This window comes from Pseudomonas lactis (assembly GCF_001439845.1).
In the GTDB taxonomy this organism is placed as follows: Bacteria; Pseudomonadota; Gammaproteobacteria; order Pseudomonadales; family Pseudomonadaceae; genus Aquipseudomonas; species Aquipseudomonas lactis.
This window is the reverse complement of the sequence record NZ_JYLO01000005.1, coordinates 56,197-112,426: the sequence shown is the minus strand read 5'-3', so window position 1 is coordinate 112,426 and position 56,230 is coordinate 56,197. Positions and strand designations below refer to the sequence as shown.

General features: G+C 60.3%; 54 protein-coding genes, 1 other RNA gene and 1 pseudogene (2 of these 56 running past the window's edge). 21 read left to right on the top strand and 35 right to left on the bottom strand.

Annotated elements, in window-relative coordinates; translation table 11 throughout:
• Positions 1–197: the start of a phospholipase BipL gene (gene bipL, locus TX24_RS09440; protein WP_057710315.1), read on the bottom strand. Its footprint begins 745 nt before the window's first position; the window shows 197 of its 942 coding nt (coding positions 1–197); it begins with the start codon at positions 195–197; its stop codon lies off the left edge, out of view.
• A gap of 98 nt (positions 198–295) precedes the next feature.
• On the opposite strand from bipL, the gene TX24_RS09435 reads away from it, so the two are divergent.
• Together TX24_RS09435 and TX24_RS09430 are read left to right on the top strand one after the other, a co-directional pair.
• Entirely contained in the window at positions 296–871 is a 576-nt protein-coding gene (locus TX24_RS09435; RefSeq protein WP_003195228.1) for a DUF6436 domain-containing protein, read from the top strand.
• A 26-nt stretch (positions 872–897) separates the two neighbouring features.
• Positions 898–3,252, top strand: coding sequence for a penicillin acylase family protein (locus tag TX24_RS09430; protein WP_057710220.1), 2,355 nt, complete (start codon positions 898–900; stop codon positions 3,250–3,252).
• Between the two features lie 116 nt (positions 3,253–3,368).
• Here the strand turns inward: TX24_RS09430 and TX24_RS09425 are convergent, their stop codons facing one another.
• Entirely contained in the window at positions 3,369–4,334 is a 966-nt protein-coding gene (locus TX24_RS09425) for a GlxA family transcriptional regulator (protein WP_003195232.1), read from the bottom strand.
• Positions 4,335–4,582: 248 nt separating this feature from the next.
• On the opposite strand from TX24_RS09425, the gene TX24_RS09415 reads away from it, so the two are divergent.
• Positions 4,583–5,224: an HD domain-containing protein gene (locus tag TX24_RS09415; RefSeq protein ID WP_057710218.1), complete on the top strand. Its 642-nt coding sequence runs from the start codon at positions 4,583–4,585 to the stop codon at positions 5,222–5,224.
• A 138-nt stretch (positions 5,225–5,362) separates the two neighbouring features.
• On the opposite strand, the gene TX24_RS09410 is transcribed toward TX24_RS09415, so the two are convergent.
• The 8 genes from TX24_RS09410 to TX24_RS30610 form a co-directional block, all read right to left on the bottom strand.
• Positions 5,363–6,247 carry an ABC transporter permease subunit gene (locus TX24_RS09410; protein WP_003195236.1) on the bottom strand — a complete coding sequence of 295 codons (885 nt, stop codon included), beginning with the start codon at positions 6,245–6,247 and terminating at the stop codon, positions 5,363–5,365.
• A complete protein-coding gene (locus tag TX24_RS09405; RefSeq protein ID WP_057710217.1) occupies positions 6,244–7,164 on the bottom strand; it encodes an ABC transporter permease subunit in 921 nt (306 codons plus the stop codon). The genes TX24_RS09410 and TX24_RS09405 overlap by 4 nt, the downstream gene beginning before the upstream one ends.
• Entirely contained in the window at positions 7,161–8,303 is a 1,143-nt protein-coding gene (locus TX24_RS09400; protein WP_003195240.1) for an ABC transporter ATP-binding protein, read from the bottom strand. Before TX24_RS09400 ends, TX24_RS09405 begins: the two co-directional genes overlap by 4 nt.
• 66 nt (positions 8,304–8,369) lie before the next feature.
• Positions 8,370–9,464 (bottom strand): polyamine ABC transporter substrate-binding protein, encoded by a 1,095-nt coding sequence (locus TX24_RS09395; protein ID WP_003195242.1) that lies wholly within the window; start codon positions 9,462–9,464, stop codon positions 8,370–8,372.
• Between the two features lie 240 nt (positions 9,465–9,704).
• The gene (locus tag TX24_RS09390) at positions 9,705–10,799 is read right to left on the bottom strand and encodes a polyamine ABC transporter substrate-binding protein (RefSeq protein WP_032897707.1); all 1,095 of its coding nucleotides are present in this window, start codon (positions 10,797–10,799) and stop codon (positions 9,705–9,707) included.
• Between the two features lie 183 nt (positions 10,800–10,982).
• A complete protein-coding gene (locus TX24_RS09385) occupies positions 10,983–12,347 on the bottom strand; it encodes an aspartate aminotransferase family protein (RefSeq protein ID WP_003195247.1) in 1,365 nt (454 codons plus the stop codon).
• 55 nt (positions 12,348–12,402) lie between these two features.
• The gene (locus tag TX24_RS09380; RefSeq protein WP_003195249.1) at positions 12,403–13,761 is read right to left on the bottom strand and encodes a glutamine synthetase family protein; all 1,359 of its coding nucleotides are present in this window, start codon (positions 13,759–13,761) and stop codon (positions 12,403–12,405) included.
• A gap of 79 nt (positions 13,762–13,840) precedes the next feature.
• Complete coding sequence (locus TX24_RS30610; RefSeq protein WP_080765515.1) at positions 13,841–14,080, bottom strand: hypothetical protein; 240 nt, start codon at positions 14,078–14,080, stop codon at positions 13,841–13,843.
• A 278-nt stretch (positions 14,081–14,358) separates the two neighbouring features.
• On the opposite strand from TX24_RS30610, the gene TX24_RS09375 reads away from it, so the two are divergent.
• A complete protein-coding gene (locus tag TX24_RS09375) occupies positions 14,359–15,735 on the top strand; it encodes a glutamine synthetase family protein (protein WP_003195252.1) in 1,377 nt (458 codons plus the stop codon).
• 232 nt (positions 15,736–15,967) lie between these two features.
• A complete protein-coding gene (locus TX24_RS09370) occupies positions 15,968–16,597 on the top strand; it encodes a TetR/AcrR family transcriptional regulator (RefSeq protein WP_003195254.1) in 630 nt (209 codons plus the stop codon).
• Positions 16,598–16,722: 125 nt separating this feature from the next.
• Here TX24_RS09370 and TX24_RS09365 read toward each other — a convergent pair whose 3' ends face one another.
• From TX24_RS09365 to TX24_RS09330, 8 genes and pseudogenes are all read right to left on the bottom strand, one after another.
• On the bottom strand, positions 16,723–16,938 hold the full coding sequence (locus TX24_RS09365) for a TOBE domain-containing protein (protein WP_003176783.1): 216 nt from the start codon (positions 16,936–16,938) through the stop codon (positions 16,723–16,725).
• Positions 16,939–16,957: 19 nt separating this feature from the next.
• Positions 16,958–17,764 (bottom strand): aliphatic sulfonates ABC transporter ATP-binding protein, encoded by an 807-nt coding sequence (ssuB, locus tag TX24_RS09360; protein ID WP_003195256.1) that lies wholly within the window; start codon positions 17,762–17,764, stop codon positions 16,958–16,960.
• Positions 17,761–18,546: an aliphatic sulfonate ABC transporter permease SsuC gene (gene ssuC / locus TX24_RS09355; protein WP_003195258.1), complete on the bottom strand. Its 786-nt coding sequence runs from the start codon at positions 18,544–18,546 to the stop codon at positions 17,761–17,763. The genes ssuB and ssuC overlap by 4 nt, the downstream gene beginning before the upstream one ends.
• A 9-nt stretch (positions 18,547–18,555) precedes the next feature.
• On the bottom strand, positions 18,556–19,704 hold the full coding sequence (ssuD, locus tag TX24_RS09350) for an FMNH2-dependent alkanesulfonate monooxygenase (RefSeq protein WP_003195260.1): 1,149 nt from the start codon (positions 19,702–19,704) through the stop codon (positions 18,556–18,558).
• 26 nt (positions 19,705–19,730) lie between these two features.
• Positions 19,731–20,699 (bottom strand): sulfonate ABC transporter substrate-binding protein, encoded by a 969-nt coding sequence (locus tag TX24_RS09345; RefSeq protein WP_057710216.1) that lies wholly within the window; start codon positions 20,697–20,699, stop codon positions 19,731–19,733.
• A 97-nt stretch (positions 20,700–20,796) separates the two neighbouring features.
• Positions 20,797–21,390: an NADPH-dependent FMN reductase gene (gene ssuE, locus TX24_RS09340; RefSeq protein ID WP_003195265.1), complete on the bottom strand. Its 594-nt coding sequence runs from the start codon at positions 21,388–21,390 to the stop codon at positions 20,797–20,799.
• Between the two features lie 318 nt (positions 21,391–21,708).
• On the bottom strand, positions 21,709–22,347 hold the full coding sequence (locus TX24_RS09335) for a peroxiredoxin (RefSeq protein WP_003195267.1): 639 nt from the start codon (positions 22,345–22,347) through the stop codon (positions 21,709–21,711).
• Between the two features lie 274 nt (positions 22,348–22,621).
• A pseudogene (locus TX24_RS09330) lies at positions 22,622–23,964 on the bottom strand (OprD family porin).
• Positions 23,965–24,334: 370 nt separating this feature from the next.
• Here TX24_RS09330 and tauA point away from each other — a divergent pair.
• Positions 24,335–25,321, top strand: a complete 987-nt coding sequence (gene tauA / locus TX24_RS09325; protein ID WP_057710215.1) for a taurine ABC transporter substrate-binding protein — start codon at positions 24,335–24,337, stop codon at positions 25,319–25,321.
• 115 nt (positions 25,322–25,436) lie between these two features.
• Here the strand turns inward: tauA and argA are convergent, their stop codons facing one another.
• Both argA and argE read right to left on the bottom strand, forming a co-directional pair.
• Positions 25,437–26,735: an amino-acid N-acetyltransferase gene (gene argA / locus TX24_RS09320; RefSeq protein WP_003195273.1), complete on the bottom strand. Its 1,299-nt coding sequence runs from the start codon at positions 26,733–26,735 to the stop codon at positions 25,437–25,439.
• Between the two features lie 133 nt (positions 26,736–26,868).
• A complete protein-coding gene (gene argE, locus TX24_RS09315) occupies positions 26,869–28,017 on the bottom strand; it encodes an acetylornithine deacetylase (RefSeq protein WP_003195275.1) in 1,149 nt (382 codons plus the stop codon).
• Between the two features lie 158 nt (positions 28,018–28,175).
• Here argE and TX24_RS09310 point away from each other — a divergent pair, with 158 nt between their 5' ends.
• Entirely contained in the window at positions 28,176–29,543 is a 1,368-nt protein-coding gene (locus tag TX24_RS09310; RefSeq protein WP_034134019.1) for a CYTH domain-containing protein, read from the top strand.
• 73 nt (positions 29,544–29,616) lie between these two features.
• On the opposite strand, the gene TX24_RS09305 is transcribed toward TX24_RS09310, so the two are convergent.
• On the bottom strand, positions 29,617–30,087 hold the full coding sequence (locus TX24_RS09305; protein ID WP_003195279.1) for an Lrp/AsnC family transcriptional regulator: 471 nt from the start codon (positions 30,085–30,087) through the stop codon (positions 29,617–29,619).
• Positions 30,088–30,214: 127 nt separating this feature from the next.
• On the opposite strand from TX24_RS09305, the gene TX24_RS09300 reads away from it, so the two are divergent.
• The 6 genes from TX24_RS09300 to TX24_RS09275 all read left to right on the top strand — a co-directional run bounded on the left by TX24_RS09300 (position 30,215) and on the right by TX24_RS09275 (position 35,472).
• Positions 30,215–30,553, top strand: coding sequence for a hypothetical protein (locus tag TX24_RS09300; RefSeq protein WP_034134021.1), 339 nt, complete (start codon positions 30,215–30,217; stop codon positions 30,551–30,553).
• Positions 30,554–30,634: 81 nt separating this feature from the next.
• On the top strand, positions 30,635–32,329 hold the full coding sequence (locus TX24_RS09295; protein WP_057710214.1) for a GspE/PulE family protein: 1,695 nt from the start codon (positions 30,635–30,637) through the stop codon (positions 32,327–32,329).
• A 76-nt stretch (positions 32,330–32,405) separates the two neighbouring features.
• Positions 32,406–33,326 (top strand): SPFH domain-containing protein, encoded by a 921-nt coding sequence (locus TX24_RS09290; RefSeq protein ID WP_003195285.1) that lies wholly within the window; start codon positions 32,406–32,408, stop codon positions 33,324–33,326.
• Between the two features lie 10 nt (positions 33,327–33,336).
• Positions 33,337–33,783 carry an NfeD family protein gene (locus TX24_RS09285; RefSeq protein ID WP_057710213.1) on the top strand — a complete coding sequence of 149 codons (447 nt, stop codon included), beginning with the start codon at positions 33,337–33,339 and terminating at the stop codon, positions 33,781–33,783.
• 68 nt (positions 33,784–33,851) lie between these two features.
• Positions 33,852–34,166 (top strand): DUF2388 domain-containing protein, encoded by a 315-nt coding sequence (locus tag TX24_RS09280; protein WP_003176799.1) that lies wholly within the window; start codon positions 33,852–33,854, stop codon positions 34,164–34,166.
• A 163-nt stretch (positions 34,167–34,329) separates the two neighbouring features.
• Entirely contained in the window at positions 34,330–35,472 is a 1,143-nt protein-coding gene (locus TX24_RS09275) for a DegT/DnrJ/EryC1/StrS family aminotransferase (RefSeq protein ID WP_003195291.1), read from the top strand.
• A 130-nt stretch (positions 35,473–35,602) separates the two neighbouring features.
• Here TX24_RS09275 and gcvH read toward each other — a convergent pair whose 3' ends face one another.
• The 8 genes from gcvH to TX24_RS09235 all read right to left on the bottom strand — a co-directional run bounded on the left by gcvH (position 35,603) and on the right by TX24_RS09235 (position 44,574).
• Positions 35,603–35,986: a glycine cleavage system protein GcvH gene (gene gcvH / locus TX24_RS09270; protein ID WP_057710212.1), complete on the bottom strand. Its 384-nt coding sequence runs from the start codon at positions 35,984–35,986 to the stop codon at positions 35,603–35,605.
• A 52-nt stretch (positions 35,987–36,038) separates the two neighbouring features.
• Entirely contained in the window at positions 36,039–37,121 is a 1,083-nt protein-coding gene (gcvT, locus tag TX24_RS09265) for a glycine cleavage system aminomethyltransferase GcvT (protein WP_003195295.1), read from the bottom strand.
• A gap of 156 nt (positions 37,122–37,277) precedes the next feature.
• Positions 37,278–38,894 carry an ABC transporter permease gene (locus TX24_RS09260; RefSeq protein WP_057710211.1) on the bottom strand — a complete coding sequence of 539 codons (1,617 nt, stop codon included), beginning with the start codon at positions 38,892–38,894 and terminating at the stop codon, positions 37,278–37,280.
• 150 nt (positions 38,895–39,044) lie between these two features.
• Positions 39,045–40,049, bottom strand: coding sequence for an extracellular solute-binding protein (locus TX24_RS09255; protein WP_014720404.1), 1,005 nt, complete (start codon positions 40,047–40,049; stop codon positions 39,045–39,047).
• Positions 40,050–40,211: 162 nt separating this feature from the next.
• Positions 40,212–41,429: a 2-octaprenyl-3-methyl-6-methoxy-1,4-benzoquinol hydroxylase gene (locus tag TX24_RS09250; protein ID WP_164692219.1), complete on the bottom strand. Its 1,218-nt coding sequence runs from the start codon at positions 41,427–41,429 to the stop codon at positions 40,212–40,214.
• A 60-nt stretch (positions 41,430–41,489) separates the two neighbouring features.
• A complete protein-coding gene (gene ubiH, locus TX24_RS09245) occupies positions 41,490–42,677 on the bottom strand; it encodes a 2-octaprenyl-6-methoxyphenyl hydroxylase (RefSeq protein ID WP_057710210.1) in 1,188 nt (395 codons plus the stop codon).
• Positions 42,674–43,996, bottom strand: a complete 1,323-nt coding sequence (gene pepP, locus TX24_RS09240) for a Xaa-Pro aminopeptidase (protein ID WP_003195303.1) — start codon at positions 43,994–43,996, stop codon at positions 42,674–42,676. Before pepP ends, ubiH begins: the two co-directional genes overlap by 4 nt.
• A gap of 20 nt (positions 43,997–44,016) precedes the next feature.
• Entirely contained in the window at positions 44,017–44,574 is a 558-nt protein-coding gene (locus TX24_RS09235; RefSeq protein WP_003195306.1) for a YecA/YgfB family protein, read from the bottom strand.
• Between the two features lie 138 nt (positions 44,575–44,712).
• Between TX24_RS09235 and TX24_RS09230 the strand changes: the two genes are divergently transcribed.
• The 4 genes from TX24_RS09230 to TX24_RS09220 all read left to right on the top strand — a co-directional run bounded on the left by TX24_RS09230 (position 44,713) and on the right by TX24_RS09220 (position 46,132).
• A complete protein-coding gene (locus TX24_RS09230) occupies positions 44,713–44,922 on the top strand; it encodes a TIGR02449 family protein (protein ID WP_003177365.1) in 210 nt (69 codons plus the stop codon).
• On the top strand, positions 44,919–45,236 hold the full coding sequence (locus tag TX24_RS09225) for a cell division protein ZapA (RefSeq protein WP_003195308.1): 318 nt from the start codon (positions 44,919–44,921) through the stop codon (positions 45,234–45,236). Before TX24_RS09230 ends, TX24_RS09225 begins: the two co-directional genes overlap by 4 nt.
• A 30-nt stretch (positions 45,237–45,266) precedes the next feature.
• A non-coding RNA gene (ssrS, locus tag TX24_RS30605) (6S RNA) lies at positions 45,267–45,445 on the top strand.
• A 57-nt stretch (positions 45,446–45,502) separates the two neighbouring features.
• Positions 45,503–46,132: a 5-formyltetrahydrofolate cyclo-ligase gene (locus tag TX24_RS09220; protein ID WP_003195311.1), complete on the top strand. Its 630-nt coding sequence runs from the start codon at positions 45,503–45,505 to the stop codon at positions 46,130–46,132.
• Between the two features lie 12 nt (positions 46,133–46,144).
• On the opposite strand, the gene TX24_RS32135 is transcribed toward TX24_RS09220, so the two are convergent.
• Positions 46,145–46,294, bottom strand: a complete 150-nt coding sequence (locus tag TX24_RS32135; RefSeq protein ID WP_010207387.1) for a hypothetical protein — start codon at positions 46,292–46,294, stop codon at positions 46,145–46,147.
• A 195-nt stretch (positions 46,295–46,489) separates the two neighbouring features.
• Between TX24_RS32135 and TX24_RS09215 the strand changes: the two genes are divergently transcribed.
• Positions 46,490–46,939, top strand: a complete 450-nt coding sequence (locus TX24_RS09215; protein ID WP_034134028.1) for an EVE domain-containing protein — start codon at positions 46,490–46,492, stop codon at positions 46,937–46,939.
• Positions 46,940–47,608: 669 nt separating this feature from the next.
• On the opposite strand, the gene TX24_RS09210 is transcribed toward TX24_RS09215, so the two are convergent.
• Positions 47,609–48,016, bottom strand: coding sequence for a flagellar basal body-associated protein FliL (locus TX24_RS09210; RefSeq protein ID WP_003195317.1), 408 nt, complete (start codon positions 48,014–48,016; stop codon positions 47,609–47,611).
• Between the two features lie 150 nt (positions 48,017–48,166).
• On the opposite strand from TX24_RS09210, the gene TX24_RS09205 reads away from it, so the two are divergent.
• Together TX24_RS09205 and glpT are read left to right on the top strand one after the other, a co-directional pair.
• A complete protein-coding gene (locus TX24_RS09205; RefSeq protein WP_003195319.1) occupies positions 48,167–49,144 on the top strand; it encodes an NADPH:quinone oxidoreductase family protein in 978 nt (325 codons plus the stop codon).
• A 282-nt stretch (positions 49,145–49,426) separates the two neighbouring features.
• Positions 49,427–50,764, top strand: a complete 1,338-nt coding sequence (glpT, locus tag TX24_RS09200; RefSeq protein ID WP_032894604.1) for a glycerol-3-phosphate transporter — start codon at positions 49,427–49,429, stop codon at positions 50,762–50,764.
• Here the strand turns inward: glpT and TX24_RS09195 are convergent.
• Together TX24_RS09195 and TX24_RS09190 are read right to left on the bottom strand one after the other, a co-directional pair.
• The gene (locus TX24_RS09195; RefSeq protein WP_057710209.1) at positions 50,761–51,414 is read right to left on the bottom strand and encodes a gamma-glutamylcyclotransferase; all 654 of its coding nucleotides are present in this window, start codon (positions 51,412–51,414) and stop codon (positions 50,761–50,763) included. The genes glpT and TX24_RS09195 overlap by 4 nt on opposite strands.
• A 27-nt stretch (positions 51,415–51,441) precedes the next feature.
• Positions 51,442–53,829: a TonB-dependent receptor plug domain-containing protein gene (locus TX24_RS09190; RefSeq protein WP_003195324.1), complete on the bottom strand. Its 2,388-nt coding sequence runs from the start codon at positions 53,827–53,829 to the stop codon at positions 51,442–51,444.
• A gap of 327 nt (positions 53,830–54,156) precedes the next feature.
• Here TX24_RS09190 and TX24_RS09185 point away from each other — a divergent pair, with 327 nt between their 5' ends.
• Entirely contained in the window at positions 54,157–54,639 is a 483-nt protein-coding gene (locus TX24_RS09185; RefSeq protein ID WP_057710208.1) for a serine/threonine-protein phosphatase 2A activator family protein, read from the top strand.
• 143 nt (positions 54,640–54,782) lie between these two features.
• On the opposite strand, the gene TX24_RS09180 is transcribed toward TX24_RS09185, so the two are convergent.
• Both TX24_RS09180 and ubiD read right to left on the bottom strand, forming a co-directional pair.
• The gene (locus TX24_RS09180) at positions 54,783–55,751 is read right to left on the bottom strand and encodes a CDP-6-deoxy-delta-3,4-glucoseen reductase (protein WP_003195327.1); all 969 of its coding nucleotides are present in this window, start codon (positions 55,749–55,751) and stop codon (positions 54,783–54,785) included.
• A protein-coding gene (gene ubiD, locus TX24_RS09175; protein ID WP_003195329.1) for a 4-hydroxy-3-polyprenylbenzoate decarboxylase crosses the window boundary here: on the bottom strand, positions 55,751–56,230 show its 3' end. Its footprint extends 987 nt past the window's final position; 480 of the gene's 1,467 nt are visible here — the last part of the coding sequence; the start codon falls outside the window, past its right edge — the gene reads right to left on this strand; it ends in the stop codon at positions 55,751–55,753. The genes TX24_RS09180 and ubiD overlap by 1 nt, the downstream gene beginning before the upstream one ends.

Genomic DNA, 56,230 nt, shown 5'->3' with positions numbered 1-56,230 from the left:
GGCCACCAGACCTGGGCCACCACCTCAAACCCATCCACCTCAAAACGCCCCAGGCGGCTCACCGCCGGCACCTGGCGTGCGGCCAGGTCGAGCCCGTAGAAACGCTGGTAAACCCTCGCCTCGGCTGACAGCGGCTGCGCATCCACCAGGGGGCGCAAGCTTTCGCGCAGATGATCAGGGTCAAAGGTGACGGGCATAAAGGCTTCCAGACTTGCGGTGAAGATGAATATCGAGCTGCGATATTCATCTGTCAGGACAAGCATGGCAAGCTACGCGACCTGCGAGGATACATCCAATGCGACCGCCCTACCGTAACGCCCTGTTCGCCAGCGTGATCCTGGTTATTTGCGCCGGGGTACTGTGGGCGGCCTATGACTGGTTCCAGGGCCGCTACCTGCGCGCCTTCAGCGAACACACCGCGGTATTTTCCGGCGATGCGCTGCAACTGCCCGCCGCCCTCAGCGGCCCTGGCCCGATTCGTCTGGTGCACTTCTGGGACCCGGCCTGCCCGTGCAATGTCGGTAACCAGCAACACCTGGGCGAGTTGATCGAGCAGTACGCGCCCCAGGGGGTGGAGTTCTATGCCCTGCAAAAACCCGGCAGCCACGGCCAGTTGCCCGAGAACCTGCGCCACCTGAAAGTCCTTGATGCCCTGGCCGGCGCCGACCAGATACCCGCCAGCCCGGCCGTGGGCATTTGGGACCGCACCGGCAAGCTGGCGTATTTCGGCCCCTATAGCGAAGGCCTGACCTGCAACGCCAGCAACAGTTTTATCGAGCCAATTCTCAAGGCCCTTGGAACCGGACGCGACGTGAATGCCACTCACACCCTCGCGGTAGGCTGCTATTGTTCGTGGCCTAAGGATCTGTAGCCCGTCCACTTTGGTAAGGAATGTTCATGAAGCGCGTCTTGCAGGTTTTTGCGGTGCTGATTGTGCTGGTCGCCCTGGGCGCCGGTTGGTACGTCTACAGCAAACAACCTACGCGCCAGGGCACGGTGACGCTGGCGCACCTGCAAGGCTCGGTCACGGTGCGTTACGACGACCGTGGCGTACCGCATATCCGCGCCGAGAACGAAGCCGACCTGTACCGCGCCCTGGGCTATGTGCACGCCCAGGACCGCCTGTTCCAGATGGAGATCATGCGGCGCCTGGCCCGTGGCGAACTGGCCGAGGTGCTGGGGCCCAAGCTGCTGGACACCGATAAGCTGTTTCGCAGCCTGCGCATCCGCGAGCGTGCCTTAAGCTATGTGGAGCATATGGACCCTGGCTCAGCCTCGTCCAAGGCCCTGCAAGCCTACCTGGACGGGATCAATCAGTATCAGGACAGCCACACCAGCCCCATGGAGTTCGATGTGCTGGGCATCGCCAAGCGCCCGTTTACCGCCGAAGACAGCATCAGCGTCGCCGGGTACATGGCCTACAGCTTTGCCGCGGCCTTTCGCACCGAGCCGGTGCTGACCTATGTGCGTGACCGGCTGGGCAGCGACTACTTGAAGGTCTTCGATCTCGACTGGCAACCCAAGGGCGCACTCAACCTGGCGGCCAGCGATTGGCAGACCCTTGGCGCTATCGCCGCCCTGAGCGAACAGGCCCTGGCCGACAACGGCCTGCCGCAGTTCGAAGGCAGCAATGCCTGGGCCGTCAGCGGCAGCCATACCCAAAGTGGCAAGCCGTTGCTGGCGGGTGACCCTCATATCCGTTTTTCGGTGCCTTCGGTCTGGTACGAGGCGCAACTGTCGGCGCCAGGCTTCGAGCTATACGGCTACCACAACGCGCTGGTACCGGTGGCGTTCCTGGGGCACAACCTGGACTTCGGCTGGAGCCTGACCATGTTCCAGAACGACGACCTCGACCTGGTCGCCGAGAAGGTCAACCCAAACAACCCCAACCAGGTCTGGTATCACGACCAATGGGTGGACATGAGCAGCAGCGAGCAGCAGATCCAGGTCAAGGGCCAGGCGCCGGTGACCCTCACCCTGCGCCGCTCGCCCCACGGCCCGATCATCAACGATGTGCTCGGTGAGAACGCCGGCAGCACACCGATTGCCATGTGGTGGGCGTTCCTCGACAGCGAAAACCCGATCCTCGATGGTTTCTATCAGCTCAACCGTGCCGATACCCTGGCCAAGGCGCGTGCCGCGGCCGCGAAGGTCTCGGCGCCGGGCCTGAACATCGTGTGGGCAAACGCCAAGGGCGATATCGGCTGGTGGGCGGCGGCGCAGTTGCCGATCCGCCCGGCCGGCGTCAACCCGGCGTTCATCCTCGACGGCAGTACCGCCCAGGCCGACAAGCTGGGTTTCTACCCCTTCAGTGCCAACCCCCAGGAAGAAAACCCGCCGCGCGGCTATGTGGTGTCCGCCAATGCCCAGCCAGCATCGCCCACCGGCATGCCGATCCCCGGCTATTACAACCTGGCGGATCGTGGCCAGCAGTTGAACGTGCAGTTGAGCGACAAAAGCGTGAAGTGGGATGTGACCAACAGCCAGGCCCTGCAACTGGGCACCACCACCGCCTACGGCACGCGCCTGCTGGCGCCGCTGTTGCCGGTGCTGCGCGAGGTGGTCAAGGACCCGGCGCAACTCAAATTGGTGGAACAGCTTGCCAACTGGAAGGGTGACTACCCGCTGGACTCCACCAGCGCCACGCTGTTCAACCAGTTGCTGTTCAACCTCAGCGACGCGACCTTTCATCCCAAACTCGGCGATGCCTTGTTCAAGACCTTGCTCGGCACCCGCGTGATCGACGCCGCATTGCCCCGCCTGGCCGCATCGGCAGACTCGCCCTGGTGGAACGGCAACCGCGCCGATACCGTCAAGCTCGCCTGGGACAACAGCCTGGCCCACCTCAAGGCGACGTTCGGCGATGACCCGGCGCAATGGCAGTGGGGCAAGGCGCACACCCTGACCCACGGCCACCCGCTGGGCCTGCAAAAGCCGCTGGATAAAATTTTCAACGTCGGCCCGTTCCCGGCGCCGGGCAGCCATGAGGTTCCGAACAACCAGACCGCGCTGATTGGCCCGGCACCGTGGCCGGTGACCTACGGCCCGTCGACACGGCGCCTGATCGACTTCGCCGACCCGACCCACGCCCTCACCATCAACCCGGTGGGGCAAAGCGGTGTGCCGTTTGATACGCACTATGGCGACCAGGCGCAGAGCTATATCGAGGGAAGGTACGAGCAGGCGCACTTCAGTGATGAGGAAGTGACGGCCAATACCCGCGGCACCTTGAAACTGCTGCCCGCCCGATGATCGTTCCCACGCTCCGCGTGGGAATGCAGCCGTAGACGCTCCGCGTCCGCCCTTAAAGCGGGGACGCAGAGCGTCCCAAGAGGCGTTACCACGCAGAGCGTGGGAACGATCATCGCTCAAACCGGCGCCGCAAAGTTAAGCCTGAACTGTTGCGGCGTGACGCCCAGCCGGCGGTTGAACACACTGCGCATGTGCTGGGCGTCGCGAAAGCCACATTGATAGGCCACGGTTTTAAGCGGTGCATGGCTGCTTTCAAGCATCACCCGCGCCGCATCCACACGCGCCCTCTCGACAAACTCCGCCGGCGTAATCCGCGCTTCACGGGCAAACACCCGGGAGAAATTACGTGCACTCATATTGGCCGCCTTGGCCAGGTCGGCAATGGTCAGGTCTCCCGTCAGGTTGGCCAACACGTACAGCTGCACCAGCGCCACCGCCGAGGTGGTTTCGGCATGGGGGGTTAGGAACGGGCTGAACTGCGATTGCCCGCCCGAGCGCTGGGTGAACACCACCAGGCGCTTGGCCACGCTCAGCGCGACTTCCGGGCCGTGATCCTGGGCCAGCAGATACAACGACAGGTCGATACCTGCCGTGACCCCGGCGGAGGTGTAGAGCTTGCCATCCTGCACATAGAGACGGTCGGCTTCGACCTGGGCCGAGGGGCACAGGCGCGCCAGGCTGGCGGCGTCGTTCCAGTGGGTAGTGACGGTCTTACCGTCCAGCAGGCCCGCACGGGCCAGCATAAAGGCGCCGTTGCAGATCGAGCCGAAGCGCTGTGCCTTAGCGGCGGCAGTGCGCAGCCAGGCGTCAAACTCGGGGCCGAAATCGTCGAAGGGTAACTGCGGGCCACCGGCGACCAGCAGCAGGTCGTAGGGTTGCCGAGCTTCGCTGTAGTGCTTGTGCGCCTGCAATGACAAACCGTTGGAGGCCGCCATGGCGCCGTGGCCGAAGCCGAGCACTTCCAGCCGATAGTGAGCCTCGGGCGCCAGGAAGCGGTTGGCCTCGCAGAACACATCCATCGGCCCGGTCACGTCCAGCGACTGAACACCGGGGAAGATCAGGATGGCGACGGTTTTGCCCATGGTCACAAACACCTTTTTCCAACTGGATAAACGCGACCCCCTTGTGGGAGCTGGCTTGCCTGCGATGCAGACGACTCGGTACCTCAGGTACACCGAGGTGATGCTATCGCAGGCAAGCCAGCTCCCACAGGGGATCGCCTACATGCTTGGCACGATGTGGCGGCACATTGGCCGGGATCGCCTCCCTGTGGCGATAGCCGCTTCAGGGTCATGGGACCAGACTGGAATCTTTCCAGAGGAGATCCACCATGAGCACCACCATAGCCGGTATCCAGATTCCTGACAGCGCCTTGGCCCGGGCCACCACCGAATACATCCGCGACGTCGAATCGGACCTGCTCTACCACCATTCGCGTCGGGTCTTCCTGTTCGGCGCCTTGAGCGGTGAGCGCAAGCAGTTGGCCTACAACCCGGAGTTGCTCTACGTCGGCGCGATGTTCCATGACCTGGGCCTGGTGGAAGGCCACCGCAGTGACGACGAGCGTTTCGAAGTGGACGGCGCCAACGCCGCCGCCGCGTTCCTCAAGCCTTATGGGTTGAGCGATGACGATATTGAACAAGTGTGGTTGTCCATCGCCCTGCACACCACGCCGGGCGTGCCGAAACACCTGCGCCCCACGGTGGCGTTGGTGACCGCTGGAGTGGAGATGGACGTGCTGGGCATGGACTACGCCGCCTTCAGCAGCGTGGAGCGCGAAGCGGTGGTGCATGCGCATCCACGGGGTGAAGGGTTCAAGGAGTGCATCATCTGCGCGTTCGCCGACGGCTTGCGCCATCGCCCGCAGACCACGTTTGGCAACGTGAAGACCGATGTGCTGGTGGACCAGGAACCTGGGTTCAAGCCGATGAATTTTGTGCAGGTGATCCGCACATCGCCGTGGGCTGACTGAAACCCGATTTTATAAGCACCGCAAAACTACTGTGGGAGCTGGCTTGCCTGCGATGGCGGTGGGTCAGCATCTTATAAGTGACTGATACACCGCAATCGCAGACAAGCCAGCTCCCACATTTTCACCCTGTTCCGGCAGTTAGACCGGTGCTGGCGCCCGGCGCTTGTCCGGCTGTTGCCAGCCATCCGCCGCAGCCTCTTCAATCGCCTGCTGGATGGCCTTCTTGCGATGCTCTTCGGCCCGACGGCTGAAGAACCACACCAGGAAGGTCACCAGCGACACCGCCAACAGAATCAGGCTCGCCACGGCGTTGATCTCGGGCTTAACCCCAAGGCGCACCGCCGAGAACACTTCCATCGGCAAGGTGGTGGAACCGGGGCCCGACACGAAGCTGGCGAGTACCAGGTCATCCAGGGACAGTGCGAAGGACATCATCCCGCCCGCCGCCAGCGACGGCGCGATCATCGGGATGGTGATCAGGAAGAACACCTTCCACGGCCGTGCGCCCAAGTCCATCGCCGCTTCTTCGATCGACAGGTCCAGCTCACGCAAGCGCGCCGACACCACCACCGCCACATACGCCGCACAGAAGGTGGTGTGGGCGATCCAGATGGTGACGATGCCACGCTCCTGGGGCCAGCCGATCATCTGCGCCATGGCCACGAACAGCAGCAACAGCGACAGACCGGTGATCACTTCGGGCATCACCAACGGCGCCGTCACCAGGCCGCCGAACAGCGTGCGGCCCTTGAACTGGCTGATGCGCGTGAGCACGAAGGCTGCCAGGGTACCCAACGCCACCGCCGCCACCGCCGTGTAGCAGGCGATTTCCAGGGAGCGGGCCACCGAGCCCATCAACTGGGTGTTGTCCAACAGGCCCACGTACCACTTGATCGACCAACCGCCCCACACTGTTACCAGCTTGGATTCGTTGAACGAGTAGATCACCAGGATCAACATTGGCAGGTAGATGAACAACAAGCCTGCGACCAGCATGAAGCTGGAGAAACGAAAGCGTTTCATATCTTGCCCTCCAACTCTTTGGCTTGGCTGCGGTTGAACAGGATGATCGGCACGATCAGGATCGCCAGCATCACCACCGCCAGGGCAGACGCCACCGGCCAGTCACGGTTGTTGAAGAACTCTTGCCACAACACCTTACCGATCATCAGGGTTTCCGGGCCGCCGAGCAGTTCAGGAATCACGAACTCGCCCACCACCGGGATAAACACCAGCATGCAACCGGCGATGATGCCGTTCTTGGACAGCGGCACGGTGATTTTCCAGAAGCTGTTGAAGGTGCTCGACCCCAGGTCGGAGGCGGCTTCCAGCAGGCTCTGGTCGTGCTTCACCAGGTTGGCGTACAGCGGCAGGATCATGAATGGCAGGTACGAATAGACCACACCGATGTACACCGCGACGTTGGTGTTGAGGATCTGCAGCGGCTCGTTGATCAAGCCCATGGACATCAGGAAGCCATTGAGCAGGCCGTTGTTGCTGAGGATGCCCATCCACGCATACACCCGGATCAGGATCGCGGTCCAGGTGGGCATCATGATCAGCAGCACCAGCACGGTCTGCATCTCTTTGCGCGCGGTGGCGATGGCGTAGGCCATCGGGTAGCCGATCAGCAGGCACAGCAGCGTGCTGAAAAACGCCATCTTCAGCGAGCCCAGGTAGGCGGCGATGTACAACTCGTCGCCCGCCAGCAAGCTGTAGTTGGCCAGGTTCAGCACCACCTCCAGCTTTTGCTCAACGTAGGTATAGATCTCGGTATAGGGCGGGATCGCCACATCGGCTTCGGCAAAGCTGATTTTCAGCACGATGAAAAACGGCAGTGCGAAAAACAGGAACAGCCAGAGGAAGGGAATCCCGATGACCACCTGCTTGCCATTGGGCACGATGCGATCCAAGCGCCGCTTGAATTTCTTCATGTTCATGAGCGAAGTACCACGCCGCTATCGTCTTCCCACCACACATACACCTGGTCACCCCAGGTTGGGCGCTGGCCACGGCGTTCGGCGTTGGCGACGAAGGACTGCACCAGCTTGCCGCTCGGCAGCTCCACGTAGAACACCGAGTGGCCGCCCAGGTAGGCGATGTCGTGCACCTTGCCGCTGGACCAGTTGTGCTCGCAGGTCGGCATTTCGGTGGTCACCAGCAGCTTTTCCGGGCGAATGGCGTAGGTCACCGACTTGTCTTCCACCGAGGTGGCGATGCCGTAGCCCACGTAGATGTCGCGGTCCAGGTCCGGGCACTTGAGCACCGCGTGGCCTTCAGCGTCGTCCACCACTTGGGTGTCGAAGATGTTGACGTTGCCAATGAACTCGCACACCAGGCGGCTGGTGGGGGTTTCGTAGATATCGATGGGGCTGCCGATCTGGGCGATCCAGCCCAGGTGCATGATCGCGATGCGTTCGGCCATGGTCATGGCCTCTTCCTGGTCGTGGGTCACCATCACGCAGGTCACCCCAACGCGCTCGATGATCTCCACCAACTCAAGCTGCATCTGCGAGCGCAGCTTCTTGTCCAGCGCTCCCATTGGCTCATCGAGCAGCAGCAGTTTCGGGCGCTTGGCCAAGGAACGGGCCAACGCCACACGCTGGCGCTGGCCGCCGGACAACTGGTGCGGCTTGCGCTTGGCGTACTGGCTCATCTGCACCAGCTTGAGCATCTCGGCCACGCGTGCGTCGACTTCAGCCTTGGGGATCTTGTCCTGTTGCAGGCCGAAGGCGATGTTCTGCGCCACGGTCATGTGCGGGAACAAGGCGTAGGACTGGAACATCATGTTGATCGGCCGCTCGTAGGGCGGCATGTCGGTGATGTCCACACCGTCGAGGTAGATGCGACCTTCGGTTGGGCGCTCGAAACCTGCCAGCATGCGCAGCAAGGTGGATTTGCCCGAACCCGAACCGCCGAGCAAGGCGAAGATCTCGCCTTTCTTGATTTCCAGGGACACATCGTCCACGGCAATCGTCTCGTCGAACTTCTTCGTGACCCGGTCGATTTTGACCAGCACCTTTTTCGGTGTCTGGTCGCCCTCGAGGGCTTTCTTATAGGCGCCGGAGGCAACTGCCATTTACGAAACTCCCAAAAAAAACTGTGCAGCCGGCCCAATGCGGGCCAGCCTTGGATAGTTTGAGCCTTACTTGCCCGTCTTGACCTTGGTCCAGCTACGGGTCATTAAACGCTGCACTTTCGGGGGTAGCTCAAAGTTGACGAATGTCCGCTCGAGAACCGCCTGCGGTGGGTAAACCGCTGCGTCAGTGCGTATCGATTGCTCCATCAGTTTGTCCGCCCCTGGGTTAGGGTTGGCGTAACCGACTTGATCGCTGACCTGAGCGATCACCTCAGGCTGCAGCAAATAGTTGATGAAGGCGTGGGCTTCCTTGACGTTGCTGGCATCCTTGGGAATCGCCAGCACGTCGAACCACAGGTTGCCGCCTTCTTTTGGAATCGTGTAGGCGATGTTCACGCCTTTGCCCGCCTCTGCTGCGCGAGCCTTGGCCTGGAACACATCGCCGGAGAAACCGGCCGCCACGCAGATGTTGCCGTTGGCCAGGTCCGAGATGTATTTGGAGGAATGGAAGTAGGTCACGTAGGGCCGCACTTTCAGCAATTTTTCCTCGGCTTTCTTGTAGTCGGCCGGGTTGGTGCTGTTGGGGTCCAGGCCCATGTAGTTGAGTACTGCCGGCAGCATTTCATCGGCCGAGTCCATGAACGACACGCCGCAAGTGGCCAGCTTCTTCATGTTTTCCGGTTCGAACAACACCGCCCAGGAGTCGATCTTGTCGACACCCAGCACTTGCTTGACCTTGTCGACGTTGTAGCCAATGCCGTTGGTGCCCCACAGGTACGGCACGGCGTATTGGTTGCCCGGGTCGTTCTTTTCCAGGCGTTTGAGCAGTACCGGGTCGAGGTTGGCGTAGTGGGTCAGCAGTGACTTGTCGAGCTTCTGGAACGCGCCAGCCTTGATCTGCTTGCCCAGGAAATGGTTGGACGGCACCACGACGTCGTAGCCGGTACGCCCGGCGAGCAACTTGCCTTCCAGGGTTTCGTTGGAGTCAAACACGTCATACACAGGCTTGATACCGCTGGCCTTTTCGAAGTTGGCCAGGGTGTCGGGGCCGATGTAGTCCGACCAGTTATAAATATGCACCGTCGGTGCGGCCTGCACGCTGGCAGCCAGCGTGATACCTGCACCCACCAGCATGGCTTTGCGAAATAAAGAAATTGGCAAGTGGAGGTCCTCTTAATAGTTGGGGCCTTGAAGTTGTTGCCCGGCAACAAAACCGGCGCGCAACTTACCGTCGATAAACCGATCCGGCAAAACTTTCTGTCATTTATTTTCTGTACGGTTGCCGCTGTTTGTAGGAGCGAGCTTGCTCGCGAAGAACTCACAGGCAACGCGGGCGACCAGAGGCGCTGCGTTATCGTTGACGATTTTCGCGAGCAAGCTCGCTCCTACAGGTTTCTGGCGTTATTTACCGGATTTGATTTTGGTCCAGCTACGGGTCATTTCACGCTGAGTTGCCGCCGGCATGTCGGCAATGGCGTAGAGCTTGGATTGCACTTCGGCCGACGGATAAATACCCGGGTCGCTGGTGATGTCTTTATCGACCAGGGCGGTGGCTTTCTCGTTACCGTTCGGGAAACGCACACTGTTGGTGATCGCGGCCATGACGTCTGGCTTGAGCAGGTAGTTCATGAATGCGTAGGCAGCGTCGACGTTTTCGGCATCCTTGGGAATGGCGACCATGTCGAAGAAGCTGCCAGCACCTTCCTTGGGAATGTCATAGGCGATCTTGACCTTGCCACCGGCTTCAGCCGCGCGGGTTTTGGCCTGTTCGATGTCACCCGAGTAGCCCACAGCCACGCAGATGTTGCCGTTGGCCAGGTCGGAGATGTACTTGGACGAGTGGAAGTAGCCGATCGAAGGACGGATTTTCATGAACAGGTCTTCGGCCTGTTTCAGATCAGCCTTCTTTGTAGTGTCGGTCGGCAGGCCCAGGTAATGCAGCGCTACCGGCAGCATTTCGGTTGGCGAATCGAGGAAGCTCACGCCGCAGCTTTTCAGCTTGGCGATGTTTTCCGGCTTCATCAGTACGTCCCACGAGTCGATCTTGTCCACGCCCAGTGCGGCCTTGACCTTCTCCGGGTTGTAGCCGATGCCCATCGAGCCCCACATGTACGGGAAGGCGTGCTTGTTGTCCGGGTCGCTGACCGATACGGCCTTGAGCAGGGATTTGTTCAGGTTGTCGTAGTTGGACAGCTTGGACTTGTCCAGCTCCTGGTAGACACCTGCCTTGATCTGCTTGGCGAGGAAGCTGTTCGACGGCACGACGATGTCGTAGCCGGACTTGCCCGCCAGCAACTTGGCTTCCAGGGTTTCGTTGCTGTCAAAAACGTCGTACACCACTTTGATGCCCGACTCTTTTTCAAAGTTGGCGATGGTGTCCGGTGCAATGTAGTCGGACCAGTTGTAGACGTGCAGCACTTTGCTGTCTGCCTGGGCCGCGCCCGCCATTGCGCCCATCAGGGACAAGGCGAGGAGGGTCTTGCCAGCGTTCTTCAAACCTAATGCCTTCATTTGGTGATGCTCCAATTTTTTCTTTTTTGGGCCACAAGCGTTGTATGTTTTACGGCCCAACCGAAGGGCAACAAAACAGGGCGACAGTCTGGCAAGTTCAGGGGCCGGCTTTCAACCAAAGCCCCTGCATTTTTAACTGCCCAATGCACCGCGCACTGAGCCTAGCACTTAGCCCTGCAAGGCAGCCAAAGTCAGGTCCAGGCAATGGCGGGCCTTGGTTACCAGCTCGTCGATTTCAGCCTTGCTGATGACCAGCGGCGGCGAAATGATCATGGTGTCGCCCACGGCGCGCATGATCAGGCCATTCTCGAAGCAGAAGGTTCGGCAGATCATGCCGGCGCCTTTGCCTTCGTGACGCTTGCGCGTCGCCTTGTCCTGCACCAGCTCGATCGCCCCGAGCATGCCGACGCCGCGTACTTCACCCACCAGCGGATGATCGCCCAGTTCCCTCAGACGTTTCTGCAAATACGGTGCCGTTTCTTCGTGCACACGGTTAACGATTTTTTCATCGCGCAGGATGCGGATGTTTTCCAGGGCCACAGCCGCAGCGACCGGGTGACCGGAGTAGGTAAAGCCGTGGTTGAAATCGCCCCCTTCGTTGAGCACCGCCACCACTTCGTCGCGCACGATCAGGCCGCCCATGGGCACGTAGCCCGAGGTCAGGCCCTTGGCGATGGTCATCATGTGTGGCTTGAGGTCGTAGAAATCGCTACCGAACCACTCACCGGTACGGCCGAAACCGCAGATCACTTCGTCGGCGACAAACAGAATGTCGTACTTGGCGAGGATTTCCTTGATGCGCGGCCAGTACGTGGCAGGCGGCACAATTACGCCACCGGCGCCCTGGATCGGCTCGGCAATAAAGGCGCCGACGTTGTCCACGCCCAGCTCCAGGATTTTCTCTTCCAACTGGTTGGCGGCCCACACACCGAATTCCTCGGGGCTCATGTCGCCGCCTTCGCCAAACCAGTACGGCTGGGCGATGTGGGTAATGCCCGGGATCGGCAAGTCGCCCTGCTCGTGCATATAGGTCATGCCGCCCAGACTGGCGCCGGCCACGGTAGAGCCGTGGTAGCCATTCTTGCGGGCAATGATGGTTTTCTTGTTGGGCTGGCCCTTGATCGCCCAGTAGTGGCGGACCATGCGCAACATGGTGTCGTTGCCTTCGGAGCCAGAGCCGGTGAAGAACACGTGGTTCATGCCGGCCGGCGCGACATCGGAAATGACCTTGGCCAACTCCAATACCGGCGGGTGTGCGGTCTGGAAGAACAGGTTGTAGTACGGCAGTTCTTTCATTTGCTTGGCGGCGGCATCGGCCAGTTCATCGCGACCATAACCGATCGCCACACACCACAGGCCGGCCATACCGTCGAGGATCTTGTTGCCTTCGCTGTCCCACAGGTAAACGCCGTGGGCTTTGGTGATGATCCTTGGGCCTTTCTCTTTCAATTGCTTGAAGTCGCTGAACGGCGCCAGATGGTGATCATTGCTCAAGGCTTGCCATTCACGGGTTTGCGGGTTGTTGCTGGACATACCGATCTCCTAGACTTTTCAGTGAAGGGCGCGCCTGGAGGGCGTGCCCGGCGCATCAGACGGCGAAGAGCAGGAATTCCCGCTCCCACGAACTGATCACGCGCTTGAAGTTTTCATGCTCGGCCCGCTTGACCGCGACGTAGCCCGTGATGAATTTTTGCCCCAGGTATTTCTCGATGGTCTTGCTGTTTTCCATGCGTTCCAGGGCGTCTTCGATGGTCAACGGCAGACGCAGGTTGCGTCGCTCGTAACCACGGCCCACCACCGGCGCGCTCGGGTTATGGCCTTCGACCATGCCGATGTAGCCGCACAACAGGCTGGCGGCAATCGCCAGGTACGGGTTGGCGTCGGCGCCCGGCAGGCGGTTTTCCACGCGGCGGTTCTGCGGGCCGGCATCCGGGACGCGCAGGCCGACAGTGCGGTTTTCTTCGCCCCATTCCACGTTCACCGGCGCCGAGGTATCGGGCAGGAAGCGGCGGAACGAGTTCACGTTGGGGGCGAATAAAGGCAGCAATTCAGGGATGAATTTCTGCAGGCCGCCAATGTGGTTGAGGAACAGTTGGCTCATGGTCCCGTCTTCATTGGAGAAGACGTTCTTGCCGGTGGCGATGTCGATGATGCTCTGGTGCAGGTGCATCGCGCTGCCGGGCTCGCCGGTCATGGGCTTGGCCATGAAGGTGGCGGCCACGTCGTGCTTGAGCGCGGCTTCGCGCATGGTGCGCTTGAACACCAGGATCTGGTCGGCCAGGGACAGGGCATCGCCGTGACGGAAGTTGATTTCCATCTGCGCGGTGCCGTCCTCGTGGATCAGGGTGTCGAGGTCCAGTTCCTGCAGTTCGCACCAGTCGTAGACGTCTTCGAACAGCGGGTCGAATTCGTTGGCCGCTTCTATAGAGAAGGACTGGCGACCGGTTTCCGGGCGGCCGGAGCGGCCAATCGGCGGTTGCAGCGGGAAGTCCGGGTCTTCGCAGCGCTTGGTCAGGTAGAACTCCATCTCCGGCGCCACGATGGGCTGCCAGCCGCGGTCGGAATAGAGCTTGAGGACTTTCTTGAGCACGTTGCGCGGCGACAGCTCGATCGGGTTGCCTTGCTTGTCGTAGGTGTCGTGGATCACCTGGGCGGTCGGCTCGATGGCCCACGGCACCAGAAATACCGCGTTCTGGTCGGGGCGGCAGATCATGTCGATGTCGGCCGGGTCGAGCAATTCGTAATAGATGTCGTCTTCGACATAGTCGCCGGTCACGGTCTGCAACAGAACGCTTTCGGGCAGGCGCATGCCTTTTTCGGCAATGAACTTGTTGGTCGGCGAGATCTTGCCCCGGGTAATACCGGTGAGGTCGCCAATCATGCATTCGACTTCTGTGATCTTGTGGTCTTTCAACCAATCGGTGAGCTGGTCGAGGTTGTTACTCATAAATGCCTCTGGGCTGGGTTTCCTGGCATCCATTAAAGGCCAGGCGTTGGTTGACGCAGCATCCGCGTCGTTTTTTCATTCAGGGTAGGAGCTTACCTGCCATTTGCCCATGGGTTGCATTCCTCAGGCCAAAGTTGTGCAGAATCACGATCGGCACAGCGGATGAGGGCAGGTCAGTGGCGTAGGAGATGGCAAAAAGGAGATCGGCCGGGCCGTCAAGAATATTGGCCGGTGCCTGGGCATTCACACGGGGCGAACGAGCTGCGGACAAAGCCTGGCTGGAGCAGGCGCAGACGCCGATTGGCGGCAGGTGAAACATGAAGCACCCCGGTATTATTGCTGTTATGGGTTTGAATCGAGCTTAGCCTTGTTCATTTTTTTACACAACACCCCCGTAAAAAATCCTACACGGCCCGCTCAAGCCTGCAGGTCCCAAGCCCCTCAAACCCAAAAAATCGCCCCAAAACCCCGCAAAAAAGGCTTCGTGGCGCTTTTTTAGGGCAAAAAATGCCTCGCTTGACTTCGGCAGGCCGTTCGGGTTGACTGAAACCAGAAAAGATCAATGATTGATATTTTTAACAACAAAGGTGTTGCATCATGTCGGTACCCCCGCGTGCCGTTCAGCTTAACGAAGCGAACGCGTTCCTTAAGGATCATCCTGAGGTTCTGTACGTAGACCTTCTAATTGCGGATATGAATGGTGTGGTGCGCGGTAAGCGCATCGAACGCACCAGCCTCCACAAGGTTTACGAGAAGGGCATTAACCTGCCTGCCTCTTTATTTGCCCTGGATATCAACGGCTCTACGGTGGAAAGCACCGGCCTGGGCCTGGACATCGGTGATGCTGACCGAATCTGTTATCCAATCCCCGACACCCTGTGCAATGAACCCTGGCAAAAGCGCCCTACCGCGCAACTGCTGATGACCATGCACGAACTCGAAGGTGAACCTTTCTTCGCCGATCCGCGCGAAGTGCTCCGCCAAGTTGTTACCAAGTTTGACGACCTCGGTCTGACCATCTGCGCCGCCTTCGAGCTTGAGTTCTACCTGATTGACCAGGAGAACGTGAACGGCCGGCCACAACCGCCCCGCTCGCCGATCTCCGGCAAACGCCCGCACTCGACACAGGTCTACCTGATCGACGACCTCGACGAATACGTCGACTGCCTCCAGGACATTCTGGAAGGTGCCAAGGAGCAAGGCATCCCGGCGGACGCCATCGTCAAGGAAAGTGCCCCGGCGCAGTTCGAAGTGAACCTGCACCACGTCGCCGACCCGATCAAGGCCTGCGACTACGCGGTACTGCTCAAGCGCCTGATCAAGAACATCGCCTACGACCATGAGATGGACACCACCTTCATGGCCAAGCCTTACCCAGGCCAGGCAGGCAACGGGCTGCACGTACACATCTCCATTCTGGACAAGGACGGCAAGAACATCTTTGCCAGCGAGGATCCCGAGCAGAACGCCGCATTGCGTCACGCGATCGGCGGTGTGCTGGAGACCCTACCCGCCCAAATGGCGTTTCTGTGCCCCAACGTCAACTCCTACCGTCGTTTCGGCGCACAGTTCTACGTGCCGAACTCGCCGTGCTGGGGCCTGGATAACCGCACCGTGGCGATTCGCGTACCCACCGGCTCGTCCGATGCCGTGCGTATCGAACACCGCGTGGCTGGCGCCGATGCCAACCCTTACCTGCTGATGGCCTCGGTACTGGCGGGCGTGCACCACGGCCTGACCAACAAGATCGAGCCGAACGCTCCGGTGGAAGGCAACAGCTACGAGCAGAACGAGCAGAGCCTGCCGAACAACCTGCGCGATGCCCTGCGCGAGTTGGACGACAGCGAGGTGATGGCCAAGTACATCGATCCTAAATACATCGATATCTTCGTCGCCTGTAAGGAAAGTGAGCTGGAGGAGTTTGAACACTCCATCTCCGACCTTGAGTACAACTGGTACCTGCATACCGTGTAAGCGGTGGTAGCTGTCGAAGGAACGCCGCTGGCTTTGGTCCGCGGCGTTTTTTTATGGGTTTATTTTGGGAAACCGGGTTTGCCTCATCGCAGGCAAGCCAGCTCCCACAGTGGATCGCATTTCAAGGCTTGAACTCGGTCAAATGTGGGAGCTGGCTTGCCTGCGATAGCGGCCTGGCAGACAACACAACCTTCCTGCTCATACAATGCCCGCTGCCTTGTAGGAGACATCCATGACCACCCGCCCCGCCACTGTTCGCAAACCCCGCGCCCGCAGCCAGGCCCGGATCGATGCGATCCTCGACGCCGCCCGCACCTTGCTGGCCGCCGAAGGTGTGGCCAGTTTGTCGATCTACAGCGTGGCCGAACGGGCACAGATTCCGCCGTCGTCGGTGTACCACTTTTTCGCCAGTGTGCCGGCATTGCTGGAGGCGTTGACCGCTGACATTCACGCGGCCTTTCGCGCCGCCATCCAGGCGCCCATCGAGCATGAATCTCTCAAGCATTGGCGCGACCTGTCCTACATCGTTGAACAACGCATGCTCAGCATCTACAGCAACGATGCCGCGGCGCGCCAGTTGATCCTGGCCCAGCACGGGTTGACCGAAGTGACCCAGGCCGATCGCCAGCATGATCTGGAATTGGGCGACTTGATGCTGGCGGTGTTCAATCGCCACTTTGAAGTGCCAACGCTACCCAGCGATGTGGATGTGTTTGCCCTGGCGCTGGAGTTGAGCGACCGCGTGTACGCGCGCTCGGTGCATCAGCATGGGCTGATTACGCCGCGCATGGCGGAGGAAGGGATGCGGGTGTTTGATGCGTATGTGGGGCTTTATTTGCCGGCCTATCTGCCCAAGCGCTGATCGTTCCCACGCTCTGCGTGGGAATACATCCCGTGACGCTCTGCGTCACCTTTGGCACAGCGGGACGCGGAGCGCCCCAGGCGGCATTCCCACGCAGAGCGTGGGAACGATCAGGACAGTGCCAATCACAACTTGGCAATCGACACCTCAGTGGACTTCACAAAAGCAATCACTTCACTGCCGATCACCAGCTCCAACTCCTTGACCGAACGGGTGGTGATCACCGAAGTGACAATGCCGGACGCGGTCTGCACGTCAATTTCCGACAGCACATCGCCGACCACGATTTCCTTGATGGTGCCTTTGAACTGGTTACGCACGTTGATGGCTTTAATCGTCATGATGTTTTTCCTGTGTGAGTTATTGAGCCCAACGCAATTGCGTCGGCAGCGGTGAAACAGGTTCGGGTTCCGGTGGGGAACCGGGGAGCGACAGCACGCGGTTGAGCACTTCGGCTTCCAGCGCGGCCAGGCGGTGTGAACCACGGGCCCGTGGGCGTGGCAGGTCGATGGTCAGGTCGAGGCCGATTTCGCCGTTTTCAATCAGAATCACGCGGTCGGCAATCGCCACGGCTTCGCTGACGTCGTGGGTCACCAGCAACACCGTGAAACCGTGCTTGCGCCACAGGTTTTCGATCAGTTGCTGCATCTCGATGCGGGTCAGGGCATCCAGTGCGCCCAGCGGCTCATCAAGCAGCAACAGGCGCGGCTGATGGATCAACGCCCGTGCGAGTGCCACGCGCTGTTTCTGGCCGCCGGACAACGCCGCCGGCCATTCATTGGCGCGCTCGGCCAGGCCGACCGCTTCCAGGGCTTCCAGCGCTTTGGGGCGCCAGTCGCCCTTGAGGCCCAGGCCGACGTTATCGATGATCTTTTTCCAGGGCAGCAAGCGCGCTTCCTGGAACATCAACCGTGTATCTTCAATCGCCTCGTGCAGCGGCGCGGAGCCGGCCAGCAGCTCGCCGCCACTGGCTTTGTCCAGCCCCGCCAACAGGCGCAGCAAGGTACTTTTGCCGCAACCACTGCGGCCGACCACGGCCACGAACTGCCCTGCGGGAATATGCAGGTCGATCTCTTTGAGCACTTCGCGGGTACCAAAGGCCTTGCGCAATTTGCGCACCGCCAGCGGGATGCCCTTCAACAAGCGCGGAGGTTGTTGAGCGGTCATGCTGCACCTCCTTTGACTTGATACGCCGGGTGCCAGCGCAGCCACACACGTTCCAGCCCACGGGCTGCCAGGTCGGCCAGTTTGCCGAGGATGGCGTACATGACGATGGCCAGCACCACCACGTCGGTTTGCAGGAATTCACGGGCATTCATCGCCAGGTAACCGATGCCGGAACTGGCCGAGATGGTTTCTGCCACGATCAGCGTCAGCCACATGAAGCCCAGGGCAAAGCGCACCCCCACCAGGATCGACGGCAGCGCGCCCGGCAGGATCACTTGCCAGAACAGGCTGAAACCGGACAAGCCATAACTGCGCGACATCTCTACCAGCGCCGGGTCGACATTGCGGATGCCGTGGTAAGTGTTCAGGTAGATCGGGAACAAGGTGCCCAGGGCCACCAGGAAAATCTTCGCGGTCTCATCAATGCCGAACCACAGGATCACCAGCGGAATCAGCGCCAGGTGCGGCACGTTGCGGATCATCTGCACGGAGCTGTCGAGCAAGCGTTCGCCCCACTTCGACAAGCCGGTGATAAAGCCCAGGGCCAGACCGATGCTGCCACCGATCACAAAGCCCAGGCCGGCGCGCCAGCCGCTGATGGCCAGGTGAGTCCAGATTTCGCCGCTGACCACCAGGTTCACCCCGGCTTCGATCACCGCACTCGGCGCTGGCAGAATGCGCGTCGACAACCAACCCGCTGACACCGACAACTGCCACACCGCCAGCAATAAGATCGGCAGCACCCAGGGCGCCACGCGATGGCTGATTTTTTCTAAGTCCATAACGGCGCCTCAGCTCTGCGACGCAGCTTTGGGAAGGATGTCGTTGGCGACCATCTCGCCGAACGGGCTGACGTAGCCGGCGCTTTTGGGCAGCTCGGGACGTTCGATATCCAGGTGCGGGAACAACAGCTCCGCCACCCGATACGACTCTTCCAGGTGTGGATAACCGGAGAAGATAAAGGTATCGATACCCAGGTCCGCGTACTCCTTGACCCGCGCCGCAACCGTTGGGCCATCGCCCACCAGCGCCGTCCCCGCGCCGCCACGTACCAGGCCGACGCCGGCCCACAGGTTGGGGCTGACTTCCAGGTTGTCACGGCTACCGCCATGCAAGGCTGCCATGCGTTGCTGGCCCACCGAATCGAAACGCGCCAAAGACGCCTGGGCGCGGGCGATGGTCTCGTCGTCCAGGTGGGAGATCAGTTTGTCGGCGGCTTTCCAGGCTTCGTCGTTGGTTTCGCGCACGATCACGTGCAAGCGAATACCGAAGCGCACCGTGCGCCCCAGCTTTGCGGCTTTGGCGCGTACCTGCGCGATCTTTTCCGCGACGGCTGCCGGCGGCTCGCCCCAGGTCAGCACCATCTCCACCTGTTCGGCCGCCAGGTCCTGGGCGGCTTCGGAGGAACCGCCGAAATACAGTGGCGGGCGTGGCTGCTGAATCGGCGGGTAGAGCAATTTGGCGCCTTTGACGCTGATGTGCTCGCCGTCGTAGTCCACGGTCTCGCCTTCCAGCACACGGCGCCAGATGCGGGTGAATTCCACCGACGCCTGGTAGCGCTCTTCATGGCTTAAGAACAATCCGTCGCCAGCCAGTTCTTCCGGATCGCCACCGGTGACCAGGTTGAACAGCGCACGACCGCCAGACAAGCGATCCAGAGTCGCGGCCTGACGCGCGGCCACGGTCGGGGAGATGATCCCGGGGCGCAGGGCAACCAAAAATTTCAAGCGCTGGGTCACGGGGATCAGCGAGGCTGCCACCAACCACGAGTCTTCGCAGGAGCGACCCGTAGGGATCAACACCCCGCCGAAACCCAGGCGGTCGGCAGCCTGGGCCACTTGTTGCAGGTAACCGTGGTCGACAGCGCGGGCGCCTTCGGCGGTGCCAAGGTAATGACCGTCGCCGTGGGTGGGCAGGAACCAGAAAATATTGAGGCTCATGGAGTTGTCTCCTGAATGAAGTCAGATTACGGCGCTTTGGCAACCGCGGCGGGTGGCGTCCAGATCACGTCCTTGATGCTCAAGGGCTTGGGGATCAATTTGAGTTGGTAGAAGCTGTCGGCGATTTTCTGCTGGGCGGCGACCACTTCCGGGGTCAAAAACAGCGCGCCATAGCCCTGGCGTTTCACCGAAGTGAGGGTGATATCTGCCGGCAGGCCGAGCAGTGGGGCGACCTGCTCAGTCACTTCCTGCGGGTTGGCCTTGGACCATTCGCCTACCGCACGCACCTCTTCCACCAACGCCTTGATCACTTGTGGGTGTTGCTCGGCGTAGGGCTTGGTGGCCAGGTAAAACTGATGGTTGTCGGCAATCCCGGTGCCGTCTCGCAGGGTGCGCGCTTGCAGTTGCTTCTCGGCGGCGGCCTGGTACGGGTCCCAGATCACCCAGGCGTCCACGCTGCCACGCTCGAACGCGGCACGGGCATCGGCGGGCGGCAGGAACACGGTCTTCACGTCGGTGTAGTTGAGGCCGGCGTCTTCCAGGGCACGCACCAGCAGGTAGTGCACGTTGGAGCCTTTGTTGAGCACAACCTTTTTACCCTTGAGCTCGGCCATCGATTTGATTGGCGAGTCCTTGGGCACCAGGATCGCTTCGCTGGTAGGCGCGGGTGGCTCGTAGGCGACATAGAGCAGATCGGCGCCAGCCGCCTGGGCGAACACCGGTGGGGTTTCCCCGGTAACGCCAAAGTCGATGGAGCCGACGTTCAGGCCCTCGAGCAATTGCGGGCCACCGGGAAACTCGGTCCACTGCACCTGCACACCTTGGGCGGCCAGGCGTTTTTCCAGGGTGCCCTTGGCCTTGAGCAGCACCAGGGTGCCGTATTTTTGATAACCGATCCGCAAGGTCTCGGCGGCGTGGGCTTGAACAATGGCGCCGAAGGACACAGCCGCAGCAAAGAGTGCGACCAGACCACGACGCAAGATGACAGTGCGCATGGCGCTCTCTCCAACTGTGCGATTAGGGTTTTGGCTGCACCTGCTTGGCCGTTGTCGGCTGAGTAAGGTGAGGGTTTCCAGCTTTTCGGGGTGAGGCTCAGATGCTCCAGCGAGCACTCAACAAACGTTCATTCAATACGTCAGGGTCCAGCGGTTTTGGCCGGCGCGCCATGGCGCTGTAGAGCTGCTCCAGGGCTTCGTGCAAACGTTGCTCGAGTACCGGCACCAACTGCGCCTGTACGCTGCCTTCGCCATAGGCGATCTGGCTGTCTTCGGCAAAAATACCGTGGAGCAATTCCTGAGCCTTGAGCGCCGACAGCACCGGCTTCAGGGCGTAGTCCACCGCCAGCATGTGGGCGATGCTGCCGCCGGTCGCCATCGGCAGCACCACCTTATGGGCCAACGCACGCTCCGGCAGCAGGTCCAGTAGGGTCTTCAACGCCCCGGAAAACGACGCCTTGTACACCGGCGTGGCGATCACCAGGCCGTCGGCATTGGCGACTTGTTGCAGCAGGTCAATGACCTTGGGGCTGTCGAAGCGTGCGTGCAGCAAGTCTTCAGCCGGGAAGTCCCGTACCTGGTAACTCACCACTTCCACGCCCTGCTGTTGCAGCCACTGACGAGTTTTATCCAGCAAGACCCCAGAGCGGGAACGCTGGCTGGGACTGCCTCCAAGTGTTACGACCAGCATGCAGGAGATTCCTTGAGCAAGTGTCGGCGGTTCGCTGTGCGGCGATGGCGCCAAGATGGGATAGACCTTATCAGCAGATTTATATATCTATAAATCTTATTTATTCATTTGTTTATTCCACAAATGCATAAGTGTTTAATCAATCGCCAGGCGAAAAAAAAGGCCGTCGAAACGGCCTGAAAACCCCTGCTGTGTGAGACGGTTTGCAACTTGATGCCTTTGCTGTTCATGAGGCCACCATCGCGGGCAAGCCCGGCTCCCACAGGGGAATGCGGTCAACTGTGGGAGCCGGGCTTGCCCGCGATGGCGATATTCGCCTTAACGATTGGGTTGTGGGGTAAGACGCAGGTACGGCTTCACCGCGCGATAGCCCTTGGGAAAGCGTTTCTTGATCTCTTCCTCGTCCTTTAGCGACGGCACGATCACCACTTCATCCCCATCCTGCCAGTTGGCCGGCGTCGCCACCTTGTGGTTGTCGGTCAGTTGCAGGGAATCGATCACCCGCAGGATTTCATGGAAGTTACGCCCGGTACTGGCCGGATAGGTGATGGTCAGGCGGATCTTTTTGTTCGGGTCGATCACAAACAAGGAGCGCACGGTGAGGGTATCGCTGGCATTCGGGTGGATCAGGTCGTAGAGGTCCGAGACCTTGCGGTCGGCGTCGGCCAGGATCGGGAAGTTGACCACAGTGTTCTGGGTCTCGTTGATGTCTTCGATCCACTTGTGGTGCGAGTCCACCGGGTCTACCGACAGGGCGATGGCCTTGACCCCACGCTTGGCGAATTCATCCTTGAGCTTGGCGGTGAAGCCCAGTTCGGTGGTGCACACCGGCGTGAAGTCCGCCGGGTGGGAAAACAACACTCCCCAGCTGTCGCCCAGCCATTCATGGAAACGAATCTTGCCGGCGCTGGAATCCTGTTCGAAGTCGGGGGCGATGTCGCCCAGTCTTAGGCTCATGGTATGGCTCCTGATGAGTGCTTATGGAGCCCACTGTGCATGGATTTTTGCTGATTTAAAAAGAATAAATATCGATTTATCTAGACGATAAAGGAATATTAAAAATCAGTTCATTGGACTTGGGAACGGCCTGAGGCCAACATCGCTTTCAAGGTTCGAGAAGGCCTTGAGACGCTGCAAAAAAGAGGGGTTCAGGAAGGGCTTGCGGGGGTTGAGCCCGACTTGAACAGCAAGACACCTTGCCCGGCATTGCGCCGGGCAAGGTTTTACAGTCTTACAAAAGCGGGATCGAGTAGCTGACGATCAAGCGGTTTTCGTCCTGGTTACGCGCGCTGGCGATGTCGCTGCGCCACATAGCGTTTTTCCACGCTACGCCGACGTTCTTCAGCGGACCTTCCGGTACAACGTAGGCAACAGTGATGTCACGTTCCCACTCGGACTGGCCGGTGAACTCGGTACGGTTGCTGGAGACGGTGTCGATATGGTCGCCCTTCAGGTAAACCACACCCGCGGTCAGGCCAGGTACGCCGACTTTGGCGAAGTCGTAGGAGTAGCGAGCTTGCCAGGTACGCTCGCCGGCACGGGCGAACTTCTGGATCTGCATGTCGGTGGTGATGTAAGCCGACGAGCCGTCACCCTGGTTCAGCCAAGGGAAGTCGCTGCTGCCGTTGCTGACCTGATAACCGCCACCAAAAGTGTGACCGGCTACCGAGTACAGGAACAGGCCGCTGTACAGGTTGTTGTCGACTTTGCCACGGCCGGAGTTCACGCCGCCGTAGTTGCCCGTCGAGAAGTAAGCGGACTGGTTGCCGTTGTTACCATCGTCGGAGCTGTTGAAGTAGCGCAGGTCAGACTTCAGCACGCCAGGGCCGATAGCCCAGTTGTGGGTCAGGCCCAGGAAGTGTTGCTTGTAGAAATCTTCCAGGTGCCGTAGTAGTACTGGGCGGTCAGATCCTTGGTGATCTTGTAGTCGCCACCGGCGTAGTAGAACTTGTTGCTCGAACGCCAGTTCACGCCACGGCTGTTGGCGCCGGAGATGGACAGGCTTTCGTTGTTGCTGGAGTTACGGCCCTTGGCTTTTTCGATCTGGCCGGCAACCAGGGTCAGGTCCTTGATGTCGCTGGAGGTGATCTGGCCACCCTGGAAGGTCTGCGGCAGCATACGACCATCGTTGGTGACGATGACCGGCAGCTTAGGCTGCAAGGTACCCAACTTCAGTTCGGTCTGGGAGATCTTGGCCTTGGCGGTCAGGCCCAGGCTCGAGTAGTTATCAACGGCTTCGCCATTGGACTTGCTCGGGAAGATGGTGCCGCCGTAGGAGCTGGCAGTCGCGCCGTTGGTGCCGCCGCCCGAATCCAGGCGAACGCCCAACAGGCCGATAGCGTCGAGACCGAAGCCAACAGTGCCTTGGGTGTAACCGGAGATGAAACGCAGATCGAAGCCTTGGCCCCATTCTTCGTTGCGGCTCGGGTTGGCCGTGCCTTCGCGGTTATCGGTGTTGATGTAGAAGTTACGCAGGCCCAGTGTGGCCTTGCTGTCTTCGATGAAACCGGCAGCGCCTGCTTGCTGGGCGATTGCGCCCAACGTTACAGCCACAGCCAAGGTGGACTTCTTCATGTACCGCTCCTCTCATTTCTAATTTTTGTATTTCTTTGGTCTCGGGTCTGACGCCCTCGATCCACAGATGCGCGATTAGCGCCAGATAGTGACTACCAAGTCAATCGTAACCTTGTGTGTCTACTACCTTCGTCTAATCGCAGTTGATTTGGTCCCTGCAGGGTAATGAGTTTTTCATACACCCAAAAAGAATTATTTCATTCTTTTTCATACGATCCAGGAATAAGACTTTCCGTGAAGCTGGCCGGTCAGGATAGACGCGCCGCTCCATAAGCTAATTCCTAAAGGGTATTTACTGGTGCTTTTTTAGATCGATTAGTGTGGTCGTACGGTTGCATACGTCACTCACGATCAAAAAGGCGACGCCATCATGGCCAAACGCACATCCTCCCGTCAATTTGTTACAGTTTTTGTATCGCTATTACTTTCTTTTGGTGTCAACGCCGCCGACCTGACGGTGGGCTACCAGACCGGCATCGATCCCAGCAAGGTTCCCCAGGCCGACGGCCTGTACGAAAAAGCCATCGGCGAAAAAATCGCCTGGCGCCGCTTCAACAGCGGGCCAGAGGTGGTCACGGCCATCGCTTCGGGTGATGTACAAATCGGCAACCTCGGCTCCAGCCCGCTTGCGGCGGCGGCGTCGCGCAACCTGCCGATTGTGGCGTTTATCGTATCGGCACAGATCAACGCTTCTGAAGCCCTGGTGGTGCGCAACGGCAGTGGCATCGACAACCCTCAAGACCTGATCGGCAAAACCATCGCCACCCCGTTCGTCTCGACCTCCCATTACAGCCTGCTCGGCGCGCTGAAACACTGGGGGTTGAACACCCAGCAAGTCAAAGTGGTGAACTTGCAGCCAGCCGAAATCGCCGCCGCTTGGAAGCGCGGCGATATTGATGGGGCTTTCGTGTGGTCGCCGGCCCTGGGCGAAATCCGCAAGACCGGCAAAACCCTGACAGACGCGGCGCAGGTGGGCCAATGGGGCGCGCCGACGTTTGAGGTGTGGGTGGCGCGCAAGGATTTTGCGCAAAAACATCCTGACGTCGTGGCCAAGTTCGCCAAAGTTACCCTGGATGCCTTTGCCGACTATGCCGCCCACAAAGACAGCTGGACGGTGGATTCCGAGCCAGTTCAGAAAATTGCCAAATTGACAGGTTCAAATGCCGACGACATTCCGGAACTCTTGGCTGGTACGACGTTTCCGGATGCGCAGGCACAGCAAACCGCTGCGCTGCTCAAGGGCGGCACGGCGAAGGCGATTGGGGAGACGGCGAAGTTCTTGAAGGAACAGGGGAAGGTGGAGACGGTGCTGCCGGATTATTCGGCCTACGTGACCGATAAATTCATCCCAGAATAAAAGCGCGGTCCAGTGTGGGAGCTGGCTTGCCTGCGATGCCAGCAACTCGGTCCTTCAGATAAACCGAGGCGCCGCTATCGCAGGCAAGCCAGCTCCCACACAGAGCAGTAATCTTTTACAGGGCCTTTTCGAAGATCTTGGAGTTGCGCTGATAGTTGTACAGCGACGCCCGCGCCGACGGCAGGCGGTCTACGCTGCTCGGCACAAAGCCGCGTTCGCGGAACCAGTGGGCCGTACGGGTGGTGAGTACAAAGAGGGTTTTCAAGCCCTGGGCGCGCGCCCGGGTCTGGATGCGTTCGAGCAACACATCGCCGCGCGCGCCGTGGCGGTACTCCGGGTTCACTGCCAGGCACGCCAGCTCCCCCGCATCCGAATCCGCAATCTGATACAGCGCTGCGCAGGCGATGATCATGCCTTCGCGCTCGACCACGCTGAACTGTTCGATCTCACGCTCTAGCACTTCCCGCGAGCGGCGCACCAGAATGCCCTGCTCTTCCAGCGGGCTGATCAGATCCAGCAAACCGCCGACGTCTTCAATCGCCGCTTCGCGCACCAGTTCGAATTGCTCCTGGGCCACCAGCGTACCGCCGCCGTCGCGGGTGAACAGTTCAGTGAGCAAGGCGCCATCTTCGGCGTAACTGACGATATGGCTGCGCCCTACTCCACCGCGGCAGGCTTCAGCAGCGGCATCGAGCAGTTCGGCTTGATAGTTGCTGCCCAGGCGTTGCAGGTGCGCAGGCACTTGTTGTGGGCGCAATTCACGCACCAGGCGGCCGTTCTCATCGATCAGACCGGGATCGGCGCCGAACAGCAGCAACTTGTCGGCACCCAGGTCGATGGCGGCGCGGGTGGCGACGTCTTCGCAGGCCAGGTTGAAGATCTCGCCGGTAGGCGAATACCCCAGGGGCGACAGCAGCACGATGGAGCGTTCGTCCAACAGGCGGTTGATACCCTTGCGATCGACCCGGCGCACTTCGCCGGTGTGGTGGTAGTCCACGCCTTCCAGCACGCCGATTGGCCGCGCGGTAACCAGGTTGCCGCTGGCCACACGCAGGCGCGAGCCCTGCATCGGCGAGGACGCCATGTCCATGGACAAGCGCGCCTCAATGGCAATGCGCAGATGGCCCACCGCGTCGATCACACATTCCAGCGTCGCGGCATCGGTGATGCGCAAGCCTTCGTGGTAAGCCGGGGTAAGGCCGCGTGCTTCAAGGCGGGTTTCGATTTGCGGGCGCGAGCCGTGCACCAGCACCAGGCGCACACCCAGGCTGTGAAGCAGCACTAGGTCGTGGACGATATTGCCGAAGTTGGGGTGGTCCACACCATCGCCGGGCAGCATGACCACAAAGGTGCAGTCGCGGTGGGCGTTGATGTAGGGCGAAGCGTGACGAAGCCAATTGACGTATTCGGGCATAACACCTGGGCCTGTAATAAAAAGCAGCCAAATAAAGGATCAATCGTGAAAGCGCACAGCGGCTGATGGTTATCGTCGGAACAGGCTTGGCGACACGCTCACTCTCCTTATGTACGAATGGGCAGGGGTTAATTTATGCAGGTTTCAGGCAGTAGTGTTCGATCAGTTCCCGCAATAGACGCACTGTAGGCGTCAAGCGTGACATTTCAAGGTATTCGCCCGGCTGGTGGGCGCAGGCAATGTCGCCAGGGCCGAGCACCAGGGTTTCGCAACCGAGGCGCTGAAGATAAGGCGCTTCGGTGCCGAACGCTACTGCTTCGGCACGATGACCGGTCAAACGTTCCGCCACCCGCACCAACTCGGCGTCTTCGGGCTGCTCAAAGGGTGGCACTGCGGGGAACAACGGCGCGTAGTCGATCTTGACCTTATGCCGCTCGGCCACGGGTTCGAGCTTCTGGCGAATCGCGGCGCGCAGCACCTCGGGGTCCATGCCCGGCAGGGGTCGCAGGTCGAACTCCAGGGAGCACTGGCCACAGATGCGGTTGGGGTTGTCGCCGCCGTGAATGCAGCCGAAGTTCATGGTCGGCTGCGGCACGCTGAATTGCGCGTTGCGGTACTCGCGCTGCCAGGCCAGGCGCAGGCCGCGCAACTCGCCAATAGCGTCATGCATGGCTTCCAGCGCGCTGTGGCCCAAGCTTGGGTCCGACGAGTGGCCGCTGCGCCCGAGGATGTCGATGCGCTCCATCATCACGCCTTTGTGCAGGCGGATCGGCTTGAGCCCGGTCGGCTCGCCGATCACCGCTGCGCGACCCAGCGGGCGCCCCGCCTCGGCCAGCGCACGGGCACCGGACATGGAGCTTTCCTCGTCACAAGTGGCAAGAATCAACAGCGGCTGCTTGAAGGGTTGATCGAGCAGCGGCAACACCGCTTCGATGATCAGGGCGAAGAAACCCTTCATGTCACAGCTGCCCAGCCCTACCCAGCGGCCATCGACTTCCGTCAGCTTGAGCGGGTCGGTTTTCCACAGCGCCGCGTCATACGGCACGGTATCGCTATGCCCCGCCAGCACCAGGCCACCGGGGCCGCTGCCGAAGCTGGCCAACAGGTTGAATTTGCCGGGGCTGACGTGTTGGATATCGATGGCAAAGCCCAGATCGCCCAGCCAAGCGGCGAGCAGGTCGATCACCGGGCGGTTGCTCTGGTCGAGAGACGCCTGGGTGCAACTCACCGACGGCGCGGCGATCAAGGCGGCGAACTGCTCTTTCATGGACGGTAACGGCATGCGCGGTCTCCCAACTTCCCGGATGAACCTCACTATAGAGGCATCTGTGCAACACAATAAACCGTTGCGGCGCGTTGCCGGGCTCAGTCCTGTACACTGCACGACCTTGGCAGCCACACTTTTCCCCGGCTGCGCTCCCGATCCTGGATTTTCCGGCCATGCAGAAAGAAACCGAAATCAAGCTACGCGTCAGCCGCGAAACACTCGCCGCGCTGCGTGAGCACCCGTTACTGAAAAAACGCAACAAAAGTGGCTGGGAACGCCGTGAGTTGATGAACCAGTACTTCGATACCCCCGAGCGCGACCTGGCCCAGGCCAAGGTTGCCCTGCGCCTGCGCAAGGACGGTGACGACATCATCCAGACCCTCAAGACCCGCGGCCAAAGCGTCGCCGGCTTGTCGGAACGCAACGAATACAACTGGGACCTGCCCAAAGCCAAGCTCGACGTGAAGAAACTCGATGGCGAGTGCTGGCCCGAGCAACTGGCCGAGCTGGACAAAAAGACCCTCAAGCCGATCTTCACCACCGACTTCGTGCGTGAACGCGCCGAGATCGCTTGGGGCCGTGGCAAGGCCAAGGTGGTGATCGAAGCCGCCCTGGACCTGGGCCACGTGGTGGTCGGCAAGCAGAAAGAAGAAATCTGCGAACTGGAGCTGGAATTGCGCGAAGGCGAACCGGCTGCCCTGCTGGAATTGGCTGCCGAGCTGGCCGCGACCCTGGCCCTGATGCCGTGCGACATCAGCAAGGCCGAACGCGGCTACCGCCTGTATGACGCCAGTAGCTATTCCCTGAGCTTGCCGGCGCCACAGATCCACGCCGAAATGCCATTGGACGACGCCTTCGCCGCGATCCTGTGGTACCTGCTGGGCAGCAGCCAGCGCCTGGCCGAGCAATACCGCTTCAATGGCCACTGGCGCCTGCTGCAAGACTGGGTCGAGAACCTCGGTGAATTGCGCGCCCTGATCGGCAGCCTCGGCCAGGCCGCGCCGCGCCAATCCACCAGCGAACTGCGCAGCGCCCTGGATGCGTTGCTGGAAGACTGGCGCCCGCTGGTCCAGGCCGGTGACGACGATGAAGACATCCGCAAAGCCGCGCCAGAGCAGTTCATCGAAGAGCTGCAAGACGTGCGGTGGGGCCTGTTCTCACTCAACCTCTCGCGCTGGTTGTTGGCTCGCACCTGGACAGCCGAACGTAACGTGCGTGGCAACCGCCAGGGCGCTGCGCAAATCACCAACTGGCTGCCACGCCTGCTGGCCGACGACGCCGTCGCCCTGCAACTGCAGCGCTACCAGCAACAGCCGGAAGACCTGGCCGAGCAACTGCCGCGCATCGAACGCATCCAGGCCTGGCTGCACCATGCGCGCCAGGTGGTGGACATTCCTGAACTGGACCGCTTGTACGGCGAGCTGAACAAGCTGGCACACCTGGCCAACCAGCCGATTACCGATGAATCGCTGGATGCGCGTATGCACCAGGCGATTGCGGTGTATCAGAATCGTGCCTGGAAGACCCTTCTGCGCCTGTAATACCGCTATCGCGGGCAAGCCCGCTCCCACATTTCCTGTGGGAGCGGGCTTGCCCGCGATGAGGCCCTCCCTGTCAGCGCAATACTGGCAGGCTGGTGGTGGACTTGATTTCCGACAGCGCCACAATCGAGTTGACCTCCTGGATGCCCGGCACCATCGACAACTTCTCGAAGAAGAACCGCTCGTACGCCTCGATATCCGAGGTGACGATACGCAGCAGAAAATCCACCGCTCCCATCAGCACGTAGCACTCCAACACTTCCGGAAAACCGCGAATCGCCTCGGTGAACTCAGTGAAATTGGAGCGACCGTGGGCGTTGAGTTTGACCTCGGCGAAAATCTGCGTGTTGAGCCCGATTTTCTTGCGGTCCAGCAGGGTGACCTGGCCGCGGATCACGCCCTCTTCCTTGAGCCGCTGAATGCGCCGCCAGCATGGCGACTGCGACAGGCCGACCTGCTCGGCAATCTGTGCGCTGGAGAGCGAGGCGTCCTCTTGCAGCAAGGCCAGGATGCGGCGGTCGTAGGCGTCCAACTCACTGTGCATAAACGTACCCGTTAATAGGCTGATCTTGAATTGATTGAGTCGATTTATCGCCAAACAGGCTCATCTTAGATAAGAAATCTCCCGAGGCGAATGTAAAAATTCCTCCAGTCGAATTTGGAGAGTCAGCATGCACGCCGTCGAAACCGCCTACCCTGCCACCCGCGTCGATGCGTGGGCGGCCAATAGCAGCCACTGCCGGGCGCACTATCACATCGTCGCCGAGGCCGAACCGGACGTGCTGTGCCGGGTGCTCAACTACTTCGCGCTGCAATTGCTCACGCCCACCCAGGTCAGCGCGAACCGGGAAGCCGACCTACTGAGCATCGATATCGTGATGACCGGCCTGAGCTGGCACCGCGCCCAGGTGATCGGTGAAAAGATTCGAAACCTGATCAGCGTCTGCACCCTGGAGCTGTGGTCGGCTGATTCCGAGCGGCCCCAAGCGTTGGCGGCGATGGCGCAGTAAAAACCTGCAATACACGCGCAGGCAGGATCTTCAGCGGCTCGCTAGCCTGGGATTACACCCAAGCCGCCCAGGAAAACCTGCATGCCCGTCGCCGCTCACGATCACCCCTTGGAACTGCAGCAATTGTTGCCGGCGTTGGTCGAGCAAGGGCTGATCACGGCGCAGGCGGCGCAAAAGGTGGTGCCAGCGCCCGCCAGCCAGCACCCCCTGGAATGCATCGCAGCCCAGGGCCCTTGCCTGGAGACCTTGACCCAATGGCTGGCCCGGCAGGTCGGCCAGCCTTACCTGCACATCGACCCGTTGAAGATCGATGTGGCAGCCGTGGTGCCCTTGATGTCCCACGCCTTTGCCCAGCGCCACGGCATTCTTGCAGTCGCCGTGGATGCCCGCAGCGTAACGGTCGCCAGTGCCCAACCCCATATCACCGCCTGGGAAGCCGGGCTGTCCCAGGTGCTCAAACGCACGATCAAGCGCGTGGTTGCCAACCCCCAGGATATCCAACGCTGTATCAACGAATTTTACCGCTTGGCCAAGTCCGTCAGCGGCGCGGATCAAAAGATGACGGCGCCTGGCAATGTCGACTTGCTCAGCCTCGGCGCCAGTGACAAGGAGCCGGATGCCAACGACGCGCATATCGTCAACATTGTCGACTGGCTGCTGCAATACGCCTTTGGCCAACGAGCCAGCGATATCCATATCGAGCCCTGCCGCGACCAGGGTCGGATGCGCTTTCGCATTGATGGGCTGCTGCATGACGTCTATCAATTTCCCCCGCAGGTCACCATGGCCGTGGTCAGCCGCCTGAAAAGCCTGGGGCGAATGAACGTGGCCGAAAAACGCAAACCCCAGGATGGCCGCGTCAAAACCAGGAACCCTGCGGGTGTCGAAGTGGAATTGCGGCTTTCCACACTGCCCACGGCATTCGGCGAAAAACTGGTGATGCGAATTTTCGACCCACAGGTGCTGCTCAAGGACTTTGACCAGTTGGGTTTGTCCGACGCCGACCAGCAACGCTGGCACGCCATGACGCAACGCACCCACGGCATCATCCTCGTCACCGGCCCGACCGGCTCAGGCAAGACCAGCACCCTCTACACCACCCTCAGGCAACTGGCGACCCGTGAGGTCAACCTGTGCACGGTGGAAGACCCGATTGAAATGGTCGAGCCGGCCTTCAACCAGATGCAGGTCCAGCACAACATCGACCTCACGTTCGCCAGCGGCATCCGCGCCCTGCTGCGTCAGGACCCGGACATCATCATGATCGGCGAAATCCGCGACCAGGAAACCGCAGAGATGGCTATCCAGGCCGCGCTGACGGGGCACTTGGTGCTCTCGACCCTACATACCAACGATGCGCCCAGCGCCATCAGCCGCCTGCAGGAACTGGGCATTGCTCACTATTTGATCAAAGCCACGCTCATAGGCGTGATGGCGCAGCGCTTGGTGCGGGTTCTGTGCAGCCACTGCAAGCGCCCCGTGGGCCAGGAGGACGCTGGCGGCTTTGATGCTGTCGGCTGTGCGCAATGCCGTGACAGCGGTTATCGAGGCCGGGCCGGGCTGTATGAAATCATGCTCATGGACCCAGCCCTCCAGGCGCTGGTCACCGCGGGTGCGGACGTACAAGCCCTGCGCCGTGGGGCACTGGCGCAGGGCATGAGCAGCCTGCGCATGGCCGGCATCGAGAAAGTGAAAGCCGGCCTGACCACGATGACGGAGGTGTTGCGGGTCACGCCAGGGGATTCAGAAACAAATCCTTTGTTTGTTGGGCCATGAAACCGTCTTTATCCGTGACCAGACCGTTACAATCGGCCTAATGTCGTTCACTGACACCTCCAGATAGGGAATCGCTATGCAGATCGGAACCGTACTGCTTCTTTTCGTGGGCTTGGCCATCGCCATCCTGTTCATGGGGTTCAAAGTGGTGCCCCAGGGCTACCAATGGACCGTCGAGCGTTTCGGCCGCTACACCAACACCCTCAAGCCTGGCCTGAATATCATCATCCCGGTGATGGACCGTATCGGCCGCAAGATCAACGTGATGGAAAGCGTGCTGGATATCCCGCCTCAAGAAGTCATCACCGCCGACAATGCCACCGTGCAGATCGATGCCGTGTGCTTCTTCCAGGTGGTCAACACCGCCCAGGCCGCCTATGAGGTCAACAACCTCGAACATGCTATCCGCAACCTGCTGCAGACCAATATCCGCACCGTACTCGGCTCCATGGAGCTGGACGCCATGCTGAGCCAGCGTGACGGCATCAACGAAAAACTCCTGCGCACCGTGGATGAAGCTACCGCGCCGTGGGGCATCAAGATCACCCGTATCGAGATCAAGGACATCAGCCCGCCCGCCGACCTGATGGCCGCCATGTCCGGCCAAATGAAAGCCGAGCGGATCAAGCGTGCACAGATCCTCGAAGCCGAGGGCCTGCGGGCGTCGGCGATCCTGACAGCGGAAGGCAAGAAGCAGGCGCAGATCCTCGAGGCCGAAGGTAGCCGTCAGGCCGCGTTCCTGGAGTCCGAGGCGCGCGAGCGCCAGGCCGAAGCCGAAGCGCGGGCGACACAAGTGGTGTCCGAAGCCATTGCGTCGGGCAATGTGCAGGCGGTGAACTACTTCGTCGCGCAAAAATACATCGACGCCCTGGGCAAGCTGGCGTCGGCCAACAACAGCAAGGTCATCCTGATGCCGCTGGAAGCCAGCCAGGTGATTGGCGCCGTGGGCGGTATCGGCGAAATCGTCAAGGCAACCTTCGGCAACCAGAAAGGCTGAGGCCAACACCATGTGGGACTTTTTGCTGCATTTGTCGTTCTGGGACTGGTTGGCACTGGGCACCGTGCTGTTGATTCTCGAGGTGTTCGGTGCCGGAGGCTACCTGCTCTGGATGGGCATCGCCGCCGCAGCCGTGGGCGTGATCAAGTTCCTGTTCCCACCGCTGGGGCTGGAATGGCAACTGCTGCTGTTTGCGGTGTTGTCGATACTGACCGCCGTGTACTGGTGGAAACGCCAACGCAGGAGTGCCAAGGCCAGCGATCAACCGGGGTTGAATGAGCGCGGTTCAGAGTTGGTCGGGCGCACTTTCGTGGTGCATCAAGCCATTGTGGATGGTCGCGGCAAGGTCAAAGTCGGCGATGGCGTATGGATGGTCACCGGTGTCGACGCCCCCGTGGGCGCTCAAGTCCGCGTGGTTGGCCAGGATGGGGTGATTTTGAAGGTTGAAACTGTTTAGTCAGTGATGGAACTGGATCGGCTTAACTACAATCAAAACGTACAGATAACCCACCGGAGTCACCCATCATGCGTCTCAAATATGCTGTCGCAACCCTCGCTGTGCTTTCCCTACCTGTCGGCTCAGCCATGGCCGATAGCTTCTGGCGTAATGTCATCTCGTCGGGCGCCACCACTGGCTCGACTTACCTGACGTTCAAGGACCACAAGCTGGTGGTCGCCGCCCAAGACGACGCCGGCAGCTTCGTCGCCAGCGACGGCGGCATTCGCGGCCCGTACCTGGAAGCGGCCATGCAGAAGGTCCGCGCCGATAACCCTGGCCTTCAAGCCACCGATATGGAACTGGCTAACGCCATCCTGGCGAAGAATGCTGTAACCGAGTAACAACTGTCCTCATAAAAAATGCCGCTTTCTCAAGCGGCATTTTTTTGCCTGCTGCATGACGAATCGTTCATGGATGACAGGCTATATTCAGTCTCAGCATGCAACCATGCCCTACTGACACGTCTATTTTAATTGCCTACCTGAAACGGATGCCTTCTTCGTCATGAGCCAACAGCCCTTCCTGCCGTTTTCCAAACCGACCATTGATGAAGCCACCATCTCGGCGGTCGGCGATGTTCTGCGTTCCGGCTGGATCACCAGCGGGCCGAAGGTGCAGGCGTTCGAAGCACAGTTGTCGGAGTATTTTGGCGGACGTCCGGTGCGCACCTTCAACTCGGGCACCTGCACCATGGAGATCGCCTTGCGCATCGCCGGGATCGGGCCTGGAGATGAAGTTATCACCACGCCAATCTCCTGGGTTGCCACGGCCAACGTGATTCTCGAAGTCGGCGCCACTCCCGTCTTCGCCGACATCGACCCGGTGACGCGCAATATCGATCTGGCTCAGGTAGAAGCCGCGATTACCCCGCGCACCAAGGCGATCATCCCCGTCTACCTGGCCGGCTTGCCCCTGGATATGCCGATGCTCTATGCGCTGGCCAACAAGTACAACCTGCGCATTGTCGAAGATGCTGCCCAGGCCCTGGGTTCCAGCTGGGATGGAGAACGCATCGGCGCAACCGGCGACTTCGTGTCCTTCAGCTTCCAGGCGAACAAGAACATCACGTCGTCCGAAGGCGGCTGCCTGGTGTTGAACAATGCCGAGGAGGCCCGTCTGGCAGAGAAGTACCGCCTGCAAGGCGTCACCCGCAGCGGCTTCGATGGCCTGGATGTGGATGTGCTGGGTGGCAAGTTCAACATGACCGACATTGCCGCCGCCATCGGCCTGGGGCAATTTGCGCACATCGAGAAGATCACCGCCCATCGTCAGAACCTGGCACGGCATTACTTCAAATGCTTCGGCAGCGATTTCGAAGCTCAATACGGCGCGCAACTGCCACCGGCCGACTTCGAAAACAGCAACTGGCACCTGTTCCAACTGGTATTGCCGGAGCGCCAGGATGGCCTGCCAGCCCGTGCAACGTTCATGGAACAGATGCAGGCCCACGGCGTGGGTATCGGCTATCACTACCCGCCGATCCACCTGCTGAGCCTGTATCGGGCACAGGGTTTCAAGGAAGGCATGTTCCCGGTGGCAGAGCGTGTTGGGCGTTTGATCGTGTCGTTGCCAATGTTCACGGCGATGACAGAGGCGGATGTGGAGCGGGCTGTAGCGGCGGTTAAAGCTGTATTGAAAAGAGACTGATCACAACAAATCAACTGTGGGAGCTGGCTTGCCTGCGATGCTGGCACCTCGGTGTATCGGTGATACCCGGGTGATCCAATCGCAGGCAAGCCAGCTCCCACATTGATTTGTGTCGTTGTAACTATTGCGATTATTCGCCGATGGCGGCTTTGTAGCCGGCGGCATCCAACAGCTTGTCCAGCTCGGCCTTGTCGCTTGGCTTGAGCTTGAAGATCCAGGTGCCGTACGGGTCAGAGTTCAGCAGCTCAGGGCTGCCACTCAGCTCTTCGTTGACAGCAATCACTTCGCCGGCAATCGGCGAGTAGATATCCGAGGCTGCTTTCACCGACTCAACCACACCCGCCTGGCCTTGCGCTTCAAAATTGGCACCCACCTCTGCCAACTCAACAAACACCACATCACCCAAAGCTTCCTGTGCATGGTCGGAGATCCCGACGGTCACGGTGCCGTCAGCTTCCAGACGGGCCCATTCGTGACTTTCGGCAAAACGCAGGTCGGCAGGGATATTGCTCATAGTCTGTGTCCTCAAGATGAAATGTCAGCGGCCTTTGGCCTGCCGGAATTGGTTAGATCAGGGTTTTGCCATGACGCACGAAGGTCGGCTTGACCACTCGAACCGGATACCACTTGCCGCGGATTTCCACTTCGGCCCGGTCGGCAGTCGCCGTCGGCACACGCGCCAGCGCAATGGATTTGCTTAGCGTAGGCGAGAAACTACCACTGGTGATCTCTCCTTCGCCAACATTGGCGATACGAACCACCTGATGAGCGCGCAGCACACCCCGTTCTTCGAGGACGAGCCCCACCAGTTTGAACTGCACGCCGGCTGCCTTTTCTGCTTCCAGCGCGGCGCGGCCAATGAAGTTACGCTCGACAGGTTCCCAGGCGATGCTCCAGGCCATGTTGGCCGCCAGGGGTGAGACGGCCTGGTGAATATCCTGGCCATACAGGTTCATGCCGGCCTCCAGGCGCAAGGTGTCGCGCGCACCGAGGCCGATGGGGGAAATGCCAGCGCCTACCAAGTCGTTGAAAAAGCCCGGTGCCTGATCGGCCGGCAGCACGATTTCGAGGCCGTCTTCGCCGGTATAGCCGGTGCGGGCGATATACCAGTCGCCGTCGGCCCGGCCTTCGAAGGGTTTGAGCTGATGGATCAGGATGCCACGGGACTGGGTCACCAGTTCGGCGATTTTCTGCCGGGCGTGGGGGCCTTGGATGGCGAGCATGGCCAACTCGGAGCGCTCATGCAGTTGCACTGAGTAGCTGCCCAGTTGCGCCTGCATCCAGGCCATGTCCTGGTCACGCGTGGCGGCGTTGACCACCAAGCGGTAACCGGTTTCGGTGCGGTAGACGATCATGTCATCCACCACCCCGCCCTGCTCGTTGAGCATGGCGCTGTACAACGCTCGGCCACAGCCGTGCAGTCGGTCGACATCATTGGCCAGTAGGTACTGGAGCCATTCCTTGGCCTGGGGGCCGGTGACATCGATCACGGTCATATGAGATACATCGAAGACCCCGCAGTCGCGTCGCACCTGATGGTGTTCTTCAACTTGCGAGCCGTAATGCAAAGGCATATCCCAACCGCCAAAATCGACCATTTTCGCGCCGAGGGCGAGATGCAGGTCATACAGAGGCGTACGCTGTCCCATGGGTTTCTCCTTCCGGGCTTGGCGAAGGCGCGCAGAGCTGCCACTTGCGCCGAACACCTTGTATTACAAGGCCCGCAGCCACATACAGCAGGTCGATCCGAAAGACGGAGCGCACCGAATGCCGCGCATTGTAGCCTCAAGCCGTAGGACTGGCACCTAACCGATTTGCCGAGCCGAGCGACGAATCAGCCCGATGACCGGCAACAAGCCGACCAGCACCAGGGTCAGCGCCGGCAAAGACGCCCGCGCCCATTCGCCTTCACTGGTCATTTCAAAGATGCGGACCGCCAGGGTGTCCCAGCCAAACGGGCGCATCAGCAAGGTGGCCGGCATTTCCTTGAGCACATCCACAAACACCAGCAGCGCTGCGCTCAACGTGCCCGGCAGCAATAACGGCAGATACACTTTGCAAAACAGTCGTGGGCCGCTCACCCCAAGGCTGCGTGCCGCTTCAGGCAATGACGGACGGATGCGCGCCAGGCTGTTTTCCAGCGGCCCGTAGGCCACCGCCAGGAATCGCACCAGGTATGCCAGCACCAGTGCCGACAGGCTGCCCAGCAGCAAAGGCTTGCCCGCCCCGCCCAGCCAGCCGGAGAGCGGCACCACCAGCTCGCGGTCCAAGTAGCTGAACGCCAACATGATCGACACCGCCAGCACCGAGCCCGGCAAGGCATAGCCGACATTGGCCAGGCTGATACCGGAGCGAATCGCACGGGTCGGCGCCAGACGGTTGGCAAACGCCAGTATCAATGCCACGCTGACCGTGATCAGGGCTGCGATCCCGCCCAGGTAGAGGGTATGGATGATCAGCCCGGTGTAACGCTCATCGAGGTCGAAGCGGCCACGCTGCCAGAACCACGTCACCAGTTGCAGCATCGGAATCACGAACGCACAGGCGAAAACCAGACCGCACCAGGCGCTGGCCGCCACTGCCTTGAATCCGCGCAGGTGGTACAACGCCTTGCCCCGCGGGCGCTCATTGCTCGGTCGGCTGGCCCCGCGCGCGCGTCGCTCGCCATACAGCACCAACATCACTACCAGCAGCAACAAGCTGGCCAACTGCGCGGCACTGGACAGGCTGAAAAAGCCGTACCAGGTTTTATAGATAGCGGTGGTGAAAGTGTCGAAATTGAACACCGAGACCGCGCCAAAATCCGCGAGTGTCTCCATCAGCGCCAGGGCTACACCGGCACCAATCGCTGGGCGCGCCATGGGTAATGCCACGCGCCAAAACGCTTGCCATGGCGATTGCCCCAGCACCCGCGCCGCTTCCATCAAGCCTTTGCCCTGGGCCAGGAACGCGCTACGCGCCAGCAGGTAGACATAGGGATAGAACACCAGCACCAGCACGATGACCACGCCGCTGGTGGACCGTACCCGTGGCAAACGCAGACCCGTGCCGAACCACTCGCGCAGCAGGGTTTGCACCGGGCCGGCAAAATCCAGCAGGCCCACAAACACGAAGGCCAGCACATAGGCAGGGATTGCAAAGGGCAACATCAGTGCCCAGTCGAGCCAGCGCCGCCCGGGGAACTCGCACAGGCTGGTCAGCCAGGCCAGGCTGACGCCCAGCAGCGTCACGCCCAGGCCGACACCGAGCACCAGGGTCAAGGTGTTGCCAAGCAAGCGGGGCATCTGAGTGTCCCAGAGGTGCGACCAGATCTGTGGATCGATGCTTTGCCAGGAGAGCAGCAGCACGCTCAGCGGCAACAGCGCCAGGGCGGCGACGCTGAAAACCGGCAGGTACCAGCGACGTTGGGCGGGGTGGGCCAAGGAAAAGCTCTCAGAAAAATAAAAATGTTGAAGCGGCCACTAACCAATGTGGGAGCTGGCTTGCCTGCGATACAAGCACCTCGGTGTATCAGTGATACCGAAGTGATGCAATCGCGGGCAAGCCAGCTCCCACAGTTGAGCGGCGCAGCTTCAGTTCCAGCCAGCGCGATCCATCAGGCGGATCGCTTCGGCCTGGCGCTTGCCCGCCACTTCCACTGGCAAGGTATCGGCCACGAACTTGCCCCAGGTCGCCACTTCCGCCGATGGCGGTACCGCCGGGTTGGCCGGGAATTCCTGGTTGACGTCGGCGAAGATCTTCTGTGCCTCAGGCGTAGTCATCCACTCCACCAGCGCCTTGGCCGCTTCCGGGTGCGGCGCGTGCTGGGTCAGGCCGATGCCGGAGAGGTTCACATGCACGCCGCGGTCGCCCTGGTTCGGCCAGAACAACTTCACCGCCAGGTCTGGCTTCTGCTTGTGCAGGCGACCGTAGTAATAGGTGTTGACGATACCCACGTCGCATTGCCCGGCGTTGATGGCCTCCAGCACGGCGATGTCATCAGAGAACACGTCGGTGGACAGGTTATTCACCCAACCCTTGATGATTTCTTCGGTCTTGGCCGCGCCATGGGTTTCGATCAACGTGGCGGTCAGCGACTGGTTATAGACTTTTTTCGCCGTGCGCAGGCACAGGCGGCCTTCCCACTGCTTGTCGGCCAGGGCTTCGTAGGTGGTCAGATCGCCCGGTTTTACCCGGTCGGTGGAATAGGCGATCGTGCGCGCACGCAGGCTCAAACCGGTCCAGGCGTGGGCCGATGAGCGATATTGCAGAGGAATGTTCTTGTCGATCACAGGAGAGGTGAACGGTTGCAGGATGCCCATCTGCTCGGCCTGCCAGAGGTTGCCGGCGTCAACGGTCAGCAACAGGTCGGCGGTGGCGTTCTCGCCCTCGGCCTTGATGCGCTGCATCAACGGGGCTTCCTTGTCGGTGATGAACTTGACCTGTACGCCGGTCTTTTTGGTGTAGGCGTCGAACACGGGCTTGATCAGTTCGTCGATACGCGAGGAGTAGACCACGACTTCATCGGCCGCCTGCACGGTGGTGCTGCCGATCAGGGTGAGTGCCAGGGCAGTCAGGAGGCGCTTGGGTGCCAACATGGGTGCGGTCTCTCATTTGCAAATGGAGGGCAAATGATAAGGACTCACATTTGGTAACGCTTGGTGGAGGCGTTACCAGATGTTGCACAGCCAGAATATGCGCTGGAGCTGACGGCCTCATCGCGGGCAAGCCCGGCTCCCACAGAGGGTTGTATTGTCAGGTCAGGGTTTGGCGAGTTCGGGGAGATCGCCTGTCAATCCCAATGCTTGGCGCACAAACACGGCTTTGGCTTCGGGCATCTGGTCAACGATTTTCAAACCCGCGTTGCGCAACCAGCGCAGCGGCAGTTGATCGGCCTGGAACAAGCGTTCGAAGCCTTCCATCGCCGCCATCAGCGCCAGGTTGTGGGGCATACGACGTCGCTCGTAACGGCTCAGCACTTTCACATTGGCCAGGCGCTCGCCGCGCTCGGTCGCGGCCAGCAGCACTTCGGCCAGCACGGCCGCATCGAGGAAGCCCAGGTTCACGCCCTGCCCTGCCAACGGGTGGATGACGTGGGCGGCGTCGCCGATCAACGCCAGGCCTTCGGCCACATAACGTTTGGCATGGCGCTGGCGCAACGGTACGCACACACGCGGGTCGGCACTGATCACAGTGCCCAAGCGCCCCTCGAAGGCACGTTCCAGTTCGCGGCAGAAGCGTTCATCATCCAGCGCCATCAAGCGCTCGGATTCAGCGGGCGTGGTCGACCAGACAATCGAACACCAGTCTTCCTGCCCATCGCGCACCAGCGGCAGGAACGCCAGCGGGCCGGTGTCGGTGAAGCGTTGCCACGCGGTGCGCTGGTGCGGCTGGCTGCTGCGCACGCTGGTGACGATGGCGTTATGCAGGTAATCCCATTCGCGGGTAGGTGTACCGGTCAGGCGGCGCACGGCGGAGTTGGCACCGTCGGCGGCTACCACCAGGGGTGCGCGCAGCTTGCGGCCGTCGGCCAGGGTCAGCAACCAGTCATCGCCAGAGCGGCGCATCTGTTCCAGGCGTGCGTTGGCCAGCAGGCCGAGGTCGCAGTCATGCAGGCGATCAAGCAAGGCATCCTGCACCACGCGGTTTTCGACGATATGCCCAAGCACCTCGGCATGCACACTGGCCGCCGAGAAATGGATCTGCCCGGTACCGCTACCGTCCCATACCTGCATTTCGCCGTAGGGGCTGGCACGACGCTCTACGATGCCGTCCCACACGCCCAGGCGCTCAAGAATGCGCTGGCTGGCCGCCGACAACGCGCTCACCCGCGGTTCAAACGCCGCAGCCGGCTCAAACGGCTTGACGCTCAACGGGCTGCCGTCGAGCAGCAGCACCTGCAGGCCACTGCCCTGCAACGCCAGCGCCAGGGCGCTTCCGACCATTCCAGCCCCGACAATCAGCACATCTGCGCGCATGTCCATATTCAAGCCTTGTCTCGTGTGCGGCACAGGCCGCAAGTAAAGGTGTGGTCCGCTTCAAACATCGGAACGAGTGCCCAGGCCCATGGCCTGACGGGCGAACCAGCGTTTGGCCGGGGGCAACAGGTCGAGGCCGAGCAAGCCCATATTGCGGCCCAGCGCCACCAATGGCTGAGCACTGCCAAACAGCCGCGTGACCTGGTCGGAGAAGCCTACGGTGAGTTGCTGGTCCAGGCGCTGGCGCTCGCGATAGCCTTGCAACGTCGCCAGGTCACCCGGCACGTCCGGCCCGGCCAACAGGGCTTCGGCCAAGGCACTGGCATCGCGCAGGGACAGGTTGAACCCCTGCCCGGCAATCGGGTGCAGGCTGTGGGCGGCATTGCCGAGAACGGCCAGGTGCGAGCGCACTTGCTCTTCGGCTTCCACCAGGGTCAACGGGTACAGGTGACGGGCACCCACTTGTTTGAGAGTGCCCAGGCGATATCCGAACACACTCTGCAACTCGCTCAGGAAGCTACGCTCGTCAAGGCTGGCCAGGCGCTGAGCGTCCATGCCGATGCGGGTCCAGACCAGCGCGCAACGGTTGTCCGGCAGCGGCAGCAAGGCCATGGGGCCTTCATCGGTAAAGCGCTCGAACGCCTCGCCATTATGAGCTTCGCTCGGGGTGATGTTGGCGATCAGGGCGCTCTGGTTGTAGGGCCGGGTTTTCACGCCAATGCCCAGTTGCTCACGCAAGCCGGAACGGCCGCCATCGGCCAGTACCGCCAGGTCGCATTCCAGCACGGTTTCATCGTTGAGGGTCAGGCGATAGCCATCGGGCAGCGGCTCCATACGCGTGACTTCCGCCGGGCAGCGCCAGCTCACCACGTCCTTGTCCAAGCCTTGCCACAGGCATTGGCCGAGCCAGGCGTTTTCCACCACATAACCCAGGGCCGGCACGCCCTCCTCCATCGCGGACAAGCGCGCGGTGGAGAAACGCCCACGGTCCGACACGTGGATCTGCTTGATCGGCTCGGCGCGCTGGGAAATGGCTTGCCACAGGCCCAGCCGCTGGTAAATCTGGCGTGCGCCAAACGACAGCGCGGAAGAGCGCGCATCGTAGCTCGGCTGGTAGCCGTCGCCCGGTGCAAAGGGTTCGATCAGCACGATCTTCCAGCCCCGCGCCTTGGCCCCCGCTTGCAATGCCAGAGCCAGGCTGGCGCCCACCAGGCCGCCGCCGATAATCGCCAGGTTGACCCGGCTCATCGGGCAGCCGCCATCAACGCTTCGATCTCGGCAACGGTCTTGGGCACGCCGCCGGTCAGGATTTCACAGCCTTGCTTGGTCACTACCACGTCGTCCTCGATGCGCACGCCAATGCCACGCCATTTCTTTGCCACGTTCTGGTTGTCCGGGGAAATATAGATGCCCGGCTCCACGGTCAAGGCCATGCCCACTTCCAGCACGCGCCATTCACCGCCCACTTTGTACTCGCCCACATCATGCACATCCATGCCCAGCCAGTGGCCGGCACGGTGCATGTAGAAGGCGCGGTAGGCTTCGCTGGCGATCAGTTCGTCAACGTCACCTTGCAACAACCCCAGCTTTACCAGGCCGGCGGTGATGACCTGCACGGTCGCCTCGTGGGCCTGGTTCCAATGTTTGTTCGGCGCGATCTGCTTGAAGGCGGCTTCCTGGGAGGCCAGCACAATCTCGTAGATCGCCTTCTGCTCGGGCGAGAACTTGCCATTGACCGGCCAGGTACGGGTGATGTCGCTGGCGTAGCAATCGATCTCGCACCCAGCATCGATCAGCACCAGGTCGCCGTCTTTGAGCACCGCGTCATTCTGCTGGTAATGCAGGATGCAGCTGTTGCGCCCAGCGGCGACGATGGAGCCATAGGCCGGCATTTTCGCACCGCCTTTGCGAAACTCGTAATCCAGCTCGGCTTCCAGGCTGAACTCATGCAGGCCGGCACGGCTGGCCTGCATCGCCCGTACATGGGCTGCACAGGATATTCGCGCCGCCTCGCGCATCACCCTCACTTCTGCCGCCGATTTATACAGGCGCATATCGTGAAGCAAATGATCCAGGGCAACGAATTCGTTCGGCGGCTGGGCGCCCAGGTGCGCTTTGGAACGGATCACGTTGATCCACTCCATCACATGCCGGTCGAACTCGGCATTGCTGCCCATGGCCGAGTACACGCGGTCGCGACCTTCGATCAGGCCGGGCAGGATGTCGTCGATATCGGTAATGGGGAATGCGTCGTCAGCGCCAAAGTCGCGAATCGCGCCCTCGGTGCCGGCACGCAGGCCGTCCCACAATTCGCGCTCGGCATTGCGCTCGCGGCAGAACAGCACGTACTCGCCGTGCTGGCGACCGGGCATCAGCACGATCACCGCTTCGGGCTCGGGGAAACCGCTCAGGTATTGGAAATCGCTGTCCTGGCGGTAAACATGCTCGACATCACGGTTGCGGATGGCCACGGCGGCGGCCGGCAGGATCGCGATGCTGTTGGGTTCCATCTGCGCCATGAGCGCCTTGCGGCGCCGGGTGTATTCCGCTTTGGGGATATGGATCATGGGCAGATGGGCTTCCTTTCTCAGTGCAGCGACGGCTTGGGCGCGGCGGGCTCAGCGGACTTGCGGGTCTCGGTGAACAGCAGCAGCGGCGCGACGCGCAGGTATTCCATGACTTCCATGTAGTCGCCTTCGCCGTCTTCGGATTCTTCCAGGGCGTCTTGCACCTGGGAGATGGCCGCCAGATCCTGCAGCACTTCCTTGGCGTCGGTGCTCAGCTCCAGGCCGCCGGCATTCACGCCGAAACCGTGGAGGAAACCCTGGCACCATTGGCCCAGCGCGGCAGCGCGATCAGCCAGCGGGGCGTCGTCGGTGGGCAGCAGCAGGACCACGGTGACGTCATCACCGGTCAGCTCGCCCTTGACCATTTCTTGCAGGCCGATCAGCGCGTTACGCACATTGTCGGTGGGTTCGATTTCCAGCAGCTCGGCCACATCGGCCAGCCAGTTGTCGGCATCAAAGCCGACACCGGTGCAACTGCGGCCCAACAGCACGCCGTGCAGTTCAGCAGGCGAGCATGGATGGCCGCTGGTGCTCAGCAGTTTGGAAAAAGCATCGTACGGGGAGTTCTGAATGGGCATGGTGAGCTAGGCGCCAGACGGCGCAATGTCTAGAATGGAGCGCTGTATCCTAGCACCGGCAGACGCACCAAGACTATCGAGGGCGTCAGATCGTTTATCCTGCAGTTGCCATTCATCAGACAAATCCAGTGGAACCCAATGGAAGACACCGACCTGCAAGCGCTGATGGCCAGACTCGAACTGCTAATTGATCGGGTCGAGCAACTTAAGAGTCAAAACGGACTCCTATTAGCTCAGGAAAAGACCTGGCGCGAGGAACGCGCTCACCTCATTGAAAAAAACGAAATCGCCCGGCGTAAGGTCGAATCGATGATTTCGCGCCTGAAGGCCCTGGAGCAAGACTCATGAGTTCAAGCAATAGCGTTACCGTGCAGATCCTCGACAAAGAATATTCGATCATCTGCCCCCAGGAAGAACGCAGCAACCTGGTGAGCGCTGCCCGCTACCTGGACGGCAAGATGCGCGAAATCCGCAGCAGCGGCAAAGTGATCGGCGCCGACCGCATCGCCGTAATGGCCGCGCTGAATATTACCCACGACCTGCTGCACAAGCAGGACCGCCCTGACGTGCAGGCCAGCGGCTCGACGCGCGAGCAGGTGCGTGACCTGCTCGATCGCGTGGATCTGGTGCTTTCCACCGATTCAGACACACCCAAGGGCTGATTGCCGAGCAGGTTTAAGGTATACTCGCCCCACTCCCTGGCGTGTTTGCCAGTCGGCGATGTCCCTGAGCCGATTCGCACTACCCTGGAAGTTGCACGTTGGGCTGGTGTGCATGTCCGCTAGACGGAAAGCCTTAAAGCCTACTGCTTCTTCCACCTTGAACTTTCGGGTTCAAGGGCTAAGTCGACAGCGGCTCTGTCGGGGAGCCTGAATTCCCAAACTCAATGCCAGTCTCCGGACTGGCATTGTTTTATGAGCCCAAAACCATGACCGAACCTGCGCCGCTATCTCGTCCGCACCTTCGACGCATGTTGCGCAAGGCCCGCCGCGCCCTCACGCCAAGCGAGCAGCGCCAGGCCGCTCACGGTCTTTACCGGCAACTGGCACAGCACCCACTGTTTCGCCGGGCCAAACATATCTCTTTATATCTGCCCACGGACGGTGAAATCGATCCGCGCCTGCTGCTGCGTGCAGCCCAGCGCCGCGGCAAAGCCACTTACCTGCCGGTGCTCAGCGCCTGGCCGCGCACCAAGATGGTGTTCCAGCGCGTACGCCCTGGGGATAAGTTGCTGCCCAACCGCTTTCGCATCCTTGAGCCACGGGTCAATGCCCGCCGCCAACGCCAGGTCTGGGCGCTGGATTTGGTGCTGTTGCCGCTGGTGGGGTTCGATGATGTGGGTGGGCGCCTGGGCATGGGCGGCGGGTTCTACGACCGCAGCCTGGCCTATCTTGCCCGCCGCCAGAGCTGGCGCAAGCCTACGCTGCTGGGGCTGGCCCACGAATGTCAGAAAGTCGAACGCCTGGCGCAGGCAAGCTGGGATGTGCCGTTGGTGGGAACGGTGACTGATAAGCAGTGGTATGTCGCACAAACGCCGCTGGAAACGGCGGCGCCTTAGTGAATGCTTGAGTTAACGCTTGAACGGTTGTGGCTGCTGCTGAGCCAGTTCAACCGGTGCATCGGTCTTGTTCGACCACAGGCTTTGGGCATAACCGGTGGTCACAACGCCCAGACCAAACAAAATAACCAAAATCCATAGTAAATCCGGCTTACGTTGCATCGATTGCCCCCCTTTCAGGCACCTCGTACACGATGACAACAACGTTCCAAAGTAGTCCGTTGCAGCTGCGTCAAGCTTAAAAGCGCGCATTCTGCGGTAACGTGAACCAACACGCAAACCTTGACGCCAACCGACTGTCGGTTTGTCACGGGATTGCCCGACAACTTACCCAACGCCTTTTTCAGGAGCCCAAAAATGGCCTACTGGCTGATGAAATCCGAGCCCGACGAACTCTCCATCAACGGTCTGGAAAAGCTCGGCGAAGCGCGCTGGGACGGGGTTCGCAATTATCAGGCACGCAACTTTTTGCGCGCCATGACCGTGGGGGACGAGTTTTTCTTCTATCACTCCAGTTGCCCGGAGCCAGGGATTGCCGGCATCGGCAAAATCATCCGGGCCGCCTATCCGGACCCCACTGCACTGGAACCAGAAAGCCACTATTTCGACGCCAAGGCTACAACGGAGAAAAACCCGTGGAGCGCAATCGACGTCGCGCACGTGCAAACCTTTCCCAAGGTGCTGGGCCTGGGCTACCTGAAACAGCAGCCCGCGCTGGCCGAGATGCCTTTGGTGCAAAAAGGCAGCCGGCTTTCGGTCATGGCCGTTACGCCCGACCAGTGGGCGACGATCATCAGTATTCTTTAGCTGAGCGACATCAAGTGCTGACGTCCATCGGAGAGAAATAATTATAACAAGACATTAGAAATTTAAAAAAGAATATAAAAAACTGTTACTTATGACAGTAGAAAGCTTCATCTCCACGAAGTCTAATGACTGCATAGAAATTGGCTACCGACAGAATTGGAGTAGTGGCAAATTTTTATGCTTTTTACTTAACGGAGATTGATCATGACGGACATACCGAAGTTGGATAAAGACGTTGAAAAAACTGAACACATTACTGCGAGCGCCCCAAGCACCACACCAACCAAGATGACGGTAGAAGGCGGGTACGCCCCATGGCGGTTCAGTGGCAAGATCGAACTTGAGTACTCTCTTGTACCAGGCTCGTCGAAAATCTTAGTGAGGACTTTAAGATACTTTCTAGGAGCGTCATACCCACCGGAATATTCGAAATTTAGCATCGAACTATCTGGGGTAAGCCCCTTAGAGGTACTCCCAAGAGATATAAATACATGGAAGAGTTGGGGCTCGGAGGATGAAACAACCTCTAGAACCTTTACTGTTTTTTTCATTTTCCAGGCAATATCGGGAGGCCCCAGCGCAACCGATCGGAAAGTCATAACTCTGCCCATTTGAAAGCGCCTATCGCCTGCGGCCGGCAAACTAGCCGCAGGCTTAGTTAATCTGCACTTATTGAATAATCAAGTTATTGAACAACAAATCTTCCACCACCGGCTTGCCGGTTTCATCGTTCATCACCTGCTGCGTTTGCTTCAACGCTTCCTGACGCAGCTTTTCCTTGCCTTCCACACTGCTCATGGTCTCGTTGGTCTGCTGGGTAAACAGCGCCACCAGTTGGTTGCGAATCAACGGATCGTTGGCCTTGACCAACTTCGCCGCTTCTTCACCGGTCACGCGCAGGGCAATGTCGGCCTTGTAGACCTTGAGTTTCGCGGTGCCATCCAGGCCGTAATTGCCCACGAATGGCGGGCTCAGGCTGATATAGCTGACCTTCGGCGCCTCGCCCTCTTTGGCTTCTTCGGCCTGGGCTGCCATCGGCAAGGTCAGGGCCAGCATCAACAGGATCCACGCTTTCACAGTTCATTCCTCGAATTCGGTTGCCGGGTAGCATAACGCTAGCAAGGCTGAGCACAAGCTTATGGGGGCTTATCAGGCGTGGGCATGCTCGTTGACCCACGGGCGTACCCTCCTACACTTATCGGCCACGACGCCAAAAGGAATAGTCCGATGAAAGCTGTGCTGTGCAAAGCCTTCGGCCCCGCCGAAACCCTGGTGCTGGAAGAGATCGCCAGCCCGGCGATCAAGAAGAATGAAATCCTGTTGAACGTGCATGCGGCCGGGGTGAATTTCCCGGACACGCTGATCATCGAAGGCAAATACCAGTTCAAGCCGCCCTTTCCGTTCTCACCCGGTGGCGAAGCGGCGGGCGTGGTCAGTGAAGTGGGTGAAAAAGTCAGTCACCTGAAAGTCGGCGACCGTGTGATGGCGTTGACGGGCTGGGGCAGCTTTGCCGAGCAGGTCGCGGTGCCCGGCTATAACGTGCTGCCGATCCCGCCGAGCATGGACTTCAACACCGCCGCCGCCTTCAGCATGACCTACGGCACCTCCATGCATGCGCTGAAACAGCGCGCCAATTTGCAGCCCGGCGAGACCCTGCTGGTGCTTGGCGCGTCCGGCGGCGTGGGCCTGGCTGCCGTAGAGATTGGCAAGGCAATGGGCGTCCGGGTGATTGCTGCTGCCAGTAGCGCCGATAAACTCGCAGTGGCCAAGGCGGCCGGCGCCGATGAGCTGATCAACTACAGCGAAGCCAGTCTCAAGGATGAGGTCAAGCGCCTGACCGATGGCAATGGCGCCGATGTTATCTACGACCCGGTGGGTGGCGACCTGTTTGACCAGGCCATTCGTTCGATCGCCTGGAATGGCCGGCTGTTGGTGGTGGGTTTCGCCAGCGGGCGTATTCCTGAACTGCCGGTGAACCTGGCGTTGCTCAAGGGCGCAGCGGTGGTCGGGGTGTTCTGGGGCTCGTTTGCCCAGCGCCAGCCGCAGGACAATGCGGCGAATTTCCAGCAGTTGTTCACCTGGTATGGCGAGGGCAAGCTCAAGCCGCTGGTGTCGCAGGTGTATCCGCTGGAACAGGCGGCACAGGCGATCAATGACCTGGGGCAGCGCAAGGCGGTGGGTAAGGTCGTCGTCCAGACCCGCTGACATGGGGTCAGTGGGGAGCTGGCTTGCCTGCGATAGCGGTCTGACAGGTGCTGATGTGGTGTCTGACCTAGCGCCATCGCAGGCAAGCCAGCTCCCACAGTTGATCTGTGTTGGCTCCGAGGAATTCGTTACGACCACAACTTATCTATTAGCGACATGTTCGTAAAAGAACATGCAATTGCTCGCGTTTCCTGTGTTTGCGGATAAGAGGCGATGCTATTTTCGGTAACGAAACTGTAACATTCGCATCCGCAGTCAAAACAAGAAATTTGGAGCTCTTGAATGTTTGCTTTCTTTCGTCCTGCCGCACATCAGGCGCCCCTGCCTGAAGAAAAAATAGACAGTACCTACCGACGACTGCGCTGGCAGATCTTCGCGGGTATTTTCTTTGGTTACGCTGGCTACTACCTGCTGCGTAAAAATTTCTCCCTGGCCATGCCTTACCTGATCGACGAGGGTTACACCCGTGGCGAACTGGGCCTGGCGATGTCGGCGATTGCGATTGCCTACGGCTTGTCCAAATTCCTGATGGGCCTGGTGTCCGACCGCTCCAACCCGCGCTATTTCCTGCCCTTTGGCCTGCTGGTTTCGGCGGGGGTGATGTTCATTTTCGGTTTCGCACCTTGGGCAACGTCCAGCGTGACCATGATGTTCATTTTGCTGTTCATCAACGGCTGGGCCCAGGGCATGGGCTGGCCGCCAAGTGGGCGGACCATGGTGCATTGGTGGTCGCAGAAAGAACGCGGCGGCGTGGTCTCCGTGTGGAACGTGGCGCATAACGTCGGCGGCGGCCTGATCGGCCCGCTGTTCCTGCTGGGCATGGCCTGGTTCAACGACTGGCACGCGGCGTTCTACGTGCCGGCCACCGTGGCCCTGGCGGTGGCGGCGTTTGCCTTCATCACCATGCGCGACACTCCGCAATCGGTGGGCCTGCCGCCTATCGAGAAGTACAAGAACGACTACCCAGAAGGTTACGACGCCAGCCACGAAGACGAATTCAGTGCCAAGGAAATCTTCGTCAAGTACGTGCTGCGCAACAAAATGCTCTGGTACATCGCCTTCGCCAACGTGTTTGTCTATCTGCTGCGCTACGGCGTACTGGACTGGGCGCCGACCTATTTGAAAGAAGCCAAGCACTTCACGGTCGATAAGTCGTCCTGGGCGTACTTCTTCTACGAGTGGGCGGGCATTCCGGGCACGCTGCTGTGCGGCTGGATGTCGGACAAGATCTTCCGTGGCAACCGCGGCCTGACCGGCATCGTGTTCATGGCCCTGGTGACCGTGGCAACCCTGGTTTACTGGCTCAACCCGCCCGGCAACCCGATGATCGACATGATTGCGCTGTTCTCCATCGGCTTCCTGATCTACGGCCCGGTGATGCTGATCGGCCTGCAGGCGCTGGAACTGGCTCCGAAGAAAGCCGCCGGCACCGCAGCAGGCTTCACCGGTTTGTTCGGTTACCTGGGCGGTTCGGTAGCGGCCAGTGCGGCCATGGGCTACACGGTTGACCATTTCGGCTGGGACGGCGGCTTTGTACTGTTGATCAGCGCCTGCGTACTGGCGATCGCGTTCCTGATCCCTACGCTGTGGCACACCAACAGTGTCAGCTCGGCGCGTTAACCGCCCAGGCAATCCTTGGCACAACGCTTGAGCCGCGCCTCCAGGTTTTTATCTGGCATGGCGTGGCTACGCAGGGCGTTCACGGTCTGCTCGACATAATCGCGAGTCGTACCGTAACGCCCGCAAGCGCTTTGCAGTACATGATTAAGCACGATATCGGGCAAGTTGCCGGCATAGCTGGGCAAATGCCGCTCCAGCACGAACCCTAACGCCTGCACGGTACTGCCATCTTGCAATCGGCAGCTGAGCCAGTGCGGCCGGTAAGAGGGGTAAGGCATCTCGCGTTGCCACAGGGCGTAAAGCGAGGCCTCCAACTGGTCCTCCGGCAAGCGGTAGGCAAAGCCGCTGCAGGAACCACCGCGATCCAACCCAAACACCAGCCCCGGCAGCTCCGGCGTACCGCGATGCTCGTGTGACCACAAATACAAGCCACGGTGATAACCGTGAACCCGTGCACGCACCCGCTCGGTCGACGAGCATTCAGGGCGCCAGATCAGCGAACCATACGCAAACAGCCACACCGGCCCACCCTTGTGCCGAGCCATGGTGGCTTGCATCGAGCTCATCAATTGTTCGTGAGTGAGTTGCGGCCCCAGATCGAGCCGCGGAGGGTAAGCCAATTGCAGAAGATCGGTTTCAATGGCGGTCATGGCGAAAAGCGGTGCGCCTCCTGTGTGTTACCAGTTGTAAGCGACTTTACCGTAATAGAACGCGCCGCTGTAACCGTACGGCGAAAAAGTGCTGTAGGCGAGGTTGCCGCCGCTGCTGGCGAAGGCGTTAACCTTCTCCGGGTACTTATCGGTGACGTTGTCGCCACCCAGGGTGAAGGTCCAGTTCTTCAACTTGTAATCCGCCGACAGGTCCAGCACCCAGGCGGCCTTGAAGGTCTGATCGTTGACCTTGTCCGTCTGATAACTGGTGAACTCACCATAGCGCACCAGGTTAGTGTGCAGCGCCCAATTACCGAAGGTGAAGTCATTGCCCAGGCTCAGCTTGTGCTGGGGCGTGGTATCGCCCAGCAAACCGATACGCTCGCGGCGGTCCACCCGCACCAGGTTGGCCCCCAGGCTGTCGAGAATCGCGGGGTTGGCTTTCACGTCGGTGACTTTGGTGTGGTTGTAGTTGTAGCCCACGGTACTGTTCCAGCGAATGCCGTTATCGAGCTGGTAGCGATAGTTGGCTACCAGATCGACGCCATCGGTGCTGGTGTCCGTGGCGTTGGTAAAGTAACGGGCCGTGGTGTAGTTGATATTGCCGACGCCATTGGCTTGCAGGTAGGCCACCGTGGCCGGGTTGAGATTGAGGTTGGACGACAGACTGATGCGGTCGCGGATGTCGATGCGGTACACATCGAGCGTGACGGTCAGGTCATCGGCCGGCTCGAGCACCAGGCCGAGGCTGTAGTTGCGCGACTTTTCGGCCTTGAGGTCTTCGGCACCCAGCAGGCGCGCGACCTGACTGTTGGCCGGGAAGGTGCCGGCTTCCTGGATGGTGCTACCGATCAACTGCGATGAGGTGTAGGCAAAATTCTGCTGGGCCAGGGACGGCGCACGGAAACCGTTGGAGATGCTGCCGCGCACGGCCACCTGGGGGGTGAAGTCGTAGCGGGCCGACAGCGAGCCGCTGACGTTGGAACCAAAGTCACTGTAATCCTCATGGCGCACGGCAGCCGAGGCGCTGAGCTTTTCGGTGAAGTTGGTTTCCAGGTCCAGGTACTGCGCCCAGTTATGCCGCGTGCTGGTACCGGCATCGGCATCGCGGAAACCACCCAGGCCGGAGCTGCCGGTCTGGTAATAGGACGCGGGCTCGCCCGCCTCGATTTCATAGCCCTGATGCAGGTACTCACCGCCGAACGCCACAGAGACCGGATACGGCAGAAAGCCCACATCGAATTCACGGGACAGGTCCAGGCTGACTTGCTTCTGATCGTTGCTCAGTGTGCCGTTATTGAATTTACGCGGCGTCGCCAGGCCCAGTGAGGTGTTGATGGTTTCAGTCCCCAGTTCGTACTGGTTCTTGCCGTAGTTGGCCGACAAGTCGTAATGCCAGTCGTAGGCCAGCAGGCCGCGCAAGCCCACCACCAGCGAGGTGTCTTCCAGGTTGCCTTTGATCAGTGGCAGGTAGCCGTTGGGGTTGAGCGCCTTGATGTTGTTGGACGCGTTGCTTGCCCGGTAGAAGGCTGCCGTTTCACCGCGCCGCTTGCTGTAGCCACCGAAGGTGTAGAACTCGGCGGCATCGTTGAAGGCATACTCCGAGTTGAACTGGAATTTGCCTTCATTGGTGGCCGGCTCACCTTGGCGGAACACACGCTGGCCGTAAGTAGTAGAGCCGATGCTGCCGGGGCGGTAGTCGTTGCCGGCGCGGTTGGTGTAATCGTTGTCGGCGCCTTCGGCAGACAGGTTGATAAAGCCATTGTCGCCCAATGCCAGGCCCGTATTACCGCTGACATTACGCTGGATGCCGTCACCCTTTTTGTACTCGCCAAACTTGCTGGAAACCGAGCCGCCATGGTCGGCGTGCTTGAGGATCACGTTGATCACCCCGGCGATCGCATCGGAGCCGTAACGGGCAGAAGCGCCGTCGCGCAGCACCTCGATATGGTCCACCGCCGACAGCGGGATGGCATTCAAGTCTGCCGGAGCCGAACCGCGCCCAACCGCACCGCCCAGATTGACGAAGGCACTGGTATGGCGACGCTTGCCGTTGACCAGTACCAATACCTGGTCCGGCGACAAGCCGCGCAACTGCGCCGGACGCACGAGTTCGGCGCCGTCCACCAGGCTTGGTCGGGGGAAGTTGATCGACGGAATCAGGCGCGCTAATACGGCACCCAGCTCATCGGAGCCGGTGCTGCGCAGGGTTTCACCGGAGATTACGTCGATTGGCGACAGCGATGCACTGGCGGTGCGCTCTTGGGCGCGGGTGCCGGTGACGATCACGGTGTCGAGTTTAGGTGCATCAACCGCAGAAGTTTCGTCTGCCAGAACTGGATTGAATCCCACAACGGTCAGCAAATTTGCCGACAAAATCGCCGTGTATAGCGCGTGTTTCCTGTAGCTGCCCATACCGCTCCCCTTTGAATCAAAAATAGAACTGCAATGCGCGAAGTTCGTACGATCGATCCGGCTGGCGGGCGGTGGCGGTCAGTATCTGGTTATGGTCGATGAAGTCGGTAGTCCGTTGCGATATAGCTTAAAGATATTCATCAACCAGAATAAATACCTTAAAAGAATAAGCAAAAGCATAAGCACACTCGCCCATTCGTCAGGATCCACGCGGCTAATCCCGGTACTTTCAGCCCCGGTTCAGCCTGGGCGGGTGCCAAGCCGTCAAACTGACGCGCCTATAACGACCCACTTAGCCGCTCATCAAATCGACTACCGAGGTCGCCCATGAAAAAATTTCGATTGCCTGGCCTGCTATTGCTTGCCCAGGCCACCACAGCACTGGCTAGCGAAACGCCAACGGTCACTGACGACAAAGGCTTCTGGTACGCCCAGACCAGCATCTACACCCGGCACTTTGCACCCGACCCGCAACACAACAACAAGCAGGACTTGATCGGCCTGGAGCGCAATGAGGCGTCGGGCCTGGTGTATGGCGGGGTGACCTTTCGCAACTCGTTCCGCCAACGCTCGTACTACGCCTATGCGGGCAAGCGCTATGACATGGCCGACTATCCGGTGTATGCGAAGTTGACCGGCGGGCTGATCCAGGGCTATCGCGGCGAGTATCGCGACAAGATCCCATTGAATCGTTTTGGCGTAGCGCCAGTGATCATTCCATCCGTGGGTACCCACTACGGACCGGTCGCGGCGGAGTTGGTGTTGCTGGGGTTCAATGCAGCGATGGTGACGACGGGGTTACGATTCTGAGCGAACACCACCCAATGTGGGAGCGGGCTTGCTCGCGAATACGGTGGGTCAGCCAACTCATCCGGTGACTGGTACAACGCATTCGCGAGCAAGCCCGCTCCCACAGTTTGATGGATGTTTAACCGAGAGTTTTTTTACTCCGCTCAGGGCCTTGGGGCGTAGGCAAACACGTCAGCGCGCATCCGGTGAGCATCCATACCGGCGTCGACCAATGCATCCAAGGTGCCATAAATCATCGCCGGTGAGCCGCTGGCGTAGACATGTACCGTGTTGAGGTCGGCAATGTCTTCGCACACCACCTCATGCAGCAAACCGCAGCGCCCTTCCCAGCCACACAGGTCGCTGACCACTTTGTGCAGGAACAGATTGGGCAATTGCAGCCACTGATCCCAGTGCTCGATCTGGTAGAAATCTTCCGGGCGCCGTACGCCCCAATACAGGTGCACCGGGTGCTTGAAACCCGAAGCGCGGCAGTGCTCGATCAGGCTGTGCATCTGCGCCATACCGGTACCGGCGGCCATCAGCACCAGCGGCCCGTCCGGCAACTCGGCCAGGTGGGTGTCACCGAACGGCAGTTCCACACGAGCCATCTGGTTGCGCTGCAATTGTTCGATCAGGTTGCGCGCACTGTCTTCGCGCACCAGCACATGCAGCTCCAACTCACGCCCGGCATGGGGCGCAGAAGCCAGAGAAAACGCCGACTTTTCGCCGTTCTCCCGTTCGAGCATCAAGTATTGCCCGGCGTGGTAACGCACCGCCTTACCGGCCGGGGCGCGCAGGCGCACACGCCAGACATCGCCGCCGACTTCCACGCACTCGATCAATTGGCATGACAATTTGCGCAACGGCAACTCTCCTGGCGCCAGTACGCCATCCCACAACACAATGCAGTCTTCCAGGGGCTCGGCGATGCAGGTGTAGAACTCACCATGATCGCGCACTTCCCCGGCTTGGCGTACCCGGCCCTCCACCAGCAACGCCGCGCAGACATGGCACACGCCATTGCGACAGGCCTGAGGGCACTCATAGCCCAGGCGACGGGCGCCCTCGAGGATTCGCTCGCCAGGGGCCAGTTCCAGCACAGCACCGGAAGGTTGCAGGGTTACACGCATCAATCTATTCCCAATTCTTTCCAGATCGCATCGACCCGCGCCGTGACGGCTTCATCCTTGACGATCACCCGGCCCCACTCACGCGTGGTTTCGCCCGGCCATTTGTGCGTGGCATCCAGGCCCATCTTTGAGCCAAGGCCCGATACCGGCGACGCGAAGTCGAGGTAGTCGATAGGCGTGTTGTCGATCATCACCGTGTCGCGCTTGGGATCCATGCGCGTGGTGATGGCCCAGATCACGTCGTTCCAGTCCCGGGCATTGATGTCGTCGTCGGTGACGATAACGAACTTGGTGTACATGAACTGTCGCAAAAACGACCACACACCGAGCATTACCCGCTTGGCATGCCCCGGATACGACTTCTTCATGGTGACGATGGCCATGCGATACGAACAGCCCTCGGGCGGCAGGTAGAAGTCGGTGATCTCAGGGAATTGCTTTTGCAGGATCGGCACGAACACTTCGTTGAGCGCCACACC

What these genes read in the sequence shown, in the direction of transcription:
- TX24_RS09435 (WP_003195228.1), top strand. Translation starts at nt 296, where the DNA reads ATGCGACCGCCCTACCGTAACGCCCTGTTCGCCAGCGTGATCCTGGTT.
- TX24_RS09430 (WP_057710220.1), top strand. Translation starts at nt 898, where the DNA reads ATGAAGCGCGTCTTGCAGGTTTTTGCGGTGCTGATTGTGCTGGTCGCC.
- TX24_RS09425 (WP_003195232.1), bottom strand. Translation starts at nt 4,334, where the DNA reads ATGGGCAAAACCGTCGCCATCCTGATCTTCCCCGGTGTTCAGTCGCTG.
- TX24_RS09415 (WP_057710218.1), top strand. Translation starts at nt 4,583, where the DNA reads ATGAGCACCACCATAGCCGGTATCCAGATTCCTGACAGCGCCTTGGCC.
- TX24_RS09410 (WP_003195236.1), bottom strand. Translation starts at nt 6,247, where the DNA reads ATGAAACGCTTTCGTTTCTCCAGCTTCATGCTGGTCGCAGGCTTGTTG.
- TX24_RS09405 (WP_057710217.1), bottom strand. Translation starts at nt 7,164, where the DNA reads ATGAACATGAAGAAATTCAAGCGGCGCTTGGATCGCATCGTGCCCAAT.
- TX24_RS09400 (WP_003195240.1), bottom strand. Translation starts at nt 8,303, where the DNA reads ATGGCAGTTGCCTCCGGCGCCTATAAGAAAGCCCTCGAGGGCGACCAG.
- TX24_RS09385 (WP_003195247.1), bottom strand. Translation starts at nt 12,347, where the DNA reads ATGTCCAGCAACAACCCGCAAACCCGTGAATGGCAAGCCTTGAGCAAT.
- TX24_RS09380 (WP_003195249.1), bottom strand. Translation starts at nt 13,761, where the DNA reads ATGAGTAACAACCTCGACCAGCTCACCGATTGGTTGAAAGACCACAAG.
- TX24_RS30610 (WP_080765515.1), bottom strand. Translation starts at nt 14,080, where the DNA reads ATGTTTCACCTGCCGCCAATCGGCGTCTGCGCCTGCTCCAGCCAGGCT.
- TX24_RS09375 (WP_003195252.1), top strand. Translation starts at nt 14,359, where the DNA reads ATGTCGGTACCCCCGCGTGCCGTTCAGCTTAACGAAGCGAACGCGTTC.
- TX24_RS09370 (WP_003195254.1), top strand. Translation starts at nt 15,968, where the DNA reads ATGACCACCCGCCCCGCCACTGTTCGCAAACCCCGCGCCCGCAGCCAG.
- TX24_RS09365 (WP_003176783.1), bottom strand. Translation starts at nt 16,938, where the DNA reads ATGACGATTAAAGCCATCAACGTGCGTAACCAGTTCAAAGGCACCATC.
- ssuB (WP_003195256.1), bottom strand. Translation starts at nt 17,764, where the DNA reads ATGACCGCTCAACAACCTCCGCGCTTGTTGAAGGGCATCCCGCTGGCG.
- ssuC (WP_003195258.1), bottom strand. Translation starts at nt 18,546, where the DNA reads ATGGACTTAGAAAAAATCAGCCATCGCGTGGCGCCCTGGGTGCTGCCG.
- ssuD (WP_003195260.1), bottom strand. Translation starts at nt 19,704, where the DNA reads ATGAGCCTCAATATTTTCTGGTTCCTGCCCACCCACGGCGACGGTCAT.
- TX24_RS09345 (WP_057710216.1), bottom strand. Translation starts at nt 20,699, where the DNA reads ATGCGCACTGTCATCTTGCGTCGTGGTCTGGTCGCACTCTTTGCTGCG.
- ssuE (WP_003195265.1), bottom strand. Translation starts at nt 21,390, where the DNA reads ATGCTGGTCGTAACACTTGGAGGCAGTCCCAGCCAGCGTTCCCGCTCT.
- TX24_RS09335 (WP_003195267.1), bottom strand. Translation starts at nt 22,347, where the DNA reads ATGAGCCTAAGACTGGGCGACATCGCCCCCGACTTCGAACAGGATTCC.
- tauA (WP_057710215.1), top strand. Translation starts at nt 24,335, where the DNA reads ATGGCCAAACGCACATCCTCCCGTCAATTTGTTACAGTTTTTGTATCG.
- argA (WP_003195273.1), bottom strand. Translation starts at nt 26,735, where the DNA reads ATGCCCGAATACGTCAATTGGCTTCGTCACGCTTCGCCCTACATCAAC.
- argE (WP_003195275.1), bottom strand. Translation starts at nt 28,017, where the DNA reads ATGCCGTTACCGTCCATGAAAGAGCAGTTCGCCGCCTTGATCGCCGCG.
- TX24_RS09310 (WP_034134019.1), top strand. Translation starts at nt 28,176, where the DNA reads ATGCAGAAAGAAACCGAAATCAAGCTACGCGTCAGCCGCGAAACACTC.
- TX24_RS09305 (WP_003195279.1), bottom strand. Translation starts at nt 30,087, where the DNA reads ATGCACAGTGAGTTGGACGCCTACGACCGCCGCATCCTGGCCTTGCTG.
- TX24_RS09300 (WP_034134021.1), top strand. Translation starts at nt 30,215, where the DNA reads ATGCACGCCGTCGAAACCGCCTACCCTGCCACCCGCGTCGATGCGTGG.
- TX24_RS09295 (WP_057710214.1), top strand. Translation starts at nt 30,635, where the DNA reads ATGCCCGTCGCCGCTCACGATCACCCCTTGGAACTGCAGCAATTGTTG.
- TX24_RS09290 (WP_003195285.1), top strand. Translation starts at nt 32,406, where the DNA reads ATGCAGATCGGAACCGTACTGCTTCTTTTCGTGGGCTTGGCCATCGCC.
- TX24_RS09285 (WP_057710213.1), top strand. Translation starts at nt 33,337, where the DNA reads ATGTGGGACTTTTTGCTGCATTTGTCGTTCTGGGACTGGTTGGCACTG.
- TX24_RS09280 (WP_003176799.1), top strand. Translation starts at nt 33,852, where the DNA reads ATGCGTCTCAAATATGCTGTCGCAACCCTCGCTGTGCTTTCCCTACCT.
- TX24_RS09275 (WP_003195291.1), top strand. Translation starts at nt 34,330, where the DNA reads ATGAGCCAACAGCCCTTCCTGCCGTTTTCCAAACCGACCATTGATGAA.
- gcvH (WP_057710212.1), bottom strand. Translation starts at nt 35,986, where the DNA reads ATGAGCAATATCCCTGCCGACCTGCGTTTTGCCGAAAGTCACGAATGG.
- gcvT (WP_003195295.1), bottom strand. Translation starts at nt 37,121, where the DNA reads ATGGGACAGCGTACGCCTCTGTATGACCTGCATCTCGCCCTCGGCGCG.
- TX24_RS09255 (WP_014720404.1), bottom strand. Translation starts at nt 40,049, where the DNA reads ATGTTGGCACCCAAGCGCCTCCTGACTGCCCTGGCACTCACCCTGATC.
- TX24_RS09250 (WP_164692219.1), bottom strand. Translation starts at nt 41,429, where the DNA reads ATGCGCGCAGATGTGCTGATTGTCGGGGCTGGAATGGTCGGAAGCGCC.
- ubiH (WP_057710210.1), bottom strand. Translation starts at nt 42,677, where the DNA reads ATGAGCCGGGTCAACCTGGCGATTATCGGCGGCGGCCTGGTGGGCGCC.
- pepP (WP_003195303.1), bottom strand. Translation starts at nt 43,996, where the DNA reads ATGATCCATATCCCCAAAGCGGAATACACCCGGCGCCGCAAGGCGCTC.
- TX24_RS09235 (WP_003195306.1), bottom strand. Translation starts at nt 44,574, where the DNA reads ATGCCCATTCAGAACTCCCCGTACGATGCTTTTTCCAAACTGCTGAGC.
- TX24_RS09230 (WP_003177365.1), top strand. Translation starts at nt 44,713, where the DNA reads ATGGAAGACACCGACCTGCAAGCGCTGATGGCCAGACTCGAACTGCTA.
- TX24_RS09225 (WP_003195308.1), top strand. Translation starts at nt 44,919, where the DNA reads ATGAGTTCAAGCAATAGCGTTACCGTGCAGATCCTCGACAAAGAATAT.
- TX24_RS09220 (WP_003195311.1), top strand. Translation starts at nt 45,503, where the DNA reads ATGACCGAACCTGCGCCGCTATCTCGTCCGCACCTTCGACGCATGTTG.
- TX24_RS32135 (WP_010207387.1), bottom strand. Translation starts at nt 46,294, where the DNA reads ATGCAACGTAAGCCGGATTTACTATGGATTTTGGTTATTTTGTTTGGT.
- TX24_RS09215 (WP_034134028.1), top strand. Translation starts at nt 46,490, where the DNA reads ATGGCCTACTGGCTGATGAAATCCGAGCCCGACGAACTCTCCATCAAC.
- TX24_RS09205 (WP_003195319.1), top strand. Translation starts at nt 48,167, where the DNA reads ATGAAAGCTGTGCTGTGCAAAGCCTTCGGCCCCGCCGAAACCCTGGTG.
- glpT (WP_032894604.1), top strand. Translation starts at nt 49,427, where the DNA reads ATGTTTGCTTTCTTTCGTCCTGCCGCACATCAGGCGCCCCTGCCTGAA.
- TX24_RS09195 (WP_057710209.1), bottom strand. Translation starts at nt 51,414, where the DNA reads ATGACCGCCATTGAAACCGATCTTCTGCAATTGGCTTACCCTCCGCGG.
- TX24_RS09190 (WP_003195324.1), bottom strand. Translation starts at nt 53,829, where the DNA reads ATGGGCAGCTACAGGAAACACGCGCTATACACGGCGATTTTGTCGGCA.
- TX24_RS09185 (WP_057710208.1), top strand. Translation starts at nt 54,157, where the DNA reads ATGAAAAAATTTCGATTGCCTGGCCTGCTATTGCTTGCCCAGGCCACC.
- TX24_RS09180 (WP_003195327.1), bottom strand. Translation starts at nt 55,751, where the DNA reads ATGCGTGTAACCCTGCAACCTTCCGGTGCTGTGCTGGAACTGGCCCCT.